General features: G+C 68.9%; 43 protein-coding genes and 1 pseudogene. 33 read left to right on the top strand and 11 right to left on the bottom strand.

Annotated elements, in window-relative coordinates; all coding sequences use genetic code 11:
- Positions 1-150: 150 nt before the first annotated feature.
- Genes A5712_RS15645 through A5712_RS15685 form a run of 9 tightly spaced genes read left to right on the top strand, consistent with a single transcriptional unit; the run spans position 151 to position 7,865 of the window.
- Positions 151-888, top strand: coding sequence for an HpcH/HpaI aldolase/citrate lyase family protein (locus A5712_RS15645; protein ID WP_068106839.1), 738 nt, complete (start codon positions 151-153; stop codon positions 886-888).
- Positions 885-1,277: a nuclear transport factor 2 family protein gene (locus A5712_RS15650; protein ID WP_068106841.1), complete on the top strand. Its 393-nt coding sequence runs from the start codon at positions 885-887 to the stop codon at positions 1,275-1,277. The genes A5712_RS15645 and A5712_RS15650 overlap by 4 nt, the downstream gene beginning before the upstream one ends.
- The gene (locus A5712_RS15655; protein WP_068106842.1) at positions 1,274-2,002 is read left to right on the top strand and encodes an SDR family NAD(P)-dependent oxidoreductase; all 729 of its coding nucleotides are present in this window, start codon (positions 1,274-1,276) and stop codon (positions 2,000-2,002) included. The genes A5712_RS15650 and A5712_RS15655 overlap by 4 nt, the downstream gene beginning before the upstream one ends.
- Positions 1,984-3,459: an NAD(P)/FAD-dependent oxidoreductase gene (locus tag A5712_RS15660; protein ID WP_068106844.1), complete on the top strand. Its 1,476-nt coding sequence runs from the start codon at positions 1,984-1,986 to the stop codon at positions 3,457-3,459. Before A5712_RS15655 ends, A5712_RS15660 begins: the two co-directional genes overlap by 19 nt.
- On the top strand, positions 3,456-4,403 hold the full coding sequence (locus A5712_RS15665) for an alpha/beta hydrolase (protein ID WP_068106847.1): 948 nt from the start codon (positions 3,456-3,458) through the stop codon (positions 4,401-4,403). Before A5712_RS15660 ends, A5712_RS15665 begins: the two co-directional genes overlap by 4 nt.
- Before the next feature lie 30 nt (positions 4,404-4,433).
- Positions 4,434-5,627 (top strand): enolase C-terminal domain-like protein, encoded by a 1,194-nt coding sequence (locus A5712_RS15670; protein WP_068106849.1) that lies wholly within the window; start codon positions 4,434-4,436, stop codon positions 5,625-5,627.
- 7 nt (positions 5,628-5,634) lie between these two features.
- Positions 5,635-6,942, top strand: coding sequence for a hydroxyacid-oxoacid transhydrogenase (locus A5712_RS15675; protein WP_068106851.1), 1,308 nt, complete (start codon positions 5,635-5,637; stop codon positions 6,940-6,942).
- A gap of 3 nt (positions 6,943-6,945) precedes the next feature.
- A complete protein-coding gene (locus A5712_RS15680; RefSeq protein WP_068106853.1) occupies positions 6,946-7,401 on the top strand; it encodes a thioesterase family protein in 456 nt (151 codons plus the stop codon).
- Between the two features lie 29 nt (positions 7,402-7,430).
- A complete protein-coding gene (locus tag A5712_RS15685; RefSeq protein ID WP_067157759.1) occupies positions 7,431-7,865 on the top strand; it encodes an SRPBCC family protein in 435 nt (144 codons plus the stop codon).
- Positions 7,866-7,867: 2 nt separating this feature from the next.
- Here A5712_RS15685 and A5712_RS15690 read toward each other — a convergent pair whose 3' ends face one another.
- On the bottom strand, positions 7,868-8,548 hold the full coding sequence (locus tag A5712_RS15690; protein WP_082973466.1) for a GntR family transcriptional regulator: 681 nt from the start codon (positions 8,546-8,548) through the stop codon (positions 7,868-7,870).
- A 172-nt stretch (positions 8,549-8,720) separates the two neighbouring features.
- On the opposite strand from A5712_RS15690, the gene fadD5 reads away from it, so the two are divergent.
- The 14 genes from fadD5 (at position 8,721) to A5712_RS15760 (ending at position 24,255) form a co-directional block, all read left to right on the top strand.
- The gene (fadD5, locus tag A5712_RS15695) at positions 8,721-10,367 is read left to right on the top strand and encodes a fatty-acid--CoA ligase FadD5 (RefSeq protein WP_068106857.1); all 1,647 of its coding nucleotides are present in this window, start codon (positions 8,721-8,723) and stop codon (positions 10,365-10,367) included.
- Positions 10,368-10,615: 248 nt separating this feature from the next.
- On the top strand, positions 10,616-11,422 hold the full coding sequence (locus A5712_RS15700) for an ABC transporter permease (protein ID WP_067157750.1): 807 nt from the start codon (positions 10,616-10,618) through the stop codon (positions 11,420-11,422).
- A 1-nt stretch (position 11,423) separates the two neighbouring features.
- Positions 11,424-12,293 carry an ABC transporter permease gene (locus tag A5712_RS15705; RefSeq protein ID WP_068106858.1) on the top strand — a complete coding sequence of 290 codons (870 nt, stop codon included), beginning with the start codon at positions 11,424-11,426 and terminating at the stop codon, positions 12,291-12,293.
- Between the two features lie 2 nt (positions 12,294-12,295).
- The gene (locus A5712_RS15710; protein ID WP_068106860.1) at positions 12,296-13,642 is read left to right on the top strand and encodes an MCE family protein; all 1,347 of its coding nucleotides are present in this window, start codon (positions 12,296-12,298) and stop codon (positions 13,640-13,642) included.
- Positions 13,639-14,679, top strand: a complete 1,041-nt coding sequence (locus tag A5712_RS15715) for a virulence factor Mce family protein (protein WP_068106862.1) — start codon at positions 13,639-13,641, stop codon at positions 14,677-14,679. Before A5712_RS15710 ends, A5712_RS15715 begins: the two co-directional genes overlap by 4 nt.
- Positions 14,676-16,265: a virulence factor Mce family protein gene (locus tag A5712_RS15720; RefSeq protein WP_068106864.1), complete on the top strand. Its 1,590-nt coding sequence runs from the start codon at positions 14,676-14,678 to the stop codon at positions 16,263-16,265. Before A5712_RS15715 ends, A5712_RS15720 begins: the two co-directional genes overlap by 4 nt.
- On the top strand, positions 16,262-17,875 hold the full coding sequence (locus tag A5712_RS15725; RefSeq protein ID WP_068106866.1) for a virulence factor Mce family protein: 1,614 nt from the start codon (positions 16,262-16,264) through the stop codon (positions 17,873-17,875). The genes A5712_RS15720 and A5712_RS15725 overlap by 4 nt, the downstream gene beginning before the upstream one ends.
- 11 nt (positions 17,876-17,886) lie before the next feature.
- The gene (locus A5712_RS15730) at positions 17,887-19,041 is read left to right on the top strand and encodes a virulence factor Mce family protein (protein ID WP_068106868.1); all 1,155 of its coding nucleotides are present in this window, start codon (positions 17,887-17,889) and stop codon (positions 19,039-19,041) included.
- Positions 19,035-20,585 carry a virulence factor Mce family protein gene (locus tag A5712_RS15735; protein ID WP_068106871.1) on the top strand — a complete coding sequence of 517 codons (1,551 nt, stop codon included), beginning with the start codon at positions 19,035-19,037 and terminating at the stop codon, positions 20,583-20,585. Before A5712_RS15730 ends, A5712_RS15735 begins: the two co-directional genes overlap by 7 nt.
- The gene (locus A5712_RS15740; RefSeq protein ID WP_068106872.1) at positions 20,555-21,340 is read left to right on the top strand and encodes an Mce protein; all 786 of its coding nucleotides are present in this window, start codon (positions 20,555-20,557) and stop codon (positions 21,338-21,340) included. The genes A5712_RS15735 and A5712_RS15740 overlap by 31 nt, the downstream gene beginning before the upstream one ends.
- Positions 21,337-22,323 (top strand): RDD family protein, encoded by a 987-nt coding sequence (locus A5712_RS15745; RefSeq protein WP_068106874.1) that lies wholly within the window; start codon positions 21,337-21,339, stop codon positions 22,321-22,323. Before A5712_RS15740 ends, A5712_RS15745 begins: the two co-directional genes overlap by 4 nt.
- Positions 22,320-22,874: a mammalian cell entry protein gene (locus tag A5712_RS15750; RefSeq protein WP_068106876.1), complete on the top strand. Its 555-nt coding sequence runs from the start codon at positions 22,320-22,322 to the stop codon at positions 22,872-22,874. Before A5712_RS15745 ends, A5712_RS15750 begins: the two co-directional genes overlap by 4 nt.
- Positions 22,841-23,542: a mammalian cell entry protein gene (locus A5712_RS15755; protein WP_068106878.1), complete on the top strand. Its 702-nt coding sequence runs from the start codon at positions 22,841-22,843 to the stop codon at positions 23,540-23,542. The genes A5712_RS15750 and A5712_RS15755 overlap by 34 nt, the downstream gene beginning before the upstream one ends.
- Positions 23,543-23,565: 23 nt before the next feature.
- The gene (locus A5712_RS15760; protein WP_068106880.1) at positions 23,566-24,255 is read left to right on the top strand and encodes a YoaK family protein; all 690 of its coding nucleotides are present in this window, start codon (positions 23,566-23,568) and stop codon (positions 24,253-24,255) included.
- Here the strand turns inward: A5712_RS15760 and A5712_RS15765 are convergent.
- From A5712_RS15765 to A5712_RS15780, 4 genes are all read right to left on the bottom strand, one after another.
- Positions 24,248-25,357, bottom strand: a complete 1,110-nt coding sequence (locus A5712_RS15765; RefSeq protein ID WP_156766586.1) for a phosphodiester glycosidase family protein — start codon at positions 25,355-25,357, stop codon at positions 24,248-24,250. The two genes, A5712_RS15760 and A5712_RS15765, sit on opposite strands and share 8 nt — an antisense overlap.
- A 79-nt stretch (positions 25,358-25,436) precedes the next feature.
- The gene (locus A5712_RS15770; RefSeq protein ID WP_068106883.1) at positions 25,437-26,855 is read right to left on the bottom strand and encodes a YhgE/Pip domain-containing protein; all 1,419 of its coding nucleotides are present in this window, start codon (positions 26,853-26,855) and stop codon (positions 25,437-25,439) included.
- Positions 26,856-26,902: 47 nt separating this feature from the next.
- A complete protein-coding gene (locus tag A5712_RS15775; RefSeq protein WP_068106885.1) occupies positions 26,903-27,628 on the bottom strand; it encodes a pirin-like bicupin family protein in 726 nt (241 codons plus the stop codon).
- Between the two features lie 9 nt (positions 27,629-27,637).
- Entirely contained in the window at positions 27,638-28,450 is an 813-nt protein-coding gene (locus tag A5712_RS15780; RefSeq protein ID WP_068106887.1) for a MarR family transcriptional regulator, read from the bottom strand.
- A gap of 105 nt (positions 28,451-28,555) precedes the next feature.
- Here A5712_RS15780 and A5712_RS15785 point away from each other — a divergent pair, with 105 nt between their 5' ends.
- Positions 28,556-29,689 (top strand): dihydrodipicolinate reductase, encoded by a 1,134-nt coding sequence (locus A5712_RS15785; RefSeq protein WP_082973467.1) that lies wholly within the window; start codon positions 28,556-28,558, stop codon positions 29,687-29,689.
- Here the strand turns inward: A5712_RS15785 and A5712_RS15790 are convergent.
- Positions 29,666-30,586 carry a DMT family transporter gene (locus A5712_RS15790; protein WP_068106911.1) on the bottom strand — a complete coding sequence of 307 codons (921 nt, stop codon included), beginning with the start codon at positions 30,584-30,586 and terminating at the stop codon, positions 29,666-29,668. The two genes, A5712_RS15785 and A5712_RS15790, sit on opposite strands and share 24 nt — an antisense overlap.
- Before the next feature lie 173 nt (positions 30,587-30,759).
- Here A5712_RS15790 and A5712_RS15795 point away from each other — a divergent pair, with 173 nt between their 5' ends.
- The gene (locus tag A5712_RS15795) at positions 30,760-31,611 is read left to right on the top strand and encodes a LysR family transcriptional regulator (RefSeq protein WP_068106891.1); all 852 of its coding nucleotides are present in this window, start codon (positions 30,760-30,762) and stop codon (positions 31,609-31,611) included.
- Between the two features lie 9 nt (positions 31,612-31,620).
- On the opposite strand, the gene A5712_RS15800 is transcribed toward A5712_RS15795, so the two are convergent.
- Positions 31,621-33,021: an alpha/beta hydrolase domain-containing protein gene (locus A5712_RS15800; protein ID WP_068106893.1), complete on the bottom strand. Its 1,401-nt coding sequence runs from the start codon at positions 33,019-33,021 to the stop codon at positions 31,621-31,623.
- A 2-nt stretch (positions 33,022-33,023) separates the two neighbouring features.
- A pseudogene (locus A5712_RS15805) lies at positions 33,024-34,133 on the bottom strand (sigma-70 family RNA polymerase sigma factor).
- Between A5712_RS15805 and A5712_RS15810 the strand changes: the two are divergent.
- From A5712_RS15810 to A5712_RS15825, 4 genes are read left to right on the top strand one after another with little or no spacing between them, the layout of a single operon-like run.
- Positions 34,081-34,920 carry an alpha/beta hydrolase gene (locus A5712_RS15810; RefSeq protein WP_156766587.1) on the top strand — a complete coding sequence of 280 codons (840 nt, stop codon included), beginning with the start codon at positions 34,081-34,083 and terminating at the stop codon, positions 34,918-34,920. The pseudogene A5712_RS15805 and the gene A5712_RS15810 sit on opposite strands and share 53 nt — an antisense overlap.
- Positions 34,921-34,955: 35 nt before the next feature.
- A complete protein-coding gene (locus tag A5712_RS15815; RefSeq protein WP_068106899.1) occupies positions 34,956-35,705 on the top strand; it encodes a DUF2786 domain-containing protein in 750 nt (249 codons plus the stop codon).
- A complete protein-coding gene (locus A5712_RS15820) occupies positions 35,702-36,202 on the top strand; it encodes a TIGR04338 family metallohydrolase (protein ID WP_068106901.1) in 501 nt (166 codons plus the stop codon). Before A5712_RS15815 ends, A5712_RS15820 begins: the two co-directional genes overlap by 4 nt.
- The gene (locus A5712_RS15825; RefSeq protein WP_197519405.1) at positions 36,199-38,316 is read left to right on the top strand and encodes a glycoside hydrolase family 3 protein; all 2,118 of its coding nucleotides are present in this window, start codon (positions 36,199-36,201) and stop codon (positions 38,314-38,316) included. The genes A5712_RS15820 and A5712_RS15825 overlap by 4 nt, the downstream gene beginning before the upstream one ends.
- 35 nt (positions 38,317-38,351) lie before the next feature.
- On the opposite strand, the gene A5712_RS30290 is transcribed toward A5712_RS15825, so the two are convergent.
- Positions 38,352-38,498 carry a metallothionein gene (locus A5712_RS30290; RefSeq protein ID WP_081665563.1) on the bottom strand — a complete coding sequence of 49 codons (147 nt, stop codon included), beginning with the start codon at positions 38,496-38,498 and terminating at the stop codon, positions 38,352-38,354.
- 88 nt (positions 38,499-38,586) lie between these two features.
- Here A5712_RS30290 and A5712_RS15830 point away from each other — a divergent pair, with 88 nt between their 5' ends.
- Positions 38,587-39,246, top strand: a complete 660-nt coding sequence (locus A5712_RS15830; protein WP_068106903.1) for an O-methyltransferase — start codon at positions 38,587-38,589, stop codon at positions 39,244-39,246.
- A 4-nt stretch (positions 39,247-39,250) separates the two neighbouring features.
- On the opposite strand, the gene A5712_RS15835 is transcribed toward A5712_RS15830, so the two are convergent.
- Positions 39,251-40,234: a nitronate monooxygenase gene (locus A5712_RS15835; protein WP_068106916.1), complete on the bottom strand. Its 984-nt coding sequence runs from the start codon at positions 40,232-40,234 to the stop codon at positions 39,251-39,253.
- 115 nt (positions 40,235-40,349) lie between these two features.
- Here A5712_RS15835 and A5712_RS15840 point away from each other — a divergent pair, with 115 nt between their 5' ends.
- Complete coding sequence (locus tag A5712_RS15840; protein WP_068106905.1) at positions 40,350-40,790, top strand: SPW repeat protein; 441 nt, start codon at positions 40,350-40,352, stop codon at positions 40,788-40,790.
- 26 nt (positions 40,791-40,816) lie between these two features.
- Here the strand turns inward: A5712_RS15840 and ilvD are convergent, their stop codons facing one another.
- On the bottom strand, positions 40,817-42,508 hold the full coding sequence (ilvD, locus tag A5712_RS15845) for a dihydroxy-acid dehydratase (protein ID WP_068106907.1): 1,692 nt from the start codon (positions 42,506-42,508) through the stop codon (positions 40,817-40,819).
- A gap of 75 nt (positions 42,509-42,583) precedes the next feature.
- Here ilvD and A5712_RS15850 point away from each other — a divergent pair, with 75 nt between their 5' ends.
- Entirely contained in the window at positions 42,584-42,874 is a 291-nt protein-coding gene (locus tag A5712_RS15850) for a metal-sensitive transcriptional regulator (RefSeq protein WP_067005235.1), read from the top strand.
- A 119-nt stretch (positions 42,875-42,993) separates the two neighbouring features.
- The gene (locus tag A5712_RS15855) at positions 42,994-44,250 is read left to right on the top strand and encodes an MFS transporter (protein ID WP_068106909.1); all 1,257 of its coding nucleotides are present in this window, start codon (positions 42,994-42,996) and stop codon (positions 44,248-44,250) included.
- The last annotated feature ends 185 nt before the right edge of the window (positions 44,251-44,435 follow it).

Raw genomic sequence — 44,435 nt, forward strand, 5'->3', positions numbered from 1 at the left:
CGTCGCCGCCAAGTTCGCCGACGAGCATCCCGAGCTGCTCGGCACCTACCTCACCCACACCTTCGGCGTCGAAGACGTCCACGACGTGCAGGGCGCCTTCGACCTGGCCTGCCGGCCCGCGCCCGAGCGCATCAAGATCGCGATCGCCCAATGAGCGTCTTCGACGGCGACCGATCCCCCATCTGGGGCGGCTGGATCACCGGCCCCACGCTGCTCGGCCCGGAGGAATTCGCCAGGGCCGGTTACGATTACGTCGGTTTCGATGCCCAGCACGGCTACATCGACGACGCGGACATCGCCGGCATGCTGCGGCGCCTCGAGCACGTGCCGATCGGCGCGGCGGTGCGGCTGCCCAACGCCGACGCGGCGCCGATCGGGCGGGTGGCCGACGCCGGGGCCGACGCCGTCGTCATCGCGATGATCGAGTCGGCGGACGAGGCCGCCGCCGCGGTGGCCGCCACCCGCTACCCGCCGGCGGGCGTCCGCAGCTTCGGCCCGCTGCGCGCCAGCCTGGGCCACGACCCGGCCACGCTGGAGTCCCGGGTCAGCGTGTTCGCGATGATCGAGACCGCGGCGGCGCTGTCGGGCCTCGACGAGATCTGCGCCGTCGAGGGGCTGGCCGGGCTGTACATCGGGCCGGCCGACCTGGCCCTGTCGATGGGCGTGGACGTTGTTGGCGCGACCAAACATCCGGCGCTGCTCGACGCCATAGGCCGGATCCATCGCGCCGCCACCGAGGCGGGCCTGATCACCGGCATCCACGCGGGCGACGGCAAGACGGGCCGCGCCATGGCGGCGCTGGGCATCCGGATGATCACGCTGACAGCCGAGTCGCAGGCCCTGCGGCGTGGCGCGGCCGAACACCTGCGCGAGGCCCGCGAACAGTGACCGAGACCGCAATACGCGAACTCATTGCCGCCTACGCGCTGGCGCTGGACGCCGGCAATGGGGATGAATGCGTGCAACTCTTCACCGCCAACGCCCAATTCCTGGTCTACGGAAGGTCTTTCGAGGGTCATGACGCGATCCGCGAAATGTTTCAGGACGCGCCACGCGGGCTGCACCTGACCGGGGTCTCGCGAATCGACGTGAATGGCGACACTGCCACTGCCCGATCGCAGGTGCTGTTCGTCCGCGCGGGTGACCTGCAGCTGCGGCCCGCCCTCTACGACGACGAACTGGTCCGCGTGGACGGCCGCTGGCGCTTTTCGCGCCGGCGGTGCCAATTCGTCACCAGCCGTGGCCTGTCCGACAGCCCCGAGGTGCCGTCATCGTGAGTCAACGCGTCGCACTGGTGACCGGCGCCGCCGGCGGGCAGGGCTGGGCCACGGTCAAGCGGCTGCGCTCGGCCGGCCATTCGGTGGCCGCCTGCGATCGTCGCGCCGACGAATTGGCCGCCGCGGTGGATAAATTGGGCGACGACGGGGTGATCGGGATCCCGCTCGACGTCACCTCGCCGGCGCAGTGGGAGGCGGCCGTCCACACGGTCGTCGAGCGCTTCGGATCGCTGAGCGCGCTGGTCAACAACGCCGGCGCGCTGCACCGCGCCTCGTTGGCCGACGAGACACCCGAGGGATTCGAAAACTCCTGGCGCGTGAACTGTTTCGGCGCCTTCCTCGGCATCCAGGCGACGCTGCCGCAGCTGCGCGCCGCCCCTAACGCGTCCATCGTCAACATTTGCAGCACCGGGGCGATCCGGCCCTTCCCGCGGCACAGCGCCTACGGCTCCGCCAAGTGGGCGCTGCGCGGCCTGACCCAAAACGCCGCGGCCGAGCTGGCCCCGTTCGGCATCCGGGTCAACGCGGTGTTCCCCGGCCCCATCGCGACCCCGATGCTCGACGACGCCACCCAGCTGCGGCTGGCCGCGTCGTCGGCGTTCGGACGGATCGGCCAACCGACCGAGATCGCCGACGCGGTCGCGTTTCTGGTGTCCGAGGAGGCGTCGTTCATCACCGGCGCCGAACTGGTCGTCGACGGTGGGCAATGCCTGCAGATCCGATGAGCCTGTCCGTCGGCATCATCGGTGCCGGGCCCGGCGGCATGGCCCTGGGAATCCTGTTGTCCCAAGCAGGCTTCGGTGACTTCACCATCTTCGACCGCGAGGACGACGTCGGCGGCACCTGGCTGATCAACACGTATCCGGGGCTGGCGTGCGACGTCAAGTCGCACCTGTACTCCTATTCGTTCGACCTGAACTCGGACTGTTCGCGGCTGTGGCCCGCGCAGCCCGAGATCCTGGAGTACTTCCAGCGGTGCGCCGACAAGTACGGCCTGCGCCCGCACCTGCGGCTGCGCACCGAAATCGTCTCGGCGCGTTGGGAGGAAGACGACCAGCGGTGGTGTCTGACCACCGCGACCGGCGAACGGCACCACTTCAACGTGGTGGTGTCCGCCGTGGGGCTGTTTACCCGGCCCCTGTTTCCGGAGCTGCCGGAGGAGGAGCCGTTCACCGGCACGCTGATGCACTCCTCCCGATGGGATCATTCGGTCTCGCTCGAGGGCGCCCGGGTCGCCGTGCTGGGCACCGGATCGACGGCCTCGCAACTGCTGCCGGAGTTGGCCAAGGTGGCCGACCGGGTTTACTCGGTGCAGCGGTCACCCACCTGGATCCTGCCCAAGCCCGACCGGCCCTACACCGAACGGGAGCGCTGGCTTTTCGCCCACATACCGTTCGCCAAGAAGCTGTACCGCACCCGGCTGTGGCTGCGCAGCGAAGCCAACATATCGGTGATCGAGCACGGCAGCGAAAAGACCGAGGAGTTCAAGGCGATCGCGCTGGACCTGCTCGAAAAGACCGTCGCCGACGAGGAATTGCGCCGCAAGCTGACGCCCGATCATCCGATGGGCTGCAAGCGGCTGGTGTTCTCCTCGGACTACCTGCCCACGCTGACCCGACCCAACGTCGAGGTGCTGAGCAGCCCGGCGCGCTGCCTGCGCGCGCGCAGCCTGGTCACCGAGGACGGCACCGAACGCGACGTCGACGTCGTCGTGTGCGCGACCGGCTACGCCGCGGCCGATTACCTGGGCGAGCTGGACGTGTCCGGCGAGGGCGGGACGACGTTGCGCGAGGTGTGGCGTGATGGGGCCCACGCGTATTTCGGGATGGCCGTTCCCGGGTTCCCGAACTTCTTCATGCTGTACGGGCCGAACACCAACGTCGGTTCGAACAGCGTGATCTTCATGCTCGAAGCCCAGGCCCGCTACATCGTGCGGGCACTGAAACACATGCGGCGCCGGGGAAAGACGTACGTCGCGGTGCGCCCCGCCGCGCTGGCGGCGTTCGTCGCCAAGGTGGACCGGTGGATGGTCGGCACGGTGTGGACCACCCAGTGCAGCAACTACTTCCGCGCCCCCAACGGGCGGGTGGTGACGCAGTGGCCGCGCAGCGCGCGTAGCTTCTGGGGAATGACGCGCAGATTCAGGCCCGCCGACTTCACTTTCCAGGCCCCGGCCGAATGACCGGACCCTACGGTCTGGACGGCTTCGAACGGCTGGATCGGGCCTTGCAGGCCGTCGCGACGACGCGAACCGACTTTTCGGCGCAGTCGATCGGGCTCCTCCGCGAGCCGTTCGACCAGCGCCGTCGGGAGGTCGCCGAACGCACCGACGCCCAGGGCGTCCGGATCGCCGACGACGTCGTGGCGACCGAATCCGGTGGCGTACCGGTGCGCATCTACCGTGGCGGCGAGGCGAACCCGGCGCCGGCGATGATCTACTGCCACGCCGGCGGCTTCGCGCTGGGCAACCTGGACACCGATCACCGGCAGTGCGTCGAGCTGGCACGGCGCGGCCAGTGCACGGTGGTGTCCGTCGACTACCGGCTGGCGCCGGAGCACCCCTATCCGGCCGCGCTCGACGACGCGGTCGCGGTGCTGCGCTGGGTGGCGGCCACCGCGACCGAGCTGGGGGTGGACCCGGCGCGCCTGGCGGTCGGGGGCAGCAGCGCCGGGGCCACCCTGGCGGCGTGCCTGGCGCATGACGCCGCCGACGGGTCGCTGCCCGCGGTCGTGTTCCAGCTGCTGCACCAGCCGGTGTTGGACGATCGCGAAACCGCGTCCAAGGCCGAGTTCTGCACCAGCCCCGCCTTCGACAGCGAGGCCGCGGAGCTGATGTGGCGTCACTACCTCGGTCCGGCGGCCGGACCGTCGGCCGCGGTGCCCGCCCGTCGAGGCCAATTCCGCGGTCTGCCACCGGCTTTGATCACCTGCGCGGAGATCGATCCCTTCCGCGACGAAGCCGTCGACTACGCGGTGGCGCTGTTGCGTGCCGGGGTCTCCGCCGAGCTGCACGTGTTCCCGCGGACCTGTCACGGCTTCGATTCGCTGCTGCCGGAGTGGTCGGACTCCGAGCGGTTGTTCGCCCTGCAGGGCCAGGCGCTGGCGAGGACCTTCGGCTCTACTTGAACTGCCGATTCGGCGGAACAATCTGCTGCCATGAAGATCATCGGCTTGGAGGTCATACCGTTCGAGACGGTCGTCGATCGAATCTCGTTCGGGCAGTTGGTCACCGACTACCGCGTGGTCCAGACGGTGACCAAGGTGCTCACCGACGAGGGGGCCGAGGGCTACTACTTCGGTGGCCATTTCCATGGCGACCAGGATGGCCTGCTGCCCGGGGACCAGGCGCTGATCGCCCAATTCCTGAGCCCCCTGCTCGCGGGCCAGGATCCGTTCGACCGGGCGGAGATCTGGCGGCAGCTGTGGGCCGCCAAGCTTCCCGAAAACGTCTGCAGCGTCATCGATCTCGCCCTGTGGGATCTGGCGGGCCGGGTCGCCGGCCTGCCGGTGCGCAAGCTGCTGGGCGGCGCTCGTGACCGGGTCAAGGCCTACGCGAGCAGCTTCAACAACCTGGGATCGCCCGACGAGTACGCCGCCCACGCCGCCGAATGCCGCCGCCAGGGTTACCGCGCCTACAAGATCCACCCGTACCACTACTGGAACCCCGCGACGCGGGAGTTCGCCCTGCCCCGGCCGTCGTATGTGGACTGGGACATCCGGGTGTGCCGGGAGGTTCGCGCGGCCGTGGGCGACGAGATGGTGTTGATGTTCGACCCGTGGGGGACCTATCACACCTACGAGGACGCGCTGCGCGTCGGCCGGGAGCTCGAACGGCTGGGCTTCTACTGGTACGAGCACCCGATGCCGGAGTACCGGGTCGAGTCCTACGCGAAGCTGGCCGGCGCGCTCGACATCCCGATCTGCTCACCCGAGATCGCGGAGGGCGGCATCTACACCCGGGCGGACTGGATCCTGCGCAACGCGTCCGACATCAGCCGCATCGACGTGTTGCGCGGCGGCATCACCGGCGTGATGAAGCTGGCCGGGATGTGCGAGGCCGTCGGCATGCGCTGCGAACTGCACATGAGCGGCTTCGGCAACCTGCAGGTCCTGGGCGCCACCAGCGAAGACGTCTGCGAATACTACGAGCGCGGCCTGCTCGGGCCCGGGGCCCGCTACGACGCCGCACCGCCCTACCTCGAGGCGGCCTGCGACCCGCTCGGCCCGGACGGATTCGTCGATCTGCCGTCTGGACCCGGGCTCGGCTACCAAATCCGGTGGGACTACATCGAAAGCCATCGGCTCCCCGCCAGTACGGCGGAACCGGTCGCGCCACTGCACCCGAGATAATGGCGGCATGCCGTACTGCGATTACCCGATTGCTGCCGAGGACTGCGACGGCGCCTTCACCGTCGACGCGTCACGGGTGACCTTCGGACGCGGATGCCTCGCGGAGGTGGGCGATAGGGCGCGCGCCCTCGGGCTGCGGCGGGTGGCGTTGTTCACCGACGCCGGCGTCGCCGGGCTGCCCATCTTCGCCACGACGCACGACTCGCTCGTCGCGGCCGGGCTGGACGTCGTCACCTATGCCGACGTCCACGTCGAGCCCACCGACGCGTCCTTTTCCGACGCGGCCCGCTTCGCGCGGGAGTGCAACCCCGACGGCTACGTGTCGCTGGGCGGCGGCTCGGTGATCGACACCTGCAAGGCCGCCAACCTCTACGCGACCCATCCCGCCGACTTCCTCACCTATGTCAATGCGCCGATCGGCGAGAGCAAGCCCATACCCGGCCCGCTCAAGCCGCACATCGCCTGCCCCACCACGGCCGGCACCGGCAGCGAGGTGACCGGCATCGCGATCTTCGACCTGGTGTCGTTGAAGGCCAAGACGGGGATCGCCTCTCACGCGCTGCGCCCGACCGAGGCCCTCGTCGACCCCGACTGCACCGCGAGCCTGCCCCCCGAGGTCGTCGCCTCCGCGGGTCTCGACGTGCTGTCGCACGCCCTGGAGTCCTACACCGCGCGGCCCTACGTGTTGCGGCGCGCCCCCGATCGGCCCAGCCTGCGGCCGATGAGCCAGGGCGCCAATCCGTGGAGCGACCTGGGTTGCCGCGAGGCGCTGCGCCTGCTGGGACGGTATCTGGGGCGCGCGACGCGCGACGCCTCCGACAGTGAGGCCCGTGAGCAAATGATGTGGGCCGCAACGCTTGCGGGCATCGCGTTCGGCAACGCCGGCGTCCACGCGCCGCACGGGATGGCCTACGCGGTGGCCGGGCTGGTGCGTGATTTCCGCCCCACGGGTTACCCGCCCGACGAGCCGCTGGTGCCGCACGGCATGGCCGTCATCCTCAACGCGCCGGCGTCGTTCCGTTTCACCGCGCAGGCGAACCCGGAGCGGCACCTGGAGGGGGCGTGGCTGCTCGGGGCCGAGACGCGGGGCGCCGGCGCCGAGGACGCCGGCGAGGTGCTCGCCGACGAACTCATCCGGATCATGCGCGCGGTGGGCATGCCGAACGGGCTGGCCGGCGTCGGCTACACCGAAGACGACGCGACCGCCCTGACCGAGGGCGCCTATCCCCAGCAGCGCCTGCTGCAGAACGCCCCGCGGGAGATGACGAAACCGGTTCTGGGGGACCTGTTTCGGCAGGCCATGCGGTACTGGTAGACCATGACCTCGACTCCGTCGGAGAACCTCACCAGCGCCGACTTCCCGGTGCTGTGGCCGGTGGGAACCCGGTGGGCCGACAACGACATGTTCGGCCACCTCAACAACGCGGTGTACTACCAACTGTTCGACACCGCGATCAACGCGTGGATCAACACCAGCGTCGGGATCGACCCGCTCGCCACCCCCGCGCTGGGCATCGTCGCCGAGTCGGGCTGCCGCTACTTCTCCGAGCTGCATTTCCCGGAGGGCCTCACCGTGGGCCTCGCGGTGACGCGCCTCGGCCGCAGCAGCGTCACGTACCGGCTCGGCGTGTTCCGCGGCGACGACGGCGAACCGCAACCGATCACCGCGCTGGGGCACTGGGTGCACGTCTATGTCGATCGGACCAGCCGCAAGCCGGTGCCGATCCCCGACGCCATCCGCTCGCTGCTGGCGACGGCCAGCGTGGATCAATAGCGCGGCCGGTCGCCCGATAGGCTTGCGCCATGCCAGTTTTGAGCAAGACCGTCGAGGTCAGTGCCAACGCCGCGGCGATCATGGGCATCGTCGCCGATTTCGAGCGGTACCCGGAGTGGAACGAGGAGATCAAGGGCCTGTGGGTGCTCGCCCGCTACGACGACGGGCGGCCCAGCCAGGTGCGGCTCGACGCCGACTACCAAGGCATGCAGGCCACGTTCATCCAGGCGATCTATTACCCGGGGGAAAACCAGATCCAGACCGTCCTGCAGCAGGGCGACCTGTTCTCCAAGCAGGAGCAGCTGTTCAGCGTCGTGGAAACCGGGGCCGCGAGCCTGCTGACGGTGGACATGGACGTGGAGACGACGCTGCCGGTCCCCGCGCCGATGGTGAAGTCGATGGCCGGCAACGTGCTCGACCATCTCGCCGAGAACCTCAAGCAGCGCGCCGAGCAGCTGGGCTGAGCTCAGTCGAAGCTTCCGGCCCGGTTCAGCATCACGGTCAGCCGGGCCGCCGCGTCGGTGAACTGCCAGACGGTGTGCTCGATGACGGCGTCCGCGTCGCGTCGGCGCAGCGCCGCGATCAACTCCCGGTGGTGGGCGACGGTGGCCGCGCCCCATTCCGGGTCCGCCGCGTACACCTCCGCCGGCATGTAGCGCGCCGCGTTGAGCAGGAACCAGGACAGCTTTATCCGGCCGCTGGCCTGGTTGAAGACGCGGTGAAACGCGAACTCAATGCCCGCGATGGTGGCGGGCTCGCTGGAGCCGACGGCCGCCTCCAGGGCTTTGTTGATGCGGTCCAGCTCGTCAATCTCGGCGTCGGTGATGTGGTCGGTGGCCGCGGCGGCTAACTGCTGGGCGATCGTCGACTGCAGCCAGAAGATGTCCTCGATGTCCTGCCGGCTCAGCGGCAGCACGACGTGGCCGCGGTGCGGTTCCAGCTGCACCATGCCCTCGCCGCGCAGCTTCAGCAGTGCCTCGCGCACCGGCGTGACGCTGACCCCGAGCTCGGCCGCGGTCTCGTCGAGGCGGATGAAGGTCCCCGGGCGCAACGTCCCGGACATGATCGCCGCGCGCAGATGGGCCGCAACCTCGTCGGAAAGCTGCGCCCGGCGCAGCGGCCGCCGGGTCCTCGGCTTGGTCGACATCGGTGCGTTCACGCGGGCTGCCAGGGGTTTCGCGGGCTGGGCGGGTCTTGCGGCTGGTCTTGTCTGGTCTTGTCAGAGCGGCACTAAAGCCATAATGTGACCCACGTAACACCAAGTTTTATCAAATATCAAGCTGGCGCAAGCGGTGCCTGAGGTAAAGGGGAGACAGCAGTTGACCGCGCAATTGGCCAATCTGACGCAGGCCACCGAGCAGCCGTACCTGGCCCGGCGTCAGAACTGGGTCAACCAACTGGAGCGGCACGCGCTGATGCAACCGACCGCGACGGCGCTGCGGTTCCTCGGCAACACGGTCACCTGGCAGGGACTGCACGACCGGGTCACGGCGCTGGCCAATGCGCTGAGTCGCCGGGGCGTCGGCTTCGGCGACCGGGTCATGATCCTCATGCTCAACCGTCCCGAATTCGTCGAGTCGGTCCTGGCCATCAACTCGCTGGGCGCCATCGCGGTCCCACTCAACTTCCGGCTCACCTCGGCCGAGATCGTCTTCCTGGTCGAGGACTGCGAGGCCCGGGTGCTGATCACCGAATCGGTGCTCGCCCCGGTGGCCACCGGGGTGCGCGACATCCAGCCGATGCTCGACACCATCGTGGTCGCCGGCGGCTCGAGCAACGACGACACTGACGGCGTATTCGGCTACGAAGACCTCGTCGACGAGCCCGGCGAGACGCATGGGCCGGTCGATATCCCGAACGATTCGCCCGCGCTGATTATGTACACCTCGGGCACCACCGGTCGGCCCAAGGGAGCGGTGCTGACCCACGCCAACCTGACCGGCCAGACGATGACCGGCCTGTACACCATGGGCGCCGATATAAATAGCGACGTCGGTTTCGTTGGTGTCCCGTTCTTCCACATCGCGGGCGTCGGCAACATGCTGACGTCGATGTTGCTCGGTGTGCCGACCGTGATCTACCCGCTGGGGGCGTTCGAACCGGGCCAGCTGCTCGACGTGCTGGCGGCGGAGAAGGTCACCGGACTGTTCCTGGTTCCGGCGCAGTGGCAGGCCGTGTGCGCGGAGCAGCGGGCGCGCCCCCGCGATCTGAGGTTGCGGGTCATGTCATGGGGGGCTGCCCCGGCGACGGACTCGCTGCTGCGGGAGATGTCGGCGACGTTCCCCGGGACCCAGATACTGGCCGCCTTCGGCCAGACCGAGATGTCGCCCGTCACCTGCATGCTGCTCGGCGAAGACGCGATCCGGAAGCGCGGCTCGGTGGGCAAGGTGATCCCCACGGTCAGCGCGCGGGTGGTCGACGAGAACATGAACGACGTCCCCGTCGGAGAGGTCGGCGAAATCGTCTACCGCGCACCGACATTGATGAGCGGCTACTGGAACAACCCTCAGGCCACCGCGGAGGCCTTCGCCGGTGGTTGGTTCCACTCCGGGGACCTGGTCCGGATGGACGAGGACGGCTACGTCTGGGTGGTGGATCGCAAGAAGGACATGATCATCTCCGGCGGTGAGAACATCTACTGCGCCGAGGTCGAGAACGTTCTCGCCGGCCATCCCCAGATCGTCGAAGTCGCCGTCATCGGCCAGGCTCACGAGAAGTGGGGCGAGGTGCCGATCGCGGTTGCTGCGGTAACCGGCGAGCAGCTGCTGCTGGAGGACTTGCAAGAGTTCCTGGCCGAGCGGCTCGCGCGGTACAAGCATCCGAAGGCGCTCGAGATCGTCGATGCACTGCCGCGCAATCCGGCCGGAAAGGTGCTCAAGACTGAGCTACGGGTTCGCTACGGGGCCGTCAATATGAGCGAAAGAGGTTCCGCAGCAAGGGATTTGACCACGCGAGGGGAAGGTTGACGGAAGCTGTAACGTTTGCCCGCTGTTGACGAAGGGTTAATTGTGCGGATGCAGTTCACACGCTCGAGGCCATCGGGTACATTCCTGTGGTCTCCGTTACTACTTGCGGGTAGGGAGCCGATGGTCACAGACACATGGTCGGGGCGAGCTGGGGGTGCCGCCGACCGCGGGACGGAGAGGGGGCGGCGCGTGCGACTCGTTTCGCTGCGGACCCCCGGCGCACACGAGGTCGAGGTGAGGGGGAGCCGGTGACTTCGACGACGGATCGTCCACACCTGGTCGGCTACCTGCGCGACCAGTTGGAGACGCCGCTGACGCTCATCGGTGGGTTCTTCCGGATGTGTGTGCTGACCGGTAAGGCGCTGTTCCGCTGGCCCTTCCAATGGCGCGAATTCGTCCTGCAGTGCTGGTTCATCATGCGGGTCGCTTTCCTGCCGACCATCTTCGTCTCGATCCCGCTGACCGTGCTGCTGATCTTCACCCTCAACGTGCTGCTGGCCCAGTTCGGCGCCGCGGACCTGTCCGGTGCCGGCGCCGCCATCGGCGCGGTCACCCAGCTCGGGCCGCTGACCACGGTGCTGGTGGTCGCCGGCGCCGGATCCACCGCGATCTGCGCGGACCTGGGTGCCCGCACCATCCGCGAGGAGATCGACGCGATGGAGGTGCTCGGCATCGACCCGATCCACCGCCTGGTGGTGCCCCGGGTGATCGCCGCGACGCTGGTCGCCACGCTGCTCAACGGGCTGGTGATCACCGTCGGGCTGGTGGGCGGCTACCTGTTCGGGGTGTACCTGCAGAACGTGTCGGGCGGGGCCTACCTCGCCACCCTGACCACCATCACGGGCCTGCCGGAGGTGGTCATCGCCACGGTCAAGGCCGCCATGTTCGGGCTCATCGCCGGCCTGGTCGGCTGTTTCCGCGGCCTGACCGTGCGCGGCGGCTCCAAGGGCCTGGGCACCGCCGTGAACGAAACCGTGGTGCTCTGCGTGGTCGCGCTGTACGCGGTCAACGTGGTGCTGACCACCATCGGTGTGCGATTCGGAACGGGGCGCTGACATGTCGATCGGCACCGTGACGCGCGGCGTCCATCCCCGCTTAGTCGAGAATCTCAGCCGCTACGGCGGCGCCCTCGGCCGCGGGCTCGACGACATCGGGCAGATGGCCTGGTTCGGCGTGGTGGCCCTCGGGCACGTCCCGCACGCGCTGCGCAACTACCGCAAGGAGACGCTGCGGCTCATCGCCCAGATCGGCATGGGCACCGGCGCGATGGCCGTCGTCGGCGGCACCGTCGCGATCGTCGGCTTCGTCACCCTGTCCGGTAGCTCCCTGGTCGCCATCCAGGGGTTCGCCTCGCTGGGCAACATCGGCGTCGAGGCGTTCACCGGCTTCTTCGCCGCGCTCATCAACGTGCGCATCGCCGCGCCCGTCGTCACCGGCATCTCGATGGCCGCCACGGTCGGCGCCGGCGCCACCGCGGAGTTAGGGGCCATGCGGATCAGCGAGGAGATCGACGCGCTGGAAGTGATGGGCATCAAGTCGATTTCGTTCCTGGCGACCACGCGCATCATGGCCGGGCTGGTGGTGATCATCCCGCTCTACTCGCTGGCGATGATCATGTCGTTCCTGTCCCCGCAGATCACCACGACGGTGCTCTACGGCCAGTCGCACGGCACCTACGAGCACTACTTCCGGACGTTCCTGCGCCCCGACGACGTGTTCTGGTCGTTCGTGGAGGCCATCCTCATCACGGCCGTCGTGATGATCACCCACTGCTTCTACGGCTACAACGCCGGCGGCGGGCCCGTCGGCGTGGGCGAGGCCGTCGGCCGATCGATGCGCTTCTCGCTGGTGTCGGTGCAGGTTGTCGTTTTGGCCGCCGCGTTGGCGCTCTACGGCGTCAACCCCAACTTCGCATTGACGGTGTAGTCATGACCAACCCAGGCGCCCCCGGCAAGGTCAATGCCCCCCGCAACCCGCCGTACAAGTTGGCCGGGGTCGCCCTGCTCGTCGCCGCCGCCGTGGCACTCGTCCTGGTGTATGGGCAGTTCCGGGGCGACTTCACCAAGAAGGAACATCTGACCATGGTGGCCGCCCGGGCCGGCCTGGTGATGGACCCCGGCTCGAAGGTCACCTACAACGGGGTGGAGATCGGCCGGGTGGCCAAGATCTCGGAGATCGTCAAGGACGGCAAGCCGGCGGCCAAGTTCAACCTGGACGTCTACCCGCGCTACCTCAAGCTGATCCCGGCCAACGTGAACGCCGACATCAAGGCCACCACGGTGTTCGGCGGCAAGTACGTGTCGCTGACGACGCCGAAAAACCCGTCGCCGCAACGGATCACGCCGCAGACCGTGATCGACGCCCGCTCGGTGACGACGGAGATCAACACGCTGTTCCAGACCATCACCGAGATCGCGCAGCAGGTGGATCCGGTGAAGCTGAACCTGACGCTGAGCGCCGCCGCGCAATCGCTGGCCGGGCTGGGCGACCGGGTCGGGCAGTCGATCGTGAACGCCAACGCGATCCTCGACGACGTCAACCCGCAGCAGCCCCAGGTCCGTCACGACATCCAGGCGCTGGCGGCTCTGGGCGACACCTACGCCAACGCGGCGCCGGACCTGATCGACTTCCTCGACAAGTCGGTGGTCACCGCGCGCTCGATCAACGCGCAGCAGAAGGACCTGGATCAGGCGCTGTTGTCGGCCGCCGGGTTCGGTAACACCGGCGCGGACATCTTCGAGCGCGGCGGGCCGTACCTGGCGCGCGGGGCCAAGGACCTGGTGCCGACGGCCGAGCTGCTGGACACCTACAGCCCCGAGCTGTTCTGCACCGTCCGCAACTACCACGACATCGAACCCACCGCACGGTCGTTCCTCGGCGGCAACGGCTACTCGCTCAACGCCGACACGAAGCTGCTCTCCGGGCTGGGCCTGCTGCTCAACCCGGTGTCGGCGATCACCCTCGTCGGCCTGATCGGGATCTTCGCGCTACCCACCCAGGGACTGGCGGGCCTGGGCAACATCGCCACGCTGATCGGCGGGGCGCCCAACCCGTACATCTGGCCGGAGAACCTGCCCCGGGTGAACGCCCGCGGCGGACCGGGGGGCGCGCCCGGCTGCTGGCAGCACATCACCCATGACCTGTGGCCCGCACCCGAGTTGGTGATGGACTCCGGCAACAGCATCGCGCCGTACAACCACCTCGACACCGGTTCGCCGTATGCGATCGAGTACGTCTGGGGTCGCCAGGTAGGGGATAACACGATCAACCCATGAAAATCACCGGTACCATCGTCCGACTCAGCATCTTCTCGCTGGTGCTGCTGGTCTTCACTGTGATGATCGTCGTGGTGTTCGGCCAGATGCGGTTCGACCGCACCAGCAAGTACTCGGCCGAGTTCACCAACGTCAGCGGGCTGCGGCAGGGCCAGTTCGTCCGCGCGTCCGGGGTGGAGATCGGCAAGGTCGACTCGGTCAAGCTGGTGGACGGCGGCAGGCGGGCGCGGGTGGACTTCAACGTCGACCGCTCGATCCCGCTGTATCAGTCGACGACGGCGCAGATCCGCTACCTCGACCTGATCGGAAACCGGTACCTGGAGCTCAAACGCGGCGAGGGCGAGGGCTCCGAGAAGGTGCTCCCGCCGGGCGGATTCATCCCCGCGTCGCGGACCTCGCCGGCGCTTGACCTCGACGCGCTGATCGGTGGGTTCAAGCCGCTGTTTCGGGCGCTGGACCCGCAGAAGGTCAACACCATCGCGACGGCGCTCGTCACGGTGTTCCAGGGTCAGGGCGGGACCATCAACGACATCCTTGACCAGACGGCGCAGCTGACCAACCAGCTCGGCGAGCGCGACCAGGCCATCGGCGAGGTGGTCAAGAACCTGAACATCGTGCTGGACACCACGGTTCGGCATCGCCAGCAATTCGATCAGACCGTCAACAACCTTGAGGTCCTGATCACCGGGCTGAAGGGCCACAGCGAGCAGTTGGCGGGCGGGACCGCGCACATCAGCAACGCCGCGGGCACGGTGGCCGACCTGCTGGCCGAGGACCGGGGGTTGCTGCACAGCACGCTGAACTACCTGGACGCCGTTCAGCAGCCGCTGATCGATCAGCGTGAGGAGCTGAACGATTTCATCCACAAGGTGCCGACGGCACTGAACATGATCGGGCGCACCATCGGCTCCTACGGCGACTTCGTCAACTTCTATGCCTGCGACATCACGCTCAAGATCAACGGGTTGCAGGCCGGTGGTCCGATTCGGACGGTCAAGCTCTTCAACCAGCCGACGGGCAGGTGCACGCCGCAATGAGAACGCTGGAACCCCCCAACCGGATGCGCATCGGCGTGATGGGCATCCTGGTGACGCTGTTGGTCGTCGGTGTCGGCCAGAGCTTCACGAGCGTGCCCATGCTGATGGCCAAGCCGCACTACTACGGGCAGTTCACCGACTCCGGCGGCCTGACCAAGGGCGACAAGGTGCGCATCGCCGGCTTCGACGTCGGCAAGGTGGAGAGCCTCGACATCGACGGCGACCACGTACTGATCAAGTTCAACATCGGCACCGAAAGCATCGGCACCGAAAGCCGGCTGGCGATCAAGACGGACACCATCCTGGGCAAGAAGGTCCTCGAGATCGAGAACCGGGGCACCAAGCAGCTGCGACCCGGCGACTCGCTGCCGATCGGTCAGAGCACCACGCCGTATCAGATCTATGACGCGTTCTTCGACGTGACGAAGGCCGCCAGCGGGTGGGACATCGACACGGTCAAGCAGTCGTTGCACGTGCTGTCGGAGACCATCGACCAGACCTATCCGCACCTGAGCGCCGCGCTCGACGGGGTGGCCAAGTTCTCCGACACGATCGGCAAGCGCGACGAGCAGATCAAGCACCTGCTCGCCCAGTCCAACCAGGTGGCCAGCATCCTGGGCGACCGCGCCGACCAGGTCGACCGATTACTGGTGAACACGAAGATCTTGCTGGCCGCTTTCAACGAGCGCGGCCAGGCCATCAACGCGTTGCTGAGCAACATCGCCGCGTTCTCCGAACAGATCAAAGGGTTCATCAACGACAACCCCAACCTGAACCACGTGCTCGAGCAGCTGCGCACGGTCAGCGACATCCTGGTCCAGCGCAAGGACGACCTCGCCGCCGGTTTCACCGAGGTCGGCAAGTTCCTCCCGTCGCTCAATGAAGCGATCGCGTCGGGGCCGTTCTTCAAGGTGGTGCTGCACAACCTGTTCCCCGGTCAGATCGTGCAGCCGTTCGTCGACGCGGCGTTCAAGAAGCGCGGCATCGACCCGGAGAACTTCTGGCGCAGCGCGGGTCTGCCGGAATTCCGGTGGCCCGACCCGAACGGCACCCGCCAGCCCAACGGCGCGCCACCACCGGCGCCGCCGGTGCTGGAGGGCACGCCCGACCACCCGGGTCCGGCGGTCCCACCCGGGTCGCCGTGCTCGTACACGCCGGCGAACCCCGGCGGCAACGTCACCGTCGGCGACGAGGGTCTGCCGCGGCCGTGGAACCCGTTGCCGTGCGCGGGGGCCGGCATCGGTCCGTTCGGTGGGGTGGGCTTCCCCGCGCCGGTCGACGTCCAGACGTCGCCGCCCAATCCCGACGGGCTGCCGCCCACCCCGGGCATCAACATCGCGGGGCGCCCGGGTGACCCGCCGCCCAACGTTCCGGGCACCCCGGTGCCGCTGCCGACGCAGGCGCCGCCGGGTGCGCGCACCGAGAACCTGGGACCGGCCGGCCCGACGCCGCCCCCGTCGACGTTCGCGCCGGCCCTGCCGCCGGGACCGCCCGCACCGCCCGGGCCGGGGATCCAGCTGCCGGCGCCGTTCATCAACCCCGGCGGCACGGGAGGCAGCGGCATCACGGGAGGTAGCCAGAATTGAGCACCATCTTTGATGTCCGCAACATCCGGCTGCCGAGGCTGACGAGGACGTCGGTGATCATCGGCTCGCTCGCGATCGTGCTGGCCCTGGTTCTCGGGTACGCCGGCTGGCGGCTGTATCAGAAGCTGACGAACAACACCGTGGTGGCCTACTTCCCGGCCGCCAACGCGCTGTACGCCGGCGACAAGGTGCAGATCATGGGGCTGCGGGTGGGCGCGATCGACAAGATCGAGCCGGCCGGCGACAAGATGAAGGTCACCTTCCACTACCAGAACAAGTACAAGGTGCCGGCCAGCGCGTCTGCGGTGATCCTCAACCCCACCCTGGTGGCCTCGCGCGCGATCCAGCTGGAGCCGGTCTACAAGGGCGGCCCGGTGCTTGCCGACAACGCGGTGATCCCCGAAGACCGCACCCAGGTGCCGGTGGAGTGGGACGAACTGCGCAACAGCGTCACCAACATCATCTCCAAACTGGGCCCCACACCCGAGCAGCCCAAGGGCCCGTTCGGTGAGGTCATCGAGTCGTACGCGAACGGGCTGGCCGGCAAGGGCAAGGAGTTCAACACGACGCTGAACAGCCTGTCGCAGGCGCTGACCGCGCTGAACGAGGGTCGCGGCGACTTCTTCGCGGTGGTGCGCAGCCTGGCCCTGTTCGTCAACGCGCTGCACCAGGACGACCGGCAGTTCGTCGCGCTGAACGAGAACTTGGCGGATTTCACCGGGCGGCTCGCGAGCTCGGACGGCGCCCTGGCCGACGCGATACAACAGTTCGACGGCCTGCTCAAGACCGTGCGGCCCTGGCTGGACCAGAACCGCGAGGTGCTGACTCACGACATCAACAACCTGGCGACGGCGACGAACGCGCTGCTGCAACCGGATCCGCTGAACGGGCTGGAGACGGCACTGCACGTGCTGCCGACGGCCGCGGCGAACATCAACCAGATCTATCACCCGACGCACGGCTCGGTGGTGGCCGTTCCGGCGATCACCAACTTTGCCAACCCGATGCAGTTCATCTGCAGCTCGATCCAGGCCGGCAGCCGGCTGGGTTATCAGGAGTCCGCCGAGCTGTGCGCGCAATACCTGGCGCCGATCCTCGATGCGATCAAGTTCAACTACCTGCCGTTCGGCCTGAACGTCGCCAGCACGGCCGAGACGCTGCCCAAGGACGTCGCCTACTCCGAGCCACGCCTGCATCCGCCGGACGGATATAAGGACACGACGGTCCCCGGCATCTGGTCGCCGGACACGCCGACGTCGCACCGCAACACCCAACACGGGTGGATCGTGGCCCCCGGCATGCAGGGGCAGCAGGTGGGACCGATCACGGCGGGGTTGATGACACCCGAGTCGCTGGCCGAACTGATGGGTGGGCCCAACATTCCGCCCGTGCAGTCGACGCTGCAGACCCCGCCCGGGCCGCCGAACGCCTACGACGAGGGCCCCTCGCCGGTGATCGGTCAGAACCCGCCGCAGGTGCCGATACCCCCGCCGCCGCCGGGGCCGGAGGTGGTCCCCGGCCCGGTCGCTCCGACGCCCGCGCCGGTCGCGGCGCCGGCGCCCAACGCCGGCGGGCCGCCGGTCGCCGCCAACCTCGGAGGTGGGCAGTGACTGCGGTGCGAATGGTCCGTTTGATTCGGCGTCGGGCATGGCAGGGGTTGGTGCTGCTGGTGGCCGCGCTGGTGCTGAGCTCATGTGGTTGGAAAGGGATCTCCAACGTGGCGATCCCGGGCGGTCCGGGCAGCGGCGGCGGGTCGTACACCCTTTACGTGCAGATGCCGGACACGCTCGCGATTAACGGCAACAGCAAGGTGATGGTCGCCGACGTGTTCGTCGGCTCCATCAAGGCGATCAACCTGAAGAACTGGGTGGCGACGCTGACGCTGGGCATCGACAAGAGCGTCAAGCTGCCGAAGAACGCCACGGCCAAGATCGGCCAGACCTCGCTGCTGGGTTCGCAGCACGTGGAGCTGGCCGCCCCGCCCAACCCGTCGCCGGAGCTGCTCAAGAACGGCGACACCATTCCGCTGAAGAACTCCTCGGCATTCCCCACCACCGAGCAGACGCTGGCCAGCCTGTCGCTGATCCTGCGCGGTGGCGGCATCCCCAACTTGGAGGTGCTGCAGAACGAGGTCTTCAACATCTTCAACGGGCGGGGCAACCAGATTCGCGCCTTCCTGGGCAAGCTGGACACCTTCGTCACCCAGGTCAACCAGCAGCGCGATGACATCACCCACGCGATCGACTCCACCAACCGGCTGCTGAGCTACGTGGGTAATCGGGCGGACGTCCTCGATCGAGTTCTGACCGACATCCCGCCGCTCATCAAGCATTTCGCCGACACCAAGCAGCTGCTGATCAACGCCGTGGACTCGGTCGGACGGCTGAGCGCGGCCGCCGATCAGTACCTGTCGGAGGCGCGGGGCCCCCTGCACCAGGACCTGCAGTCGCTGCAGTGTCCGCTCAGGGAGCTCGGCAAGGCGTCCCCGTATCTGATCGGAGCGCTGAAGCTGATCCTGACGCAGCCCTACGACATCGACACCATTCCCAAGCTGATGCGCGGTGACTACCAGAACATTTCGATCACGCTGGACGTCACCTGGAGCGCTATCGACAACGCGTTCCTGACGGGAACCGGGTTGTCGGGGGCGCTGCGGGCGCTCGAGCAGTCCTACGGGCGGGACCCGGAATCAATGGTCCCGGACGTCCGCTACACGCCCAACCCGAACGACGCGCCCGGCGGGCCCTTGGTGGAAAGGGCGGACAGGAATTGCTGACTCCCTTCGTCCGACGCCAACTGATCGCCTTCGGGATCCTGACGGTGATCTCGATACTCGTGCTCGGCATCTACTATCTGCAGGTTCCGAGCCTCATCGGCGTCGGCCGCTACACGCTCAAGGCCGACCTGCCCGCCTCCGGCGGCCTGTACCCGACGGCCAACGTGACGTATCGCGGCATCACCATCGGCAAGGTCACCGACGTCGAGCCCACCGAGAACGGCGCCAAGGCGACGATGAGCATCGACAGCCGCTACAAGATCCCGGTCGACGCGGTCGCGAACGTGCACTCGGTGTCGGCGGTCGGTGAGCAGTACCTGGACCTGGTGTCGACCGGCAACCCGGGCAAGGACCTCGCCGACGGGCAGACCATCACCCACGGCACGGTGCCCAGCGAGATCGGGCCGGCGCTGGACACCGCCAACCGGGGTCTCGCCGTCTTGCCCAAGGAGAAGATCGGCCAGCTACTCGACGAGACGGCACAGGCAGTCGGCGGGTTGGGGCCGGCCCTGCAGCGGTTGGTCGACTCCACGCAGGCGATCGTCGGTGACTTCAAGACCAACATCACCAACGTCAACGACATCATCCAGAACTCCGGGCCGGTCCTGGACAGCCAGGTCGAATCCAACGCCGCGATCGAGCGGTGGGCACGCAACCTGAACAACCTGGCCGCGCAGGCCGCGCGCGAGGACAGCCACGTGCGCAGCGTGCTCCGCCAGGCCGCCCCGACCGCCGATCAGGTCAACGAGGTGTTCAACGACGTCCGCGACTCGCTGCCGCAGACGCTGGCGAACCTCGAGGTCGTGTTCGACCTGCTCAAGCGCTACCACACGGGCGTCGAGCAGGTCTTCGTGTTCCTGCCCCAGGGCGCCTCGATCGCGCAGACGGTGGCCGCGCCGTTCCCCAACCAGGCCGCGCTAGACCTGGCGTTGTCGATCAACCAGCCCCCGCCCTGCCTGACCGGCTTCATTCCGGCTGACGAGTGGCGGTCGCCGGCGGACACCAACCTGGCGCCGTTGCCGTCGGGCACCTACTGCAAGATTCCGATGGAGACACCGGCCAACAGCGTGCGCGGTTCGCGCAACATTCCGTGTACCGACATCCCCGGCAAGCGGGCCGCCACCCCGCGGGAATGCCGCGATCCCAGGCCCTACGTTCCGGCGGGCACCAACCCCTGGTACGGCGACCCGAACCAGATCCTGACCTGCCCCGCCCCGGCGGCGCGCTGTGATCAGTCGGTGCGCCCCGGCATGGTGATTCCGGCGCCGTCCATCAACAACGGACTCAACCCGGCTCCGTCGGACCGGGTCCCGGGCACGCCGCCGCCGACCAGCGACCCCTTGTCGCGCCCGGGAAGCGGCACCGTGCAGTGCAACGGCCAACAGCCCAACCCGTGTGTCTACACTCCGAGCGGGCCCCCCGCCGCCATCTACAGTCCGCAGAGCGGTGAGCTGGTGGGGCCCGATGGAGTGAAATACTCCGTCGAGAACTCGACGAAAACAGGAGACGACGGATGGAAGGAGATGCTGGCGCCGGCCGGCTGAACCCCCCACCCATGCCGAGGTTTCGTCGACTGCGCAAGCCCTCCCAGAGATCAAGTCCGAAGATTCATCAGGAGCCGGCGGCTGCTGACGACGAGACGACCACGCAGGTGACGGACGAGGAATCGCCCGCGGACGTGGGTTCGCCGGAAGCCACACCCGAACCCGAGGCCGAATCCGAGCCTGAATCCGAGGCCGAAGCCGAATCCGCCGAGGCCGAAGCCGAATCCGCCGAGGCGCCTGCGGGCGTCGAACGGCGTCCGTCGCGTCTGGGGCGCGGGTGGCTCTCCGGCATTGCCGTGGCGCTCGTGCTGTCGGCCGCCGGCCTCGGGGTCGGTAGCTACTTCGCGCTGCGCTATCACCACGAGAGTCAGGTCATCGCGCGCAACGACGCGGCCGCGCTCAAGGCGGCGGTGGATTGTGTGTCGGCGACCCAGGCGCCCGACACCAACGCCATGGTCCAGAGCGAACAAAAGATCATCGAGTGTGGCACCGACGCGTTCCGCTCCCAGGCGCTGCTGTACACCAACATGGTCGTTCAGGCCTATCAGGCCGCGAACGTCCACGTTCAGGTTGCCGATGTGCGTGCGGCGGTGGAGCGCAACAACGACGACGGCTCGGTCGACGTGCTCGTCGCGATGCGCGTCAAGGTCGCGAGCGATCAGTCGCAAAAGGAGACCGGCTACCGCCTGCGGGTGAAGATGGCATACGCCGAAGGGCAGTACCGGATTTCCAAGCTCGACCAGGTGACGAAGTGACGGTGGTGGTCGAGGAGATTCAGGCTCGGGCACACACCACGGCGGCCACACCGGAGTCTCCGCGGGATGCCTTGGCCCCCTGGCACGTTCGCGTGGCCGCGTTCGCCGTCGACGCCGTCCCATGCATCGCCGTCGCGGTGACCATGGCGTTGGTCGCCTGGACCGTGGATCAGCATCCGGTGTGGTGGTGGACCTGCGTCTCGGTCGCCGGCCTCGCCATCCTGCTGATGTTGGTCAACCGGTTGCTGTTGCCGACCGTCACGGGCTGGAGCCTGGGACGCGGCTTGTTCGGAATCGGGGTGGTGCGCCGCGACGGCGCGGCCATCGGGCCGTGGGGATTGCTGCTGCGGGACCTGGCCCATCTGCTGGACACCGTGTCGGTGGTGGGATGGCTTTGGCCGCTGTGGGATTCGCGGCGCCGCACGTTCGCCGACATGCTGCTGGGCACCGAGGTGCGCCGCGTCGAATCCGACGAGGCGCTGCCCAAGTTGCGGCGCTGGACGGCGGTGGCAGTCTCCACCGCGGCGGTGGTGTGTGTCGCCGGCGCCGCGGTGAGCTACCTGGTGGTGTTCTCGCGCGACCGGGCCAGCGATCAAACCAGGGCAGAGATCCAGGCGCAGGGGCCCAAGATCGTGGCGCAGATGTTGACCTACGACCCAAAGTCGTTGCGCGACGACTTCGCTCGGGCCCGGTCGCTGGCGACCGACAAGTACCGGGGTCAGCTGGCGGCGCAGCAGGACGTGGTCGAGAAGGGCAATCCCGTCGTCAACGAGTACTGGCCCACCGACGGGTCGGTCCAATCCGCCACGCCGGACAGGGCGACGATGCTGCTGTTCCTGCAGGGCCGGCGCGGCGTCGGGCCCGACGAGCGCGCGATCAGCGCCACCGTGCGGGTGGAATTCGCCAAAGGCGCGGACCAGCATTGGCGCGTCGATGACCTCACGGTGCTGACCAGGCCGAAACCGCCCGGGAACGGAAAATGAGCCCCCGCCGCAAGTTTGAGCCGGGCGAGGAACCGCTGCTCGTCGCGCGCCCGGTGCCGCCGGGCCGGCCCTGGTGGCAGCCGGCGGCTGGTGTGGCCGCCGCGGTGCTGATGGTTGCGTCGATCGCGGCGTGCACCCTGATGCTGATCTCGCATCAATCGCGCGTGCGCACGGCCGCCAGGGAGCGCCAGGTGCTCAGCTACGTGTCGGGATTCATGGCGCAGTTCACGTCCATCGACCCGTATCACGCCAACGACTATGTGACGCGGGTAATGGCCCAGGCCACCGGCGAATTCGCCAAGCAGTACCACGAGAAGGCCAACGAAATCCTGCTCCAGGTGGCCCGAGCCGAGCCCGCGACCGGCACCGTCCTGGGCGCGGGCCTGGAACGGTGGAACGACGACGGCACCGCCACCGTGATGGTGGCCACCGACGTGACCTCCAAGTCGCCGGACGAAAAGCAGGTATTCGACAACACCAATCGGTGGATGGCAACCGTCACGCAGGAAGGGAATCAGTGGAAGATCAGCAACCTGATACAGGTGATCTGACCGCCGAAGCGGCGACGACGGACGAATCCACGAACGAGGACGTCGAAGCCACCGGCGTGGAGCCCGACGAAAGCGCCGAGCCGACAACCGAATCCGCAGAAGGTGAGGAGGCGGCGGAGACCAAGCGTGCTCGCCGTCCCCGACGCAAGATCTTCGCCGGCAAGCGGCTCGCCATCGCGATCGCGGTGGCCGCCGTGCTGTTCGTCGGCTCCGCGGCGTTCGCGGGCGCGGCGGTGCAGCCGTATTTGACCGATCGTGCCACGGCCGCAACGAAATTGAAGGTGGCGCGCACGGCGGCCAACGCGATCACGACGCTGTGGACCTACACTCCGGAGAACATGGACGGCCTCGCCGATCGCGCCGCCGCCTACCTCAGCGGTGACTTCGAGGCCCAGTACCGCAAGTTCGTCGACGCGATCGTGGGCCCCAACAAGCAGGCCAAGGTCACCAACAGCACCGAAGTGACCGGCGCGGCGGTCGAATCGCTGGACGACCCGAACGCCGTCGTCATCGTCTACACCAACACCACGTCCACCAGCCCGCTGACCAAGAACATCCCGTCGCTGAAGTACCTGTCCTACCGGTTGTTCATGAAGCGCACAGGCGGCCATTGGCTGGTGACGAGGATGACGACCATCACCTCGCTGGACCTGACACCGCACGTCTAGGACGACGGGATCCCAAGCAGCCCATGGCCGTTGCGTCGCCGGTCTCCGAGCGCTCGACCGTTGCCGCGCTGCTGCTGCTGACCTTCGCCACCGGCCTCGCGGACGCGATCAGCATCCTGGTGCTCGGCCACGTCTTCGTGGCGAACATGACCGGCAACGTGATCTTCCTGGGCTTCTGGCTGGCCCCGAGAACCAGCATCGACCTGACGGCGGTCGTGGTGGCCCTGCCCACCTTCGTCTGCACGACGATCGTCAGCGGCCGGTTGGCAAGGCATTTCGACCAGCGGACGCGGTCGTGGATCAGCACGGTGCTGGCCACCGAAATCGTGTTGTTGCTCGCCTTGTCGATTCTGGCCGGCGCGGGTGTGCTGCACTACCACGACAACACCAAGCTGATCATGATCGGCATGCTCGCGGTGACCTTCGGTCTGCAGCATTCCAGCGCGCGCCAGTTCGGCATTCAGGAGCTGTCCACCACGGTGCTGACGTCGACCATCGTCAGCCTCGGCCTGGACAGTCATCTCGCCGGCGGCACGGGCGAGCGCGAAAAGCTAAGGTTCAGCGTGGTTTTCACGATGTGTGCGGGAGCCTTGGTGGGTGCCACGATGTCGCGATTCGTCGTCGCCCCGGTGTTCACGGTCACGGCCGCGGTGGTGGCGACGAGCCTGCTGATCTTTCGCTACGGCCCGAAGGCGCCATCGACGGCTAGTTGAAGGCCAGCCAGCTGGGCAGCGCGCGCTCGTGGGAGTCGCATAGAACCTGGCGGGTGTCGCACGATCCCCGCGGTGAGCCGGCGCCGGCCCACATGCCGCCGGTGTCACGCCGCAGCACGATCGCCGACGAGCCGCCGCCGTCCAGCAGGACCGCGGTGTCGCTACCCAGCCCGCGGAACAGGTCCTGGATGTTGTCCGGCGTGTAGCTGCCGCCCTCGAAGATGTACATCTCGTCTCTTTGCTTCACATACGCGAGGGCCGTGCGCGCCGCGCTGGGACCGCCGTCGTTGAGCTGCCCGGTCTTGCCGGGCGACAACAGGCCGATCCCCGACACCGCGACGAAGCGCTCGTTGCGGTTCAGCAGGTCCGCGACCACCGGGGTGGCGACGTCATAGTCCTGTGGGCTCCTGGCCCGCAACACGTACGGCGCGCCACCGTCCGGCAGGATCATCGTCGACAGGGCACTCCAGCTCTCGCCGCCGCCGGACAGGCCCTGCTTGCCCGGGTACGCGACGGTGCCGGTGACCGCCTGGTTCGCCCGGCCCTGCCCGTGCGTGTTGTCGACGAACGCGCCCAGCGGTGAGCTGCAGCCCGTCTGGCGCCACGAGCCGCCCTTCTGCGGCCGGATGTCGAAGAAGTTGGCGTTGATCGCGATCGTCGGCTGCCCCATCCGCTGCCACGCCTGCAGCGGCGCGTAGACCTCAGACGCCTGCCACAGCCCCTCGCCGGTGCGGGCCCCCGGATTGTTCTCGCAGCGCGCCTGATCGCCCTGGTGGCTGTCCACCAGGAGGTGCGGCGCGAGCCGGCCCGCCGCGTTCTTGATGACCATCAGGTGGCCACCGTTGTTCATCTCGTACCAGCTGCCGCCGGCGTTGAGCATGGGCGTGGGGTGACCCGGACCGAAGTTGTAGACCAGGTACGAGCCCTTGGTGGTCTCGATGGCGCTGGCGAGCAGGTCGCGCCCGTCAGCGGCGTGGGCGACGGGTTGTCCGGTGGTGCTCGCCAGCACGGCGCACGCGAGGACCGCGGTGCAGCAGGCCGCCAGCCGGCGCAAGCTGGCGAGGGGCGTCAGCACGATGGACCTTTCGGCACTGATAGCTATGCAACATCAATAGCATCAGTCACACCAGTCACACTGTCAACTTCGATAACGAACGCGTGACGCTTAGGCCGCACTCGAATTACGTTTGCCGGCTTGGGCTTTCGCTCTCGGTCTCGGCGGGGGTGTCGGTCGGAGTTTCGGCGATGTCCGCATCGGGGCGCTCACGCTTTTGCGCGCGCGCCTGGTGCTGGGCCTGGTGTTCCGCGGCGATCGCCAGCTCGACCGCGCCCGGGATGCGGTGGAAACCCTTGCGGTCGTAGAGGTGCGTAACGATGCCGCCGAGCAGGAGGCCGATGGCCAGCCCGATGCCGGTCAACCACAACGCCTGCGACAGACCGGCATCCGCGCGGCCGTTGAGATAGACCAGCGAGCGCACGCCGAGGAAAACCTGGTGCATCGGCTCGAATTTGGCGGCCCAGCGGAAGAACGGCGGCGTGGCCTCCAGCGGGACGGTGGCTCCCGCGGACGGTAGCCCGAGGATCACGAAGATCAGCATGCTGACCAGCAGGCCCATCGAACCCAGCACCGACAGTATGGAACTCGACGTGATGCCCACCGCGATGATCGCGAAGACGCCGTACGCCCACAGTTGCCAGCCCAGCGGGATCGGCATGCCCAGCCCGTGCGCGATGGCCAGGTATACGCCCGAAGTCAGCAGCGCCAGCACCGTCATGATGGCCCATTTGAGTTGCAGCGTCTGGAATCGCGAGATCTTGACCTGCTCGGCGAAGCGGTACACCGGGCCCCACTCCGCCGGCACGTAGCCGAGCAGCGCGTCGACCAGCGTGCTGACCACGACGCTGCCGGTAAAGCCCGCCAGCAGCAGCAAGAGCGCAAAGTAGAAGGCCGACAGCCCGTTGCCGGTGCCGTTCGGCAGGGCGTTGTAGACGCCGGACTTGACGTCGATCGGGTTGGCCAGGCCCAGCGCCGACGCGCCGGTCAGCGGCGCGCCTCCGGTCTCGGCCGCGACGTCGGCCGAAAGCCGTTGGCCCACTCTGCCATTGGCCACGGTCATCGCCTGGGTCAGCGTCTGGCCGGCGATGCTGGCGCCGAGGGTGCCCGCCCGCGGGTTGGTGGCGATGGTGACCGAGGGCCGCGTCGTGCGGCCCGGCGTGACCGCGCTGGCGCCGAACTCGTGAAGGTTGGACGAGAAGGTGGGCGGAATGACCAACTCCCCGTAGACGTGTGCGGTGTCCAGCAGTCGCTGCGCCTCGTCGTGGGACACCACCCGGACGTCGAACTTGTTCTTGTCCAACCCGGCAACCAGGCCGTCGGTTATCTGAGCGCCGGTCGGGCCGGCGTCCTCGTTCACCACGGCGATCGGGAAGTGCCGCAGGTTGGTCATCGGGTTCAGGATGCCCCCGAGGTATAGCGCGCACAGCGCCGACATGAGCGCCAGCGTGACGACGATCGGGAGTGACCAGAACCGCACGGTCCGAACTGCCTTGACATTTCGCTTGGGGTTCGGCGCCGCGTGCCGCGGCTGCGATTGAGACATGCGGGCTCCTGTCTGTCGTGCCCACTCTATGTGTTGGCCGGGTGCCCTCAAACTCCCAACGCCGCGTGCATCTCCCAGATCAACAGCTCCGACGGCTCGCTCGCCGTCACCCGCGGTGCCTCGGCGTCGGCGAATCGGACCGCGTCACCCTCGGTGAGATCGCCGATTTCCGCCGCTTGAATCCGGCCTCGCGCGGCGAATAGATGCAGGTAGGGAGCCTGTGGCAGGTCAATCGAATCGCCGGGCTGCAGCCGCGCGACATGCAGCGCGGCGTTGCGGTTGTGCAGAGTGATGGCCGCCTCATTACCCGGTATGCCTGAGGCGATGGTCACAAGTCCGGCGTCCAGCAGCCCGGAGTCGATCTCGTGCTGTTGGTAACTCGGGTCGATGCCGGCCTCGTCGGGGACCACCCACATCTGCACGAAATGGACTGGCTCGGTGCGGGAATCGTTCTTCTCCGAGTGCAGGATGCCGCTGCCCGCCGACATGCGTTGGGCCAGGCCGGGATAAATGGTCCCGTGGTGACCGGCGGAGTCGCGGTGGGTCAGCTCTCCGCTCAGCACCCAGGTCACGATCTCCATGTCGCGGTGGGGGTGGGTGTCGAATCCCGTTCCCGGCTCGACGATGTCGTCATTGTTGACCAGCAGCAGCCCGTGGTGGGTGTTGTCGGGGTCATAGTGGTCGCCGAACGAGAACGAGTGCCGGGATTTCAGCCAGGGCGTCGTGGTGACTGCCCGGTCGGCCGCGCGGCGGAAGTCGACGATGGCGGGCATGGGTTTAGCCTAGGCCAATATTTCCTGCGCGCGCCGCAGCGCCGACTCCAGTGCTTCCAGCGTCAACCCGGTCGGTCTGCCCAGGTGGATCTCGATCTGGTACTCCGGTTGCCCGTCCCGGCCGAAGATCGGCAACACGACGAATTCCGTTGTCGCCAGCTCGGTTTCGAGTGCGTCGGTGACCGATCGTAGCGTCACCATGGTCATCAGCGTGGTCAGTTGACGGGTCACTCGCGCGGTCGGTTCCAGCGAGGCCAGCACGTCGGCCAGCCGGTGATGCAGCGAGCGGTGGGTGTCGTCGAACCGCCACGCGCCGTAACCGCGGGTGCGGATGTCGGCCAGCACCCGCCGATGCTGGGTTACCTCGGTGCGCGTCAGCCGCGGCACGACGCGGTGCAGCCAGGCGTCGACGAATTCGTCGTCGCGCCAGGCCATGGCGACCAGGCCGAACGGCGGGTCGATCGGGAAGCGCTGCCCGACGGCGTGTTCGCCGTCGGTGCCGTGGCCGACCGCGTCGACGGTGGTCAGCTGGCGCTCGCCGATCCTCGACAGCGAGCAGCCCGCGCCGAGCGCCTCGTGCAGGAAGCGCAGCGCGTCTCGCCCCCGGTCCAGCAGCGGGAACTGCGTCCGCAGCCCGTGCACCAGGCTGAACAGGCCGCTGCCCAGCACGTAGCGGCGGTCCTCGTGCCGCGCCACCCAGGCACGCCGTTCCAGCTCGGCGAGCACCAGGGCACAGGTCGACGTGCTGATCGAGCAGGCCTTCGCCAGCTGGGCCGACGTGCGCCCGTTCGGTGAATCCGCCAGGGCCGCAAGCACATCCATCACGCGAGCGGTGGGCGGTGATTTGGCGGTTGACTCACCCACGCGAAGCTCCTTACGATCCGTCCGAAATCTAAGGATAAGCGTCCTAATAATAGGAGACTCGTGGTGTTGAAGGTGGGGGTTTGGGGCCCGGGCTCCATGGGCCTGATCGCCCTGCGCGGGGTGATCGACCACCCCGAGCTGGAGCTGGTCGACGTCGTCGTGCACAGCGACGCCAAGGCCGGTCGCGACGCCGGCGAACTGTGCGGAATAGCGCCGGTGGGGGTGGTCGCGACCCAGGACCCTTCGGCGATGATCGCCGGCGAGGCCGACGCGGTGGTGTACGCCGCCGGGGCCAACCTGCGCCCGCTGGAAGCCGTCGAGGACATGGCGTCGATCCTGCGGGCCGGCAAGAACGTGGTGTCGTGTTCGGTGGTGCCGCTGGTGTATCCCGACGGGGTAGACGGCGCGTTCACGGGCCCGTTGCGGCGCGCCGCGCTCGACGGCGGTGCCTCGTTCTTCACCACCGGGATCGACTCCGGCTTCGCGAACGACGTTCTGCCGCTCGTGCTTTCAGGAGTCGCGCGGGTGATCGAATCGGTGCGGGTGACGGAGATGTTCAACTACGCCACCTACCCGGACCGGGCCGCCGTCTACGAGATCCTCGGGTTCGGCAAGCCGCCGGAGTACCAGGCCTTCGCGGCGCAGCCCGGAATATTCACCTTCGGCTGGGGGCCGGTGCTGCACCAGCTCGCCGCGGGGCTTGGCGTCAAGGTCGACCGCATCGAGGAGGCCAACGAACGCGTCGCCGCCCCCGAGTCGTTCGACACGCCCACCGGGCACATCGCGGCGGGAACCATCGCGGCGATGCGCTCGACGCTGACCGGATACGTGGGCGACAAGGCGACGTTCTTCCTCGACCACGTGACGCGGATGCGCGACGACCTCGCGCCGGACTGGCCACAGCCGCACATCAGCATCCCACCGAAGGATCTCGGCTACGGCCCGGCGTCCGGCCGCGGACTCTACCGCGTCGAAATCGAGGGATCGCCCACCATGCGTTGCGAATTCGAGATGGCCGAGGATCGCGACCACGACCTCGGCGCGCGCATTGCCGGGGCGTCGCGGATGGTCAACGCGATCCCGGCGGTGTGCGCGGCCCGACCCGGGCTGCTGTCCGCGCTCAATCTGCCGCTGATCACCGGGGCCGGGCTGGTCCGCCCGGTGCCGGGCCCGTCACCGGACAGCCGCCTCTTCTAAGCGTGGCCGCGGTGCCGCCGAGGCCCGCGGGTCGGTCTCGCGGCGCCGGCGGGCCGCCCCGCTGTTGAGCCAGCACGCCAGGCCCCCGGCGAGCAGGCCGATCGCGACCCCGATGTCGGGGCGCTGCCCGAGCATCAGCCAGGACAGCACCGCGGCGGCCGCCGGAATGACGGCGAACAGCATCGCCACCGCCGCGGCGCCGTGCAGGCTGATGGCGCGCAGGTAGATGCTGACCGCCAGCGTGGCGTTGAGCAGCACCATGGCGGTGACCGCGACGGCGGCCTTGGTCGCGTCGTGCACGGCGAACGGCGTCAGGATCGCCAGCGCGGTCGCCGGGACGAGCGCCACGGCGTTCTGCACCGCGCTCATCGCGCGGAAGTCGACGCCGGCGCAATACCGCTGCTGGTACACCCCGCCGGCCGAAAGACCAAGCAGCGCAACCACAAGCAGCGCGATCACGGGATCGACGCCGTGCGTGCCCATCAACCTCTTGGCGCACGCGGCGAGCACCGCGACCACCCCCAGCGCCAGGGCGAACACTCGCCGCGAGCCGAGCCGCTCGCGCAGGAACATCGTGGCCAGAATCGTCGTGGTGACCGGGTTCATCGCGACGACCACCGCGCAGAGCACCGCCGGCGCGCCGAGCAGCAGCGCCTCGTAGAGGCAGCAGAATTGCACGGCCTGGATCAGTAGACCCGCGACGACGACGTGCCCGAACTGCGCCCCCCGCGGCCACGCCGCTCGGGCGAGGGCGGCCCAGCACGCCAGAATGATTGCGGCAAAACCGAATCGCAGCACCAAGACGGCCATCGGGGTCATCGCCGCCACCGCCAGCGCCCCGATGGGGTAACCGATCGCGTAGGTCAGGGTGACCGCCGAGGCAGTCGTCAACGGCATGCGCGGCAGGTCCATGACCCCATGTTCGTTGACGCCGACCCACGCAGTCCAACGATTATTAGCGATCGAAACCGATCACGAATACTGATCGCATCATCGGTGGTTACAAGAATTTCCGGGTGATCAGGCTGATCGATTGATCGTATTCGCTGATCGGACTATGATTCGTCGGTATGGCTCAGGTGCTCGATATCGCGCCGCTGCGCAGCCTGGTGGCGGTGGCCGACTGTGGGGGATTTCACCGCGCCGCCGCCGCGCTGCACCTCAGTCAGTCCGCCGTCAGCCAGCACCTGCGCAAGGTGGAGAGCGTCGTCGGCGAACCGGTGGTCGAACGCTCCGGCCGGGGCGTCTTGTTCACCGAGGTCGGTCAGAAGGTGCTGCGGCACGCCCGGGCGATTCTGGAGGCGCACGACGCGGCGCTCGACGACCTCGGCGCCACCGAACACAAGCTGCTGACGATCGGCGCGACCGAGCACGGCGCGGACGTGATGCTGCCCGCCCTGACCAGCGTGCTGCGTGAGCGGCTTCCCGAGCGGCGGCCGCGGTTTCGGCTCGACCGCAACGTCTCGCTGGCCGATGCCCTCGACCGGGGCCTGCTGGACCTGGCGATCATGCTCGACGGGTCGGGGCTCGACCGCGCCAATGCGTCGGGAGTCGTTCAGCTGAGGTGGGTTTCGGCGCGGAGTTTCGCCGCTCGCCGGGGCGACCCGCTGCCGTTGGTGATCTATGCCGAGCCGTGCACGTTGCGCGAACCGGCCTTCTCGGTCCTCGAAAGGCACGGCATCGCTTACGAAATCGCCGCCGAATGCGGTGACCTGTCGGGCCTTTACGCCGCCGTGCGCTCCGGGCTCGGGTTGGCGCTGCTGCCGATGATCGGCAAGCTTCCCGACGGCCTGTGCCCGGCCGAGGGGCTGCCGGTCGCCAACTGCGCCACGGTCCTGGTGCGCGGCCGCGCCGGCATCGACCCGGACCTGCTGAGCGCCGCCGATGCCGCGGTGCGCGACGTGCTGGCCACCGAAAGCTGAACGCGCCCTTTAGTTCTGGGGGAACGTCGCGGCGGCGAGCTCGAGAATCTCGGCGCGGTCGGCCGGCAGGATGAACCCCGAGCCGATCGCGCGGTCGAGCGCCGCCGTGAAGCCGTCGAGGTATTGCGTGACCCCGCCCGGGTAGAGCCGGTCCCGCGTGGCCGCGTCGAACGGTTCGCCGGAGCCGAAGATCGCCGCCATGATGCTTTCCGCTTCGGCGATACCGGAAGTGCGGGCAATCGGCACGTCCACCCACGGGGTCCGGACGCCGCCCCGGGCCAGGCCGTGCGGATCGAGGACGGGCCGGGGCAGCTCGCCGTGCTGGACCTCCATCGGTGGACCGGCCGGCGCCGGTTCGCCGGTGCGGACCCACCTGTGCAGCGCGTCGAGCGCCGCCTGCACCACGTAGTGGTGTTGCGGCGCGAAGTTGATGTAGTGGCCCAGCTGCTGACCCATCAGCGTGTTGGTCGGCGCGTAGGCGGCCACGATCGCCTCCAGCGGCGCGGAGCCGCTGTCGATGGGCGCCACCTGGATCGTGTAGTTGTCGGCGTGTGCGGCCCCGGCGATCTCCCAGACCCGCAGCCGGTCGTGGTCGGGCTGTCTCGCGAAGTAGTAGCCCTCCCGCGGGCCGCCGAACAGGTCGGTTTCGGTGATGATCGTGACGAGCGGGACGCGCAGGTCGGAGCGGAACGCGACCGCGCCGGGCATGTCGAGGCGTGACTCGTCGAAGATGGAAACGCCGTCCAGCGGCGCCGCCGACCCGAACCGCGAGTGCACCAAAAACCCGTCGTAGCTTTGCGCGAGGGGATCCACGGCGTTGACGTAGGTCGTCAGGAACATGGCCGATTGCGACTCGCCCAGGGCGACCACGTGCCGCACCGGGAGCTCGCCCAGCGCTCCGTTGCGGACGAGGTCGCCCGCCTGGGAAAAGATGTCGTAGGAGTACTCGTCGCCCGGGTGGCTCAGGGCGGCGTAGCGGACCGGGTCCTGGCTCTTCAGGGACATGTCGAACCCCATCAGGTTCTCGCCGCCGCCGTCCACCCCCACTTTCTGGGCCGACACCGCGACGTAGGCGTAGCCCGCGCGAAGGATCTCGCGGTGCGCCATCATCCACACGGCCGGCGCGTCGATGCCGCCGCTGACGTTGAGCCATTCCACCAGCACCGTCCCGTTGAAGCGGGCCGGATCGGTCGGGGTCAGCGCCACCATTCGCGTGGTGTATTCCGCACTGCCACTTGGTGTTACGCTCCAGCCGCCGTCGGGGCCCAGCGCGGTGGTGGGTGCGTAGGAGGAGGCCGTTCCGGAGACGAAGAACTCCTCGGCGACATAGCCCAGCTCGGCGATGTCGAAGCCGCCCAACAGCAGCAGCGGCTTCCCGGGCGCGGGTGTAACGAGCGGGGGATTCGGCATCGTCACACGGTAGCGGGCAGCCCGAATTTCTCGAATAGGGTGCCGTCGAGGAAAGCCACCACGCGCGATACCCGGCCGTCGCTGACGTCGAGGACGTGCAGCTGAAACGGCACGTGCACGTCACCGGCGCGCATGTACATGGCCGCGCCGGGCTGGCCGTTGGCGACCACGGGGAGCAGGCGCATGTCGCCGGGATGTTCGGCCGGGCACTGCTGGTGGATGAGCGTGATGATGTCCCGCGGGCCGCGGTACCAGCCGGTGTACGGTGGCATCTCCCAGATGGCCTCGGCGGTGAACAACTCGACCAGCCCGTCGATGTCGTAGGCCTCGAACGCCGCGATGTAGCGGTCCAGCAGGTCCTGGGCTTCGGGGGAATCCGGCGCCGTCAGCCGGTCGCTGGAGCTGGGCTGGACGGCCTCGAGCTGGGTGCGGGCGCGCTGCAGCAGGCTGTTGACGGCGGTGGTGGTGGTGCCGATCGCCTCGGCCACCTCGGCCGCCTTCCACTGCAGCACGTCGCGCAGCAGCAGCACCGCCCGTTGCCGGGCTGAAAGGTGTTGCAGTGCAGCGACAAACGCCAACCGCACCGACTCGCGTGACCCGACGATGACCGACGGGTCCGCCGGGTCGTCCGTCAGCTCCGGCAGCGGTTCCAGCCAGGGAACCTCGCTCCGCTCCACCAGCTCGGCGGTGGGGTCGGAGCTCGGCGTCCCCAGCCCCGTCGGCAACGGCCGGCGTTGCCGGCCCTCCAGCGCGGTCAGGCAGGTGTTGGTGGCGATGCGGTGCAGCCAGGTCCGCATCGACGACTTGCCCTCGAAACGGTCGTAGGCCTTCCAGGCGCGCAGCAGGGTCTCCTGCACCAGATCCTCGGCGTCGTGCAGCGACCCGGTCATCCGGTAGCAATGCGCGAGCAGTTCGCGACGGTACGGCTCGGCGTCGGTCGAGAAGTCCCCGCCGAGCGCCGGGGCACCGCCAGATTTCTCTACGTCTTCGGTGAGCAGCCCCATGTCAGACGAGCCTACGCAGAGTCTCCGACACCGGCCTACCCCTTGTACGCTTCCCGTGATGACTACGCGCACCGAAAGCACCTTCGACGGCCTCGGCGGCGTGCGCATCGTCTACGACGTTTGGACGCCGGACACCGCGCCCCGGGCGGTGGTCGTGCTGTCCCACGGCCTCGGCGAGTACGCCCGCCGCTACGACCACGTCGCGCAGTGTTTCGGCGCGGCCGGGCTGGTCACCTACGCCCTGGACCACCGCGGCCACGGCCGCTCCGGCGGCAAGCGGATGCTGGTGCGGGACATCACGGAGTACACCACCGATTTCGACACCCTGGTCCGCATCGCCACCCGGGAGCATCCCGCCCTGAAGTGCATCGTCCTCGGGCACAGCATGGGCGGCGGCATCGTGTTCGCCTACGGCGTCGAACGCCCGGACAACTACGACATGATGGTGCTGTCGGCCCCGGCGGTGGCGGCCCAGGAGCTGGTGTCCCCGTTCATGATCCTGGCCGCGAAGGTGCTCGGCGTCGTCGTGCCGGGCCTGCCGGTGCAGGAACTCGACGTCGAGGCGATCTCGCGGGATCCCGCGGTGGTGGCGGCCTACAACGCCGACCCGCTGGTGTACCACGGGAAAGTCCCGGCCGGTGTCGGGCGGGCGCTGCTGGAGGTCGGGCAGACCATGCCGCAGCGCGCGCCGGCGCTGACGGCGCCGCTGCTGGTGGTGCACGGCTCCGACGACCGGCTCATCGCCGTCGACGGCAGCCGCCGCCTGGTCGAATGCGTGGGGTCCACCGACGTCGAGCTGAAGGTCTACCCCGGGCTGTACCACGAGGTGTTCAACGAGCCGGAGCGCGAGCAGGTGCTCGGCGACGTGGTCGCCTGGATCTCCAAACGGTTGTAGGCGACGTGTCGTCGCGCTGCGCTAGTTTGGCGCGTATGACCGACGACAAGATGCTTGCTCGCATCGCCGCGCTGCTGCGCCAGGCCGAGGGCACCGACAACTCGCACGAGGCGGACGCCTTCATGAGCGCCGCGCAGCGGCTGGCGACGGCGGCCTCGATCGACCTGGCCGTGGCGCGTTCGCACGCGGCCAAGCGCTCGCCGGTGCAGGCCCCGACGCAGCGCACCATCACCATCGGCGCGGCGGGCACCCGGGGGCTGCGGACGTACGTGCAGCTTTTCGTGCTGATCGCCCTGGCCAACGACGTGCGCTGCGATGTGGCGTCGAACTCGACGTTCGTCTACGCGTACGGGTTCGCCGAGGACATCGACGCGACCCACGCCCTCTACGCCAGCCTGGTCGTGCAGATGGTGCGCGCGTCGGATGCCTACCTGGCCTCCGGTGCGCACCGCCCAACACCGACGATCACCGCCCGGCTCAACTTTCAGCTCGCGTTCGGGGCGCGCGTCGGTCAGCGCCTGGCCGAGGCCCGCGAGGAGGCCAGGCGCGAGGCCACCAAGGACCGCCGCCGCCCGCCCGGCACCGCGATCGCGTTGCGGGACAAGGACGTTGAGCTGCGCGACTTCTACCGCGGCGCGTCCAAGGCGCGCGGCACGTATCAGGTCAGCCGCGCGACGGCGGGGTATTCGTCGGCGGCGCGCCGGGCGGGGGACCGGGCCGGTCGGCGGGCGCGGCTCGGGAACAGCGCCGAACTGCCGGGCGCGCGGAGCGCTCTGAGGCGGTGACACAGGCCCGCGATTCGCAGCGCGCCAAGGTTTATGCGGCCGAGGACTTCGTCCGGACGTTGTTCGACCGCGCCGCCGAGCACGGACTGCCTTCCGTCGAATTCTTCGGCACGCAGCTGACGCTGCCGCCGGAGGGGAAATTCGGGTCGGTCGCCTCCGTCCAGCGCTACGTCGACGAGGTGCTGGCGCTGCCGTCGGTACGACGGCGCTGGCCCGGCGTGTCGCCGCTGCGGGTGCGGCCGCGGCGGGCCGCCACCGCGGCGCACTACGAAAACCATGACGGCGCCGGCACTATCGCGGTTCCCGACCGTGACACCGCCGACTGGGCGCTGCGCGAGCTGGTGGTGCTGCACGAGGTCGCGCATCACCTGTGCCGCGCCGAGCCGGCGCATGGCCCGGAGTTCGTCGCGACCATCTGCGAGCTGGCGGAGCTGGTGATGGGCCCCGAACTCGGGCACGTGCTGCGGGTCGTGTACGCGAAAGAGGGTGTGCGGTGAGCGATCCGGACGAGCGGGCCCGCGAGGTCGAGGCCCAAATGACCGACGACGAGCGATTCTCGCTGATCCTCGGGGTGATGGGCGCGGGAGAGCTGTGGGGGCAGCGCGACGAACGCATCCCGCCGGGCGTCCCGATGAGCGCCGGTTACGTGCCCGGGATCCCGCGGCTCGGCGTCCCCGCGCTGCTGATGAGCGACGCCGGTCTCGGCGTCACCAACCCCGGTTACCGCCCGGACGACACTGCCACCGCGTTGCCGGCCGGCCTGGCCCTGGCCGCCGGCTTCGACCCGGCGCTGGCCCGGACCGCCGGCGAGGTGATCGGCCGCGAGGCGCGCAGCCGCGGGTTCAACGTGCAGCTCGCCGGCGCGATGAACCTGGCCCGCGACCCGCGCAACGGCCGCAACTTCGAATACCTCTCCGAGGACCCGCTTTTGACGGGCTTGATCGCCGCCGAGACGGTCAACGGCATCCAGGAGCAGGGCGTCATCTCGACGGTCAAGCACTTCTCGCTGAACTGCAACGAGACCAACCGGCACTGGCTGAACGCGGTCATCGATCCCGGCGCGCACCGCGAATCCGACCTGCTGGCCTTCGAGATCGCCATCGAGCGCTCCTCGCCCGGCGCGGTGATGGCGGCCTACAACAAGGTCAACGGTGACTACGCTGCCGCCAACGACGCCCTGATCAACGGGGTACTGAAAGGTGCCTGGGGATACCGCGGTTGGGTCATGTCCGACTGGGGAGGGACGCCCAGTTGGGAATGCGCGCTGGGCGGCCTCGACCAGGAGTGCGGCGCGCAAATCGACGCGCTGCTGTGGCAATCCGAGGCGTTCGGCGAGCCGCTGCGGGCCGCCCACGCCGCCGGGGCGCTGCCCTCCGAGCGCCTGTCCGACATGGTCCGGCGAATCCTGCGGTCGATGTTCGCGGTCGGCATCGACCGGCCCGAGCCCGCGCCCGCACCGGACATGAACGCGCACAACGACATTGCGTTGCAGATCGCGAGGCGGGGTATCGTGCTGCTGGCCAACCGCGGCGTCCTGCCGATTGCGTCCGAGTCCGCGGCGCGCATCGCCGTCATCGGCGGGTACGCGCAGCTGGGCGTCGCCGCGGGCTACGGTTCGAGCACCGTCGTCCCACCCGGCGGCTACGCCGGCGTGATCCCGCTCGGTGGCCTGGGCCTCGAGGCCGGGTTGCGCAACCTGTACCTGCTGCCGTCGAGCCCGCTCGCCGAGCTGCGCAGCCAACTTCCGCACGCGCAGATCGATTTCGATCCCGGCGCCAGCCCGGCCGAGGCGGTGCGGGCGGCGCGGCGCGCCGACATCGCGATCGTCTTCGCGGTCCGCGCCGAAGGCGAGGGCTTCGACGGCGCGGACCTCACGCTGCCCTGGGGCCAGGACGCGCTGGTCGCCGCGGTGGCGGCCGCAAACCCGAACACCGTCGTGGTGCTGGAAACCGGAAACCCGGTGGCCATGCCGTGGCACGACTCGGTGAACGCCGTCGTGCAGGCGTGGTATCCGGGCCAAGCCGGCGGCCGGGCCATCGCGGAAATCGTTGCCGGGCAGGTCAATCCGTCGGGCCGGCTGCCGATCACCTTCCCGGTGGACCTGGGCCAGACGCCGCGCCCGGAGCTGCCCGAGCCGGAGGCCCCGTGGGGGACGCCGACGACCATCGACTACTTCGAAGGGGCCGACGTCGGCTACCGCTGGTTCGCCAGGAACGGCCTTGCACCGATGTTCGCGTTCGGTCATGGCCTGTCCTACACCAGCTTTGAATATCGGGACCTGGCGGTGACCGGCGGCGCGAGCGTCACGGCGAGCTTCACCGTCGCCAACGTCGGCGACCGGGCCGGGGCCGACGTCCCGCAGCTGTATTTGACCGCGGCCCCCGGCGGGCGATGCCTGCGGCTGCTGGGATTTCAGCGCCTGGAGCTCGAGGCCGGCGCGACCCGCCGGGTGACGATCGAGGCCGATCCGCGGCTGCTCGCCCAGTACGACGCGGCCGCGCAAACCTGGCGCATCGAACCCGGGGGTCACGCGGTGGCCGTCGGCGCCTCGGCCGCCGCCCTCCGGCTGGAGGCCCGGGTGGAGCTGGCCGGTCGCGCGTTCGGGCGCTGATCCGCTGCGCCCGCGCGCGCGACCGGCCGGGGTGGCTACTCCACCGGCCTCAGCTCGTCGCCGCAGGTGCAGCGGTACGGCTCACCCGCGCCCGAGCAGTGGCAGGGAACCTCGATGCGAACGCGACATCCGCAGCCCTCGTGGCCACAGCTGAGCAACGTTCCCGCGTCGTATTCGGCCATTCAGATCACCCTTCTCTGTCGTCGTGGACACCTCCACTATATACCCCCTATGGGTATCTAGTAAACACCCCGGCCTAGCGTTGGCGGCATGACGGAAAACCCGACCCCGCAAGACGTGGACGCATTCCTGGACAACACACTCATCGGTGACGAGCCGGCCCTCGCCGCGGCGCTACAGACCAGCGACGCGGCCGGGTTACCCCAAATCGCCGTGTCGGCGCAGCAGGGCAAATTCCTTTCCCTGCTGGCGGGTGCCATCCAAGCGCGCCGCATCCTCGAGATCGGCACCCTGGGCGGCTTCAGCACCATCTGGCTGGCGCGTGGGGTGGGACCGCAGGGACGGGTGGTGACGCTGGAATACGAGCCCAGGCACGCCGAGGTCGCGCGGGCCAACCTGCAGCGCGCCGGCGTCGCCGACCGTGTCGAGGTCATCGTCGGCGCCGCGCTCGACACGTTGCCGACACTGACCGGCGGCCCCTTCGACCTGGTGTTCATCGACGCCGACAAGGAGAACTACGCCGCATACCTAGAGTGGGCGGTGCGGCTGGCTCGTCCCGGCTCAGTCCTCGTGCTGGACAATGTCGTTCGCGAGGGACAGATCCTCGACCCCGACTGCGATGATGAGCGGGTGCGGGCGACGCGGCGGACGCTGCAGCTGATGGGCGAGCACCCCCGGCTGGACACCGCGGTGATCCAGACGGTCGGCGCCAAGCACTGGGACGGTTTCGCCGTCGCGTTGGTCCGGTAGTGCCTCAGCGCGGGGTGAGGTCGGCGACCGCCTGTGCCGCGGACGTGAGTTCGCCGATGCGCAAGGCGGTTTCGCCCGCATACAGGGCGGCGCCGTCCAGCCACGAATCGGGCACCCCGGAAACCGGTGCCAGAGGGGTGAAGAACGGGCGGCCCGGCGACTGCAGCCGCATCAGCGCGCCCGCGTCGAAATAACCCAGCACCGCCAGCGGGCGGCTCACCGCGTTGAGAGCGGCGGGCAGGGCCTTGGCCTTCCCGTCGTCGCCGCACCAGCGCCGGGTCGCCGCGTTGGGCACCACCCGGTGACGCAGCGGCCAGCTCAGGCCGAACAGGTCGGTCTCAATGGTCCTGTCCGCGTTGATGACTCGCCGCTGGTACTCGCGACTCGCATTGGCCTCGTGCGTCAACAGGAACCGCGTGCCGGCGATGACGCCGCTGGCCCCGGCGTCCAACGCGGCGCGCGTGTCGGCGGCCGTGGCGACGCCGCCGGCCAGGAACACCGGTCGCTTCCCGGCCGCCCGCAGGGCTCGGGGCAGGAATTCCAGCGCGGGCATGGTGCCGACGAGGTGGCCGCCGGCCTCGCGTCCCTGGGCGATCAAACCGTCGGCGCCCCAGGCGATCGCGGCACGCGCCCGCTCCTCGGTACCGACCATCACGAACACGAAGATTCCCGCCTCGCGTAGGTGCTCGACGAGCCCGCGCTTTTCGCCGAACGCCAGCACGACGGCGTCCACGTGGGCGTCGACGCAGACCGTGACGTGGTGGCGATGGACGAAGGGCATCAACAGGTTTACCGCGACCGCGCGCCCGGGCGCCCGCTCGCGCACCTGATCGATCGACGCCCGAAGCTGGCGGGCGGTGGCGATGCCGAGGGTGCCGAGGGCGCCGGCATCGGCGACCGCGGCGGCCAGCGGCGCCTGCGCAATGCCGCCGCCCATTCCGGCCTGCCCCACCGGCACGTCGAGCCGCAGCCGGTCCGCGATGTCCACGCCCACGACGCTACGCGGTCTCTCGAATTGCGCGACGCCCGAGCGTAATCTTGACAGTGGATGGATGGGTGCAGCCAATCCCAAAAGGCTTGCTGCATAACAGAAAGGTCACAAAATGAGTACGGTCCATTCATCAATAGATCACCACCCCGATTTGTTGGCTCTGCGCGCGAATTACGAGCGCGTCGCCGAGTCGATGAGCGCGCACGTCACCTTCGGTCTGGCCCTGCTGACGGGCCTGTACGTGGCGGCGTCACCGTGGATGGTGGGATTCAGCGCGACGGGATCGCTTGCCACGTCCGACCTGATCGTCGGCATCGCGGTGGCGTTCTTGTCGTACGGTTTCGCAACCGCGCTGGATCGCGCGCACGGCATGACGTGGACGCTGCCGGTGCTCGGCGCGTGGCTCGTCGTCGCGCCGTGGGTGCTGCCCGGGTTCACCGCAACCGCCGGCATGATCTGGTCGAACGTCGTCGCGGGCGGGTTGCTGACGGTCCTGGGCCTGAACGCCACCTACTTCGGCGTCCGCACGCGCGAGGCGGCCACCCACGCATAGCCGTTGGGGCGCAATAGCATAGGCGGCTAGCCGCAGACCGCGCCGATCGCCGCCGAGCTCACCAACTTGACGTACTTGGCCAGCACGCCGGTCTTGTAACGCGGCTCCGGGGGCGTGAAATCCCTTCGCCGCGCTTCGAATTCGGCCGGGTCGGTCAACACGTCGAGGGTGCGGCCGGCCACGTCCAGCCGGATCCGGTCGCCGTCGCGCAGCAGCGCGATCGGCCCGCCGTCGACCGCCTCCGGGGCGATATGGCCCACGCACAGGCCGGTGGTGCCGCCGGAGAACCGCCCGTCGGTCAGCAGCAGCACGTCCTTGCCGAGCCCGGCGCCCTTGATGGCGCCGGTGATGGCGAGCATCTCGCGCATCCCGGGCCCGCCCTTGGGGCCCTCGTAGCGGATCACGACGGCGTCGCCCCCGGTGATGGTCCCGTCCTCCAGGGCGTCCAGCGCGGCCCGTTCGCCGTCGAAAACCCTTGCGGTGCCTTCGAACACGTCGGAGTCGAAGCCGGCCGTCTTGACCACCGCTCCCTCGGGCGCCAGCGATCCGCGCAGGATCGTGATCCCCCCGGTCGGGTGGATCGGGTCGGCGAGCGCGCGCAGCACCTTGCCGTCCGGGTCGGGCGGGGCGATCGCGGCCAGGTTCTCGGCCACCGTCTTGCCGGTCACCGTCAGGCAGTCGCCGCGCAGCAGCCCCGCGTCGAGCAGGGCCTTCATCACCACCGGGACGCCGCCGATGTGGTCGACGTCGGACATGACGTGGCGGCCGAACGGCTTGACGTCCGCCAGGTGCGGCACCTTCGAACCGATTCGGCTGAAGTCGTCGAGGGACAGCTCGACGTCGGCCTCGCGCGCGATGGCCAGCAGGTGCAGCACCGCGTTGGTCGACCCGCCGAACGCCATCACCACGGCGATCGCGTTGTCGAAGGCCTCCTTGGTGAGGATGTCGCGGGCGGTGATGCCGCGCCGCAGCAGCTCGACGACGGCCTGGCCGCTGCGCCGCGCGAATCCGTCGCGGCGGCGGTCGGTCGCCGGCGGGGCGGCGCTGCCCGGCAGCGACATGCCGAGCGCCTCGGCGGCGCTGGCCATGGTGTTAGCGGTGTACATGCCGCCGCACGCGCCCTCGCCCGGGCAGATGGCGCGCTCGATGGCGTCGACGTCCTCGCGGGGCATCAGGCCGCGGGCGCAGGCGCCCACCGCCTCGAACGCGTCGATGATCGTGACCTCGCGCTCGCTGCCGTCGGACAGCTTGGCCACCCCCGGCAGGATCGAGCCGGCGTAGAGGAACACCGCCGCCAAATCCAGCCGCGCCGCGGCCATCAGCATCCCGGGCAGCGACTTGTCGCACCCCGCCAGCAGCACCGAGCCGTCAAGGCGCTCGGCCTGCATCACGGTCTCGACGCTGTCGGCGATCACCTCGCGGGACACCAGCGAGAAATGCATCCCCTCGTGCCCCATCGAGATGCCGTCGGAAACCGAGATGGTGCCGAACTCGAGCGGGTAGCCGCCGGCTGAGAACACCCCCTCCTTGACCGCCTTGGCGAGCCGGTCCAGTGACAGGTTGCAGGGCGTGATCTCGTTCCACGACGACGCGACCCCGATCTGCGGCTTGGCGAAGTCCTCGTCCCCCATGCCTACGGCGCGGAGCATGCCGCGGGCGGCGGCCTTCTCCAGGCCATCGGTGACGTCACGACTACGGGGCTTGATGTCAGGGGCCATCGTGCAAGTATGCGCGGCGCGGCCAAACCAATATTTGCGGGCATACCCCGTCGGGGTACCAAGTACCATGGGTGTATGACGACCGAGCACGGATACTCGCAGCAGAAGGACAACTACGCCAAGCGGCTGCGACGCATCGAGGGCCAGGTGCGCGGCATCGCGCGCATGATCGAGGAAGACAAGTACTGCATCGACGTCCTCACCCAGATCAGCGCGGTCAACAGCGCCCTGCGCTCGGTGGCGCTGAATCTGCTCGACGAGCACCTGAACCACTGCGTGACCCGGGCCGTGGCCGAGGGAGGCGACGAGGCGGACGACAAGCTGGCCGAGGCGTCGGCCGCCATCGCGCGCCTGGTCCGTTCGTGACCACTTCTCGGTAGGCGTGTTGAACCGCTAACTGCGGGGAACCTATTGTTGCGGTGCGTACGGTAGGTGCAGCGTGATTCGCCAACCAGCCTTGCCCGGCCGATTGCGTACCCGATCCTATGACTGTCGAAGCCGCCACCACTGCCGCGCGAACGTGGACGCCACGGGTCGCGGCGCAGCTGGCGGTGCTGGCGGCCGCGGCCTTCACCTACGTCACGGCGGAAATCCTGCCGGTGGGCGCGCTCTCGGCGATCGCGCGCAACCTGCAGGTCAGCGTCGTGTTGGTCGGGACCCTGCTGACCTGGTACGCGCTGGTGGCGGCGCTGTCGACGTTTCCGCTGGTGCGCTGGACGGCGCACTGGCCGCGCCGGCGGGCGTTGGTGGTCAGCCTGGTCTGCCTTACCGTCTCCCAACTCATCTCGGCGCTGGCGCCGAACTTCGCGGTGCTGGCCGTCGGGCGGGTGCTGTGCGCGCTCACCCACGGGCTGCTGTGGTCGATCATCGCCCCGATCGCCACCCGGTTGGTGCCGCCGAGCCACGCGGGACGCGCCACCATGTCCATCTACATCGGCACCAGCCTGGCGCTGGTGATCGGCAGCCCGCTCACCGCCGCCCTGAGCCTGATGTGGGGCTGGCGGCTGGCCGCGGTCTGCGTCACCGTCGCCGCGGCCGTCGTGACCGTGGCGGCCTGGCTGTTGCTGCCCGAGCTGGTGCTGTCCGCCGACCAGCTCAAGTGCGTCGGCCCGCGGGCGCGGCACCACCGCAACCGCGCCCTGATCGTCGTCAGCCTCATCACCATGGTCGGCGTCACCGGCCATTTCGTGTCGTACACCTACATCGTGGTGATCATCCGCGAGGTCGTCGGCGTGCGCGGACCGAACCTCGCCTGGGTGCTGGCCGCCTACGGCGCCGCCGGGGTGGTCGCCGTGGGCATGGTGGCGCGCCCCCTGGACCGCCGGCCCCGGGGCGCCGTGTTGTTCTGCATGGCTGGGTTGACCGCCGCATTCGTAGTGCTGACCGCGCTCGCGTTCGGCGGCGGACGCGGCGTGGCCCCCTATTCAGTCGCGCTGATCGGGATCGCGGCCATCGTGTTGTGGGGGGCGATGGCCACCGCCGTCTCGCCGATGCTGCAGTCCGCCGCGATGCGCAACGGCGCCGACGACCCCGACGGGGCCTCGGGCCTGTACGTCACGGCGTTTCAGGTGGGCATCATGGCCGGCTCGCTGGCGGGCGGACTGTTGTACGAGCGCAGCGTCGCGCTGATGCTGACCGCCTCCGCGGGCCTGATGGGCGCCGCGCTGGCGGGCATGGCGGCCAATCGGCAGATGCTGGACCCCCAGCAGGACGTTGCCGCGGCAAGCTCACGCAATTCATAGCTGCCGAGGTCAGCGGTGTGAATCGGGCCGCGCATCGGTGCGCCGCCCGCTGTGGAGTAGGTAGCCGGGGTGCGCGCTATGCCACACTATTTCCGAGTAAGCGACCGAAGGGATGCATATGTTCGCGGCTCTGAAGGCAGCCGGATTGGCCTCCGTCTTGAGCGGGGCACTGGTGCTGGGCGCGG

Source organism: Mycobacterium sp. E2327, assembly GCF_001672675.1.
GTDB lineage: Bacteria > Actinomycetota > Actinomycetes > Mycobacteriales > Mycobacteriaceae > Mycobacterium.

Excerpts from the sequence above, each read along its gene's own strand:
- A5712_RS15645 (WP_068106839.1), top strand. The coding sequence starts at position 151 with ATGAGCGTCTTCGACGGCGACCGATCCCCCATCTGGGGCGGCTGGATC.
- A5712_RS15660 (WP_068106844.1), top strand. The coding sequence starts at position 1,984 with ATGCCTGCAGATCCGATGAGCCTGTCCGTCGGCATCATCGGTGCCGGG.
- A5712_RS15665 (WP_068106847.1), top strand. The coding sequence starts at position 3,456 with ATGACCGGACCCTACGGTCTGGACGGCTTCGAACGGCTGGATCGGGCC.
- A5712_RS15670 (WP_068106849.1), top strand. The coding sequence starts at position 4,434 with ATGAAGATCATCGGCTTGGAGGTCATACCGTTCGAGACGGTCGTCGAT.
- A5712_RS15675 (WP_068106851.1), top strand. The coding sequence starts at position 5,635 with ATGCCGTACTGCGATTACCCGATTGCTGCCGAGGACTGCGACGGCGCC.
- A5712_RS15680 (WP_068106853.1), top strand. The coding sequence starts at position 6,946 with ATGACCTCGACTCCGTCGGAGAACCTCACCAGCGCCGACTTCCCGGTG.
- A5712_RS15685 (WP_067157759.1), top strand. The coding sequence starts at position 7,431 with ATGCCAGTTTTGAGCAAGACCGTCGAGGTCAGTGCCAACGCCGCGGCG.
- A5712_RS15690 (WP_082973466.1), bottom strand. The coding sequence starts at position 8,548 with ATGTCGACCAAGCCGAGGACCCGGCGGCCGCTGCGCCGGGCGCAGCTT.
- A5712_RS15705 (WP_068106858.1), top strand. The coding sequence starts at position 11,424 with ATGTCGATCGGCACCGTGACGCGCGGCGTCCATCCCCGCTTAGTCGAG.
- A5712_RS15710 (WP_068106860.1), top strand. The coding sequence starts at position 12,296 with ATGACCAACCCAGGCGCCCCCGGCAAGGTCAATGCCCCCCGCAACCCG.
- A5712_RS15715 (WP_068106862.1), top strand. The coding sequence starts at position 13,639 with ATGAAAATCACCGGTACCATCGTCCGACTCAGCATCTTCTCGCTGGTG.
- A5712_RS15720 (WP_068106864.1), top strand. The coding sequence starts at position 14,676 with ATGAGAACGCTGGAACCCCCCAACCGGATGCGCATCGGCGTGATGGGC.
- A5712_RS15730 (WP_068106868.1), top strand. The coding sequence starts at position 17,887 with ATGGTCCGTTTGATTCGGCGTCGGGCATGGCAGGGGTTGGTGCTGCTG.
- A5712_RS15740 (WP_068106872.1), top strand. The coding sequence starts at position 20,555 with ATGGAAGGAGATGCTGGCGCCGGCCGGCTGAACCCCCCACCCATGCCG.
- A5712_RS15750 (WP_068106876.1), top strand. The coding sequence starts at position 22,320 with ATGAGCCCCCGCCGCAAGTTTGAGCCGGGCGAGGAACCGCTGCTCGTC.
- A5712_RS15760 (WP_068106880.1), top strand. The coding sequence starts at position 23,566 with ATGGCCGTTGCGTCGCCGGTCTCCGAGCGCTCGACCGTTGCCGCGCTG.
- A5712_RS15770 (WP_068106883.1), bottom strand. The coding sequence starts at position 26,855 with ATGTCTCAATCGCAGCCGCGGCACGCGGCGCCGAACCCCAAGCGAAAT.
- A5712_RS15775 (WP_068106885.1), bottom strand. The coding sequence starts at position 27,628 with ATGCCCGCCATCGTCGACTTCCGCCGCGCGGCCGACCGGGCAGTCACC.
- A5712_RS15780 (WP_068106887.1), bottom strand. The coding sequence starts at position 28,450 with ATGGATGTGCTTGCGGCCCTGGCGGATTCACCGAACGGGCGCACGTCG.
- A5712_RS15790 (WP_068106911.1), bottom strand. The coding sequence starts at position 30,586 with ATGCCGTTGACGACTGCCTCGGCGGTCACCCTGACCTACGCGATCGGT.
- A5712_RS15795 (WP_068106891.1), top strand. The coding sequence starts at position 30,760 with ATGGCTCAGGTGCTCGATATCGCGCCGCTGCGCAGCCTGGTGGCGGTG.
- A5712_RS15800 (WP_068106893.1), bottom strand. The coding sequence starts at position 33,021 with ATGCCGAATCCCCCGCTCGTTACACCCGCGCCCGGGAAGCCGCTGCTG.
- A5712_RS15815 (WP_068106899.1), top strand. The coding sequence starts at position 34,956 with ATGACCGACGACAAGATGCTTGCTCGCATCGCCGCGCTGCTGCGCCAG.
- A5712_RS30290 (WP_081665563.1), bottom strand. The coding sequence starts at position 38,498 with ATGGCCGAATACGACGCGGGAACGTTGCTCAGCTGTGGCCACGAGGGC.
- A5712_RS15830 (WP_068106903.1), top strand. The coding sequence starts at position 38,587 with ATGACGGAAAACCCGACCCCGCAAGACGTGGACGCATTCCTGGACAAC.
- A5712_RS15840 (WP_068106905.1), top strand. The coding sequence starts at position 40,350 with ATGAGTACGGTCCATTCATCAATAGATCACCACCCCGATTTGTTGGCT.
- ilvD (WP_068106907.1), bottom strand. The coding sequence starts at position 42,508 with ATGGCCCCTGACATCAAGCCCCGTAGTCGTGACGTCACCGATGGCCTG.
- A5712_RS15850 (WP_067005235.1), top strand. The coding sequence starts at position 42,584 with ATGACGACCGAGCACGGATACTCGCAGCAGAAGGACAACTACGCCAAG.
- A5712_RS15855 (WP_068106909.1), top strand. The coding sequence starts at position 42,994 with ATGACTGTCGAAGCCGCCACCACTGCCGCGCGAACGTGGACGCCACGG.